General features: G+C 45.3%; 49 protein-coding genes. 38 read left to right on the top strand and 11 right to left on the bottom strand.

Annotated elements, in window-relative coordinates; all coding sequences use genetic code 11:
• Window positions 1-417 precede the first annotated feature (417 nt).
• From BUB73_RS14075 to BUB73_RS14165, 19 genes are all read left to right on the top strand, one after another.
• Window positions 418-1554: a Fic family protein gene (locus tag BUB73_RS14075; RefSeq protein WP_073286806.1), complete on the top strand. Its 1137-nt coding sequence runs from the start codon at window positions 418-420 to the stop codon at window positions 1552-1554.
• 25 nt (window positions 1555-1579) lie between these two features.
• Window positions 1580-1804 (top strand): DUF3791 domain-containing protein, encoded by a 225-nt coding sequence (locus BUB73_RS14080; RefSeq protein ID WP_073286809.1) that lies wholly within the window; start codon window positions 1580-1582, stop codon window positions 1802-1804.
• Complete coding sequence (locus tag BUB73_RS14085; RefSeq protein WP_073286811.1) at window positions 1801-2019, top strand: hypothetical protein; 219 nt, start codon at window positions 1801-1803, stop codon at window positions 2017-2019. The genes BUB73_RS14080 and BUB73_RS14085 overlap by 4 nt, the downstream gene beginning before the upstream one ends.
• A gap of 148 nt (window positions 2020-2167) precedes the next feature.
• Complete coding sequence (locus tag BUB73_RS14090; RefSeq protein ID WP_073286813.1) at window positions 2168-3346, top strand: GIY-YIG nuclease family protein; 1179 nt, start codon at window positions 2168-2170, stop codon at window positions 3344-3346.
• Between the two features lie 100 nt (window positions 3347-3446).
• Window positions 3447-5015, top strand: coding sequence for a type I restriction-modification system subunit M (locus BUB73_RS14095; protein WP_073286816.1), 1569 nt, complete (start codon window positions 3447-3449; stop codon window positions 5013-5015).
• A gap of 125 nt (window positions 5016-5140) precedes the next feature.
• Complete coding sequence (locus BUB73_RS14100; protein ID WP_073286819.1) at window positions 5141-6301, top strand: ATP-binding protein; 1161 nt, start codon at window positions 5141-5143, stop codon at window positions 6299-6301.
• Window positions 6302-6387: 86 nt separating this feature from the next.
• On the top strand, window positions 6388-7533 hold the full coding sequence (locus BUB73_RS17415) for a restriction endonuclease subunit S (protein ID WP_073286822.1): 1146 nt from the start codon (window positions 6388-6390) through the stop codon (window positions 7531-7533).
• A 5-nt stretch (window positions 7534-7538) separates the two neighbouring features.
• Complete coding sequence (locus tag BUB73_RS14110; protein ID WP_083539801.1) at window positions 7539-8330, top strand: DUF4393 domain-containing protein; 792 nt, start codon at window positions 7539-7541, stop codon at window positions 8328-8330.
• Between the two features lie 23 nt (window positions 8331-8353).
• The gene (locus tag BUB73_RS14115) at window positions 8354-9529 is read left to right on the top strand and encodes a hypothetical protein (RefSeq protein WP_073286825.1); all 1176 of its coding nucleotides are present in this window, start codon (window positions 8354-8356) and stop codon (window positions 9527-9529) included.
• 118 nt (window positions 9530-9647) lie between these two features.
• Complete coding sequence (locus tag BUB73_RS14120) at window positions 9648-10301, top strand: hypothetical protein (RefSeq protein ID WP_073286828.1); 654 nt, start codon at window positions 9648-9650, stop codon at window positions 10299-10301.
• Between the two features lie 105 nt (window positions 10302-10406).
• On the top strand, window positions 10407-10943 hold the full coding sequence (locus BUB73_RS14125) for a hypothetical protein (protein ID WP_073286831.1): 537 nt from the start codon (window positions 10407-10409) through the stop codon (window positions 10941-10943).
• A gap of 9 nt (window positions 10944-10952) precedes the next feature.
• Window positions 10953-11672, top strand: coding sequence for a hypothetical protein (locus tag BUB73_RS14130; protein ID WP_083539802.1), 720 nt, complete (start codon window positions 10953-10955; stop codon window positions 11670-11672).
• A 154-nt stretch (window positions 11673-11826) separates the two neighbouring features.
• Window positions 11827-12243, top strand: a complete 417-nt coding sequence (locus BUB73_RS14135) for a hypothetical protein (protein ID WP_073286834.1) — start codon at window positions 11827-11829, stop codon at window positions 12241-12243.
• Window positions 12240-12779 (top strand): helix-turn-helix domain-containing protein, encoded by a 540-nt coding sequence (locus BUB73_RS14140; RefSeq protein WP_073286837.1) that lies wholly within the window; start codon window positions 12240-12242, stop codon window positions 12777-12779. Before BUB73_RS14135 ends, BUB73_RS14140 begins: the two co-directional genes overlap by 4 nt.
• A 14-nt stretch (window positions 12780-12793) precedes the next feature.
• The gene (locus BUB73_RS14145; RefSeq protein ID WP_073286840.1) at window positions 12794-13225 is read left to right on the top strand and encodes a hypothetical protein; all 432 of its coding nucleotides are present in this window, start codon (window positions 12794-12796) and stop codon (window positions 13223-13225) included.
• A gap of 80 nt (window positions 13226-13305) precedes the next feature.
• Complete coding sequence (locus BUB73_RS14150) at window positions 13306-16575, top strand: type I restriction endonuclease subunit R (RefSeq protein WP_073286842.1); 3270 nt, start codon at window positions 13306-13308, stop codon at window positions 16573-16575.
• Window positions 16576-16668: 93 nt separating this feature from the next.
• Complete coding sequence (locus tag BUB73_RS17600) at window positions 16669-19035, top strand: McrB family protein (RefSeq protein WP_073286845.1); 2367 nt, start codon at window positions 16669-16671, stop codon at window positions 19033-19035.
• Window positions 19036-19037: 2 nt separating this feature from the next.
• Window positions 19038-20420 carry an McrC family protein gene (locus tag BUB73_RS14160; RefSeq protein WP_083539803.1) on the top strand — a complete coding sequence of 461 codons (1383 nt, stop codon included), beginning with the start codon at window positions 19038-19040 and terminating at the stop codon, window positions 20418-20420.
• A gap of 61 nt (window positions 20421-20481) precedes the next feature.
• On the top strand, window positions 20482-23502 hold the full coding sequence (locus BUB73_RS14165; protein ID WP_073286847.1) for an AAA domain-containing protein: 3021 nt from the start codon (window positions 20482-20484) through the stop codon (window positions 23500-23502).
• A 124-nt stretch (window positions 23503-23626) separates the two neighbouring features.
• Here BUB73_RS14165 and BUB73_RS14170 read toward each other — a convergent pair whose 3' ends face one another.
• Complete coding sequence (locus tag BUB73_RS14170; protein ID WP_083539804.1) at window positions 23627-23884, bottom strand: hypothetical protein; 258 nt, start codon at window positions 23882-23884, stop codon at window positions 23627-23629.
• Window positions 23885-24363: 479 nt separating this feature from the next.
• Between BUB73_RS14170 and BUB73_RS14175 the strand changes: the two genes are divergently transcribed.
• The 5 genes from BUB73_RS14175 (at window position 24364) to BUB73_RS14195 (ending at window position 29538) form a co-directional block, all read left to right on the top strand.
• Complete coding sequence (locus tag BUB73_RS14175; RefSeq protein ID WP_073286850.1) at window positions 24364-25500, top strand: PDDEXK nuclease domain-containing protein; 1137 nt, start codon at window positions 24364-24366, stop codon at window positions 25498-25500.
• A 418-nt stretch (window positions 25501-25918) separates the two neighbouring features.
• Entirely contained in the window at window positions 25919-26740 is an 822-nt protein-coding gene (gene dinD / locus BUB73_RS14180; protein ID WP_073286851.1) for a DNA damage-inducible protein D, read from the top strand.
• Between the two features lie 110 nt (window positions 26741-26850).
• The gene (locus BUB73_RS14185; RefSeq protein WP_073286854.1) at window positions 26851-27198 is read left to right on the top strand and encodes a hypothetical protein; all 348 of its coding nucleotides are present in this window, start codon (window positions 26851-26853) and stop codon (window positions 27196-27198) included.
• Window positions 27199-27383: 185 nt separating this feature from the next.
• Window positions 27384-27746, top strand: coding sequence for a helix-turn-helix domain-containing protein (locus tag BUB73_RS14190; RefSeq protein WP_073286857.1), 363 nt, complete (start codon window positions 27384-27386; stop codon window positions 27744-27746).
• 118 nt (window positions 27747-27864) lie between these two features.
• Window positions 27865-29538, top strand: coding sequence for a right-handed parallel beta-helix repeat-containing protein (locus BUB73_RS14195; RefSeq protein ID WP_073286859.1), 1674 nt, complete (start codon window positions 27865-27867; stop codon window positions 29536-29538).
• Here the strand turns inward: BUB73_RS14195 and BUB73_RS14200 are convergent.
• Window positions 29495-30454 (bottom strand): alpha/beta hydrolase, encoded by a 960-nt coding sequence (locus tag BUB73_RS14200; protein ID WP_073286862.1) that lies wholly within the window; start codon window positions 30452-30454, stop codon window positions 29495-29497. The genes BUB73_RS14195 and BUB73_RS14200 overlap by 44 nt on opposite strands.
• Window positions 30455-30702: 248 nt before the next feature.
• Between BUB73_RS14200 and BUB73_RS14205 the strand changes: the two genes are divergently transcribed.
• From BUB73_RS14205 to BUB73_RS14225, 5 genes are all read left to right on the top strand, one after another.
• Window positions 30703-32781, top strand: coding sequence for a family 43 glycosylhydrolase (locus tag BUB73_RS14205; RefSeq protein ID WP_073286865.1), 2079 nt, complete (start codon window positions 30703-30705; stop codon window positions 32779-32781).
• Window positions 32782-33108: 327 nt separating this feature from the next.
• Window positions 33109-33768, top strand: a complete 660-nt coding sequence (grpE, locus tag BUB73_RS14210; protein WP_073161490.1) for a nucleotide exchange factor GrpE — start codon at window positions 33109-33111, stop codon at window positions 33766-33768.
• A 117-nt stretch (window positions 33769-33885) separates the two neighbouring features.
• Window positions 33886-35787 (top strand): molecular chaperone DnaK, encoded by a 1902-nt coding sequence (dnaK, locus tag BUB73_RS14215; RefSeq protein ID WP_073161491.1) that lies wholly within the window; start codon window positions 33886-33888, stop codon window positions 35785-35787.
• Between the two features lie 272 nt (window positions 35788-36059).
• On the top strand, window positions 36060-37205 hold the full coding sequence (gene dnaJ, locus BUB73_RS14220) for a molecular chaperone DnaJ (protein ID WP_073161492.1): 1146 nt from the start codon (window positions 36060-36062) through the stop codon (window positions 37203-37205).
• Between the two features lie 158 nt (window positions 37206-37363).
• Window positions 37364-37939 carry a flavodoxin family protein gene (locus BUB73_RS14225; RefSeq protein ID WP_073286868.1) on the top strand — a complete coding sequence of 192 codons (576 nt, stop codon included), beginning with the start codon at window positions 37364-37366 and terminating at the stop codon, window positions 37937-37939.
• A 382-nt stretch (window positions 37940-38321) separates the two neighbouring features.
• Here BUB73_RS14225 and BUB73_RS14230 read toward each other — a convergent pair whose 3' ends face one another.
• Entirely contained in the window at window positions 38322-40361 is a 2040-nt protein-coding gene (locus BUB73_RS14230) for a glycoside hydrolase family 30 protein (RefSeq protein ID WP_254795034.1), read from the bottom strand.
• A 155-nt stretch (window positions 40362-40516) separates the two neighbouring features.
• On the opposite strand from BUB73_RS14230, the gene BUB73_RS17035 reads away from it, so the two are divergent.
• The 6 genes from BUB73_RS17035 to BUB73_RS14265 all read left to right on the top strand — a co-directional run bounded on the left by BUB73_RS17035 (window position 40517) and on the right by BUB73_RS14265 (window position 45153).
• Complete coding sequence (locus tag BUB73_RS17035; RefSeq protein ID WP_073286871.1) at window positions 40517-42373, top strand: glycoside hydrolase family 43 protein; 1857 nt, start codon at window positions 40517-40519, stop codon at window positions 42371-42373.
• A gap of 537 nt (window positions 42374-42910) precedes the next feature.
• Window positions 42911-43531, top strand: coding sequence for a TetR/AcrR family transcriptional regulator (locus tag BUB73_RS14245; RefSeq protein ID WP_073161496.1), 621 nt, complete (start codon window positions 42911-42913; stop codon window positions 43529-43531).
• A gap of 2 nt (window positions 43532-43533) precedes the next feature.
• Window positions 43534-43848: a TfoX/Sxy family protein gene (locus tag BUB73_RS14250; protein WP_073161497.1), complete on the top strand. Its 315-nt coding sequence runs from the start codon at window positions 43534-43536 to the stop codon at window positions 43846-43848.
• Between the two features lie 39 nt (window positions 43849-43887).
• Window positions 43888-44163 (top strand): zinc ribbon domain-containing protein, encoded by a 276-nt coding sequence (locus BUB73_RS14255; protein ID WP_073286873.1) that lies wholly within the window; start codon window positions 43888-43890, stop codon window positions 44161-44163.
• Window positions 44164-44172: 9 nt separating this feature from the next.
• On the top strand, window positions 44173-44529 hold the full coding sequence (locus BUB73_RS14260; protein ID WP_073286876.1) for a DUF3795 domain-containing protein: 357 nt from the start codon (window positions 44173-44175) through the stop codon (window positions 44527-44529).
• Between the two features lie 69 nt (window positions 44530-44598).
• Window positions 44599-45153 carry a LiaF domain-containing protein gene (locus tag BUB73_RS14265; protein WP_083539805.1) on the top strand — a complete coding sequence of 185 codons (555 nt, stop codon included), beginning with the start codon at window positions 44599-44601 and terminating at the stop codon, window positions 45151-45153.
• Window positions 45154-45176: 23 nt separating this feature from the next.
• Here BUB73_RS14265 and tgt read toward each other — a convergent pair whose 3' ends face one another.
• From tgt to BUB73_RS14295, 6 genes are read right to left on the bottom strand one after another with little or no spacing between them, the layout of a single operon-like run.
• Entirely contained in the window at window positions 45177-46316 is a 1140-nt protein-coding gene (gene tgt / locus BUB73_RS14270) for a tRNA guanosine(34) transglycosylase Tgt (RefSeq protein WP_073161501.1), read from the bottom strand.
• A gap of 26 nt (window positions 46317-46342) precedes the next feature.
• On the bottom strand, window positions 46343-47290 hold the full coding sequence (locus tag BUB73_RS17905; protein WP_083539806.1) for a DapH/DapD/GlmU-related protein: 948 nt from the start codon (window positions 47288-47290) through the stop codon (window positions 46343-46345).
• The gene (locus tag BUB73_RS14280; protein WP_073161503.1) at window positions 47290-48252 is read right to left on the bottom strand and encodes a diacylglycerol/lipid kinase family protein; all 963 of its coding nucleotides are present in this window, start codon (window positions 48250-48252) and stop codon (window positions 47290-47292) included. The genes BUB73_RS17905 and BUB73_RS14280 overlap by 1 nt, the downstream gene beginning before the upstream one ends.
• Window positions 48253-48267: 15 nt before the next feature.
• A complete protein-coding gene (locus BUB73_RS14285; RefSeq protein ID WP_073161504.1) occupies window positions 48268-48786 on the bottom strand; it encodes a gamma carbonic anhydrase family protein in 519 nt (172 codons plus the stop codon).
• A gap of 1 nt (window position 48787) precedes the next feature.
• Entirely contained in the window at window positions 48788-49219 is a 432-nt protein-coding gene (locus BUB73_RS14290; protein ID WP_249269444.1) for an acyl-CoA thioesterase, read from the bottom strand.
• A 14-nt stretch (window positions 49220-49233) separates the two neighbouring features.
• Window positions 49234-50064, bottom strand: a complete 831-nt coding sequence (locus BUB73_RS14295) for a pyridoxamine kinase (RefSeq protein WP_073286905.1) — start codon at window positions 50062-50064, stop codon at window positions 49234-49236.
• A gap of 157 nt (window positions 50065-50221) precedes the next feature.
• Between BUB73_RS14295 and glgB the strand changes: the two genes are divergently transcribed.
• The 3 genes from glgB to BUB73_RS18055 all read left to right on the top strand — a co-directional run bounded on the left by glgB (window position 50222) and on the right by BUB73_RS18055 (window position 53456).
• Window positions 50222-52438: a 1,4-alpha-glucan branching protein GlgB gene (gene glgB / locus BUB73_RS14300; RefSeq protein ID WP_073286888.1), complete on the top strand. Its 2217-nt coding sequence runs from the start codon at window positions 50222-50224 to the stop codon at window positions 52436-52438.
• 203 nt (window positions 52439-52641) lie between these two features.
• The gene (locus BUB73_RS17425; protein WP_158535535.1) at window positions 52642-52788 is read left to right on the top strand and encodes a hypothetical protein; all 147 of its coding nucleotides are present in this window, start codon (window positions 52642-52644) and stop codon (window positions 52786-52788) included.
• Between the two features lie 53 nt (window positions 52789-52841).
• On the top strand, window positions 52842-53456 hold the full coding sequence (locus BUB73_RS18055; RefSeq protein WP_073161507.1) for a prepilin-type N-terminal cleavage/methylation domain-containing protein: 615 nt from the start codon (window positions 52842-52844) through the stop codon (window positions 53454-53456).
• Between the two features lie 81 nt (window positions 53457-53537).
• Here BUB73_RS18055 and BUB73_RS14310 read toward each other — a convergent pair whose 3' ends face one another.
• Both BUB73_RS14310 and BUB73_RS17860 read right to left on the bottom strand, forming a co-directional pair.
• The gene (locus tag BUB73_RS14310; RefSeq protein ID WP_158535536.1) at window positions 53538-54629 is read right to left on the bottom strand and encodes an FISUMP domain-containing protein; all 1092 of its coding nucleotides are present in this window, start codon (window positions 54627-54629) and stop codon (window positions 53538-53540) included.
• Between the two features lie 167 nt (window positions 54630-54796).
• Window positions 54797-54922, bottom strand: a complete 126-nt coding sequence (locus BUB73_RS17860) for a hypothetical protein (protein WP_256374942.1) — start codon at window positions 54920-54922, stop codon at window positions 54797-54799.
• Window positions 54923-55162: the final 240 nt, after the last annotated feature.

Below are 55162 nucleotides of genomic sequence, written 5' to 3' on the forward strand. Positions count from 1 at the left end.
GATTGTCTCGGGTGTACACGTACTTGAAGGCGCAATCCGCCAATAGAGACGCGATTTCCGTTTTGGGGGATTCGTTGTTGCCGATGATGTTTGTTTTTTTTTGTGTGGGCATATTATCTCCTATAAGAAAAAACACTTGATTAACTCAAGTGTTCAGGAGACTGTTCGTAACGCTCGGGAGGAATAATAGTTTATGTGTATTTTTTGTAAAGGGTAAAAATGTAAAAGAACTGTAAATTCAGTTGCCAAGACTATCGTGGGTGGAAGTGGTTGTATCAAAATTTGCACATACCACTCCAGGCCCGAAGAAAAGGAAATTATGGTGGATGTTATCGTGAATTGTTTGTAAGGAGTTTTTTATTTACTTATATTTCCCTCATATAAACAATCAAGGTACGCATATCGTTCATACGAGCAATGGAAAAGAAAAAGTTTGAACTAGACTTTGACGAATACATTCGTCATACGGAACCAAGTCGGCATGAAATGTCTTCTGCCTGGTCCACGGCAATTGGCTTGCAGCAGGTCGATGGGCTAACTCCTTCCAAGTACCTTTTTGAGACTGCCCGCCGTAACATCGATGGCGACATTACCATTGACGAAGCTCAGAAACTGATCAACAGTTATTACGAGTCAAAGACAGAACGGAATGACGACGAAGATGACGCCGAAGAGGCGGACAAGGTTTCTGCGCGCATCGCAAAAATTCTCAGCGAAAAGTCATTCAATTTCTCGCCCTCGTACCTGATTGCGATTCACGGGAAACTGTTCCAGGGAATTTATAAGTTTGCCGGAAAAATCCGAGACTACGACATTTCTAAAAAGGAATGGGTTCTGAACGGGGCATCCGTAATGTACGGGGCCGCCTTTGAACTGAAGATGGCCCTGGATTACGACTTTGAGCAGGAACGCAATTTTATCTATGGAGGCTTATCCATGGACCAAATTGTGGAACACCTGGCCTACTTTGTTTCGAGACTGTGGCAAATCCATGCCTTTGGCGAAGGCAATACGAGAACGACCGCCGTGTTTACCATCAAGTACTTGCGTTCCATGGGCTTTAAGGTTTCTAACGACATTTTTGCGAAGAACTCCTGGTATTTCAGAAACGCTCTGGTCCGCGCCAACTACAAGAATCTGCAGAAGGGTATCGATAAAAATCCAGAATTCTTGGAAAAGTTCTTCCGTAACATGCTCATGGGCGAACATAATGAACTGAAAAATCGGTTTATGCATGTGGACTTTAAAGGTCAAAAACCAACGATTAACACTCAAAAACCAACGATTGGTAATGAAAAGCCAACGATTGAAACGAAAAAAGCAAAGATTGAACTAGCTGTGGAAGAATCCTCGTTTAATAAGACCGCTAAGGAAAATTTGCTGAAATTTGTTCGGGGCGTAGAGCTAGACGAAATTTTTGGTGTTTCTAGAGTAAGGGAAATCGTCGTCTGCGGAGCCTCATCGGCGTCGGCTGCCTTGAAAAAATTGCAAGCCCTCAATTTGATAGAACCTGTTGTGGGCCACGGCAAGGGAAAGTTCCGTTTTAAGGAATGAAAACGAAATAGTCGGATAGAATAGTATGAAAGAAAAGCCGTCAAACATTTCTTATTTTATTTCGTTTTGCATTGAGCAATATAAGAATGCGAAGCAAATTTCTGGAGCCGAAGCTATGCAGCATTTAGACAAGTATGGCGTTTTGGAATATTTGCAGGAACACTTTGAAGTTTTGCATACACAAAGTGCTACATGGCTTGTGGAAGAAATCGATGAGTTTATTGCAGTTCGCCAGGGAGGGGTAAAATGAATTTGGAAGTAAACCAGGAAAATCTTTATTTGCTCCTGCCTTCCAAACTCTCCTGGATGGCTGAAATGCTTGCGGAAGATTCAAACATTGAACCTGTAGAAGCTCTCAAAAAACTCTATCTTTCGAAAACCTACAGCGAGCTGGAACAAGAAAACACCAAGATGTGGCACCTCGGCCCGGTGGCACTTTATCAGGAATATATTGAAAATCAGTGACTCTAGGAACGTTTATTTTCCTTCCTTCAAGCCTCTGCGTTGAACGCCGTTTTTTTGACAATCTCCACCGCGAGGTTCTGGGGTTCTTTTTTCGTTTCTGACACTAATTTGTCAAAATTTTAGGATAAATTTATCCTGAGGTTTATGTATGGATCAAGTATGCGGGATTTACAAGATTACTAATCTGGTCAACAACAAGTGCTATATCGGCCAGTCTATTAATATTTCCAGCCGTTGGAAACAGCATACCCAGTCTCTGGACAAGATTGAAAATCCCGATGGAGAGAATCCCCTTCGAAGGGCTTTCTTGAAATATGGCCTCACGCAGCAGGTTTCTCAGCCAGGCGTTTACGGAAACTTCAAATTTGAAGTGCTTTTGGAGTGCGACAGGGATGACCTTACCAAAAATGAGTATGCCAAGATTGAAGAACTGCAACCGGAATACAATCGAATGATGTGTCCGCCCAGTGCAGACAGAATGTGGCCCCGCAAGCAGAATCTTGAAAAATGTTGCTACGTGCAGTATCACAACTTCAATGCGTTAGGATATTTGCCTTTTGAAGGTGCTTTTTACGAGAATAAAGTCTGTGGCGAAGGCTATACAACATCAAAGAAAAGAGATTGCCTTAAGTTAAAGGGCGAAAAAGTTTATCTGATTGTTGGCATCAAGCAAAAGGGGCGTAAACAAAAGGATTTCTTCCTATGGAGCTATACTCAGGTAGAAGAAATTGAAATGTTTGACGAAACTCAATACGGAGTTCGAGGAACGGATTTCATTTGCAAGAAGCCTGTTCGATTAAACGACTTGCCCGGCTTTGAGCATTTTGCCAAACATACTATGGGCTCGTTTGCGTATGGGATGCAAAATGCAATAAACGATCCATTTTCCAAAGTTTTGATGAATGAGAAACTTTATGCTCCTGCAGAAAAGTTTGATGGCAAAGCTCTGCGATGGCTTGCCGATTTTGAGGATAATTTAGATGATGAATTTTTGCAATTAACGGCCAGAGATGAAAAGAATAAGCCTCATTGGTGTATTTTCCTTAGAGAAAAGTCTAATTTGTCATCCTCTTTTTTAAGGTATAGAGCTGATTTTACTCTATGCTGGGGCAAAGATTTATTTATTGAGCAATATAAGCTCTTCTGTAAGAGATTTCCTGCAATTGATTCGCTACTTATCCCTATATCGGTAAACACATGCGAAGTTGCCAAGGTTTTCCCAAACAAAAAAATACGTGTTTTTTACCCACCTAATGAAAAAGAGTGGGCAAAGGTAATAAGATTGTTAAAGAAGCTTCCAAATGTTGCGCTTGAAAAGCCGGACTAGGCATAATTTATCTTATATTTCTATTGAAAAGTCATCCTTTCGTTCCCTTGTGTCATCCTGAGCGGAGCGAAGGATCTAGCATTTATAATTAGGTACATACATGGCAAAAGTGGCGAAAACAACCAAGAAAGCTGTTGTAGAAAAGTCTGTAGAGGCATCCCTCTGGGAATCGGCTAACAAGTTGCGCGGAAGCGTTGAACCAGCTGAATACAAGCATGTGGTTCTTTCTCTGATCTTCTTGAAGTTTGCAAGCGACAAGTTCGAGGAACAGCGCGAAAAACTTAAGGCCGCTGGCCGCGAAAAGTACCTTGAAATGCCCGAGTTCTACAACAAGGACAATGTGTTCTACCTGGAAGAAACTTCCCGCTGGAGTTTTATTGTAGAACATGCCCGCCAAGCCGACATCGCCCTGCTTATCGACACGGCTCTCTCCAATATCGAAAAGAAGAACAAGAGCCTCCGAGGCGCACTCCCTGACAACTATTTCTCCCGCCTCCAGCTGGATGTGGCAAAGCTTGCCGCCCTGATTAGCGACATCGATGGCATCGACACCATCAAGGACAAGGAACAGGATGTCGTTGGCCGTGTGTATGAATACTTCCTTGGAAAGTTCGCCATTGCCGAAGGCAAGGGAAAGGGCGAATTCTATACCCCGAAAACAATCGTTGGCCTTATCGCCGAGATGATCGAACCTTACCGTGGCAAGATTTATGACCCCTGCTGCGGTTCGGGCGGTATGTTCGTGCAGAGTATGAAGTTTATCGAGGCCCATAACGGCAACAAGCGCGAGGTTTCTGTGTACGGTCAGGAATACACCGGCACAACCTATAAACTTGCCAAGATGAACCTTGCCATCCGTGGCATTACCGGCAACCTGGGCGAAAAACCTGCCGACACCTTTGCCGAAGACCAGCACAAGGATTTGAAGGCCGACTTCATCATGGCAAATCCGCCATTCAATCAGAAGTCCTGGCGAGCCGAAAACGAACTCCTCGATGACCCACGCTGGAAGGGCTACACCGTGCCGCCCACCAGCAACGCAAACTACGGTTGGATCCTGAACATTCTCTCCAAGCTCTCCGACAATGGCGTGGCCGGGTTCCTGCTTTCTAACGGAGCCCTCAGTGGGGAAGGTGACGAACTCCAGATCCGTAAGGAACTTTTGCAGAACGACAAGGTGGAAGCAATCCTTATTTTGCCCCGCAACATGTTCTATTCTACGGACATCAGCGTAACACTCTGGATCTTGAACAACAACAAGACTGCCCACGAAGTAAAGGTGGGCGAGGAATTGCGCAAGTACCGCAGCCGAAAAGGCGAAGTGCTCTTTATGGACCTGCGCCAGATGGGCGAACCCTTCGAAAAGAAATACACCCAGTTCAGTGCTGCTGACATCGAAAAAATCAGCGGAACCTATCACAAGTGGCAAGTCCAGAAAATCAAGGACGAACCGGAATACTGCGCAACCGCAACCCTCAAGGAAATCGAATCCAAGAACTGGTCCCTTGTACCCAGCAAGTACATCGAATTCAAGAACCGCGATGAACAGGTGGATTTTGATGAGAAAATGCGCGGTCTCCAGGCCGAAATGCGCGAACTCTTGAAAAAGGAAAAAGAATCCGAAAAGGAACTGGCAAAGGTATTTAAGAACCTGGGATTTGAACTGTAAAAATGCTGAAAAAAGGGAGTGGTACTACCGATTTTAACAGAATTTCGGGAGTAGTACTTCCTTTTTTATGTGATTTATTGGCTATTTTTACTTAAATTTGCTATTTTTGATGAAAAAGGAGTTTTATGCTAGAACGAATTTTAAAAATATCGGAAATAGAAGAAGATAGCCTTTTTTTATGGGGAAGCCGTCAGACAGGAAAAAGCACCCTGTTGAAAACGTTGTTCCCCAAAGCTCGTTTTTACGACCTGCTCAAGACTGATTTGCAGATGGCATTCAGGCTTCGCCCCGCACGATTGAGGGAAGAGTGCGAAATGCTCGAAGATGGAGAACTTGTTATCATTGACGAGGTTCAGAAAGTCCCCGCCCTTTTGGATGAAGTTCACTGGCTTATCGAGAACAAGGGAATAAAGTTTATCTTGAGCGGTTCCAGCGCCCGTAAACTGCGCAGAAGCGGAGCAAACCTGTTGGGAGGTCGCGCTTTGCGCCGGACGCTTTTCCCGTTGGTCAGTGCCGAAATCCCAGATTTCGATATAGATCATGCCTTGAACAACGGAATGCTACCTCGTCATTATCTTGCTAAAAATGCTACGCGGCGAATACAATCCTATATTGGCGATTATCTACAACAAGAAATTGTGGAAGAATCTGTGGTGCGTAGGCTAGATTCCTTTACTCGCTTTTTGCAGGTAGCCGCTCTCAGCAACGCAGAAATTGTCAATTACGCAAACATTGCTCGGGATTGCGGAGTGTCGGCAAAGACTGTGAAGGAATATTTTTCAATTTTGGAAGAAACCCTGCTGGGGTTCAATCTGCCTGCCTATACAAAAGAAATCAAGCGCAAAGTACAGCAATCGCCCAAGTTCTATTATTTTGACGTGGCAATACCAAACCACTTGTTGCAAAGAATTCCGTTGGTGCAGGGGACCGAAACTTACGGACATGCCCTGGAACACTTGATAATTCAGGAACTGCGAGCATATCTTTCGTATTGCAAGGGTGGCGATAAGCCACTCAGTTACTGGCACACTTTGGATAACCACTACGAAGTTGATGCCGTTATTGGCGATGCCGAGGTGGCGATTGAGATAAAGTCTGCAAAAAACGTAGAGTCTCACGACACCAAGGGGCTGAAAGCCTTTGGCGAAGAACATCCCGAAGCAAAGCTCATTCTTGTTTCGATGGAAGAAACTCCTCGAAAGTTGAATGGAATTGAAGTATGGCCAGCAACCCAGTTCCTGAAAAGACTTTGGTCTGGAAAAATTTTGGGAGAAGTTTCTTGTTAGAAAAAATGTTGCTATTTCCCAATTTTTTTTTTCGTTTTTGGGAAATAGAGTCGAGCCGGAATGCAGAAATTTAAGGGATCTATTTGATGTCTGAAAATGATTTGAAACGCCTAGGTGATTACATTCGCCCTGTGGATGTAAGGAACAGGGATTTGAAAGTGACGAGATTGTTGGGTGTAAGCATAACAAAAGCGTTTATGCCTTCTATAGCCAACATCGTTGGAACAGATTTATCCACTTATAAGGTTGTAACCAAAGGTCAATTTGCCTATGGTCCTGTAACCTCTCGTAACGGCGATAAAATTTCAGTTGCTTTATTGGATGAATTTGATGACGCAATTATTTCTCAAGCGTATTCTGTATTTGAAGTCATCGACAAAAATGCTTTGGAGCCAGAATATCTAATGATGTGGTTCCGTCGTCCAGAATTTGACCGCTACGCTCGTTTCAAAAGTCATGGAAGCGCCCGCGAAGTATTTGATTGGGACGAAATGTGCGAAGTTCTCGTACCCATCCCCTCAATAGAAAAACAGCGCGAAATCGTAGCCGAGTACAATACCCTCCAAAACCGCATAGAAACCAACAAGAAACTCATCGCCACCCTCGAACAAACCGCTTGTACAATTTATCAAAAGATGTTCCAAGAAGATTCTTCTATTGTCAAAGGTAGAATCGGGGATCTGTGTAAAAGTTATTCGGGATACCCTTTTGACGGCGAACGGTATTCTGAAACGGAAGGAGTTGTTGCTTTGCGAGGTGAAAATGTGACTGAGCAAAGTCTCCGCTGGGATACTGTAAAGAGATTTAATGATGAAATAACAGAACGCATTGCAAAATGCTATTTGCAAGAATGGGATGTTGTCATCGGAATGGATGGATCAAAAGTTGGAAAGAACTGGTCTTTAGTTACAGAATATGATTTGCCTTTACTTTTAGCTCAACGAGTGACAAGATTGCGTGCGAATTCCATTGAAATTCAGTTGTATATCTACATGTCACTGAAAATGGAAAAGTTTTCTGAGTATGTATCGCGAGTAAATACTGGCTCTACCATTTTGCATATTAGCGGCCCCCAAATAGAAGATTTTCCAATAGTCATTCCATCAGATGTTCAATTGAAAATTTTAAAACAAGAATATGTGCCTCTATTTGAATCTATAAAAGAGCGTAGAAGAGAAAATCAATTATTAACTCAAATGCAAACCCTTCTCCTCTCCAAAATTGGTGGATAAAAGACATGAGTGAAATTCCTTCTGAACTGCAAAATGTTTTAGTTGATTGTGCCAAAACTATTCTACCACAAGTATATTCTGATTTAGCACAACCTGGTGTAAAAGCTGTTGGTCAAGCCCTTGGCACAGTATTGGAATTTTCATCAACAGTTCTACTTCCGTTAAAACTAGTTAACGAAAAGGCGAAGTTACTTTTTGTAAAGCGCTTAAATGAATATAAGGAGAAGCTAGAATCAATTCCCGAAGGAAAGCGAATAGAGGTTGCTCCTGAATTGGGGGCTCCTGTTTTAGATAAGTTAACGTATACAACAAATGATGAAATTGCAGAATTATTTACAAATTTATTGACTAATGCGTCAAATGAAAATCGAGTAAATGTAGCTCATCCATCTTTTGTGTCTATGATAGAACGTTTATCTCCGGACGAAGCTCGAATACTAAAATATCTTCAAAATGTAGATGAAATACTTTATTGTGATTTTAACGGTAATGTGGAAAAAGGCTATCAAGTGATATGCAAGCATGTTACGAATATACAAAAGAAGGTTTCTTTACTATATCCTAGTAATGAACTTGCTTATTTATCAAATTTAGAAAGTATGGGAATTCTAAAAGATAATTTTGGAGTTCATAAAGTTAATGAGAGCCTTTATGATGAAATTGCTTCTTTTCATGCGATAGAAACTTTAAGAAAAATGCTTGTGCCGAACCAATATAAAAGTATAACGTTGAATAAATGCTATTATAGCGTCACTGCATTTGGTAAAATGTTTATTGAAGCTTGTATTCGTACCTAATTTTTATCAAAAGGTTTATGTAATTGGAAGAAGAAAGAACTTTTAAACCATCTGAGATTTTAGAGTATTGTTCAAAGAAATGGTTTGATAATCCAGTTGGTATTTCAGCCTTGGATTTGGCAGAACATTTGCAAATAACAAATGAAGCTGCCATGAGAATATTTGAAAGTTTTCAGAACTTGGGCTATGGAAGTTTAAATAGAAATGTTAAACTATGTACGATGAGTTTTGATCCGAGGAATATTCAAGAATCTCCAGAATTTAAAGATCAAATAACACACATGTTCTTTCCTTCCCAAAGAATTCTAGCCTGTTATTATGAAAAGTTAGGATTACTTCGCCAAAATATTCCTGAATATAAGAAACGACTAAAGCTTGGTGCTGGCCAGATTGCTCAAGCCTATTTTGATGAAGAAGTCTTACGTCGTTATTTTGGCCATCCTGAAAAATATGAGACTGAAGATTCTGAATCAGGAGGTTCTGTACTCTCTTTAGGTGAAAATACTCCATACATCTGGGTTCGTTATTCAAAAAGAAAACTTGAAAATGGTCAAATAGTCGTGGGGGCTATTTACAAGGATCTTGCAGCAATGTCTGAACAAAATCAGAAACATTGGGAATCCTATGAACTAAAGGAAGCCAAGTTCCTTGATTACGAAAAAGACGAGGCGTATCAAAAATTTGTCCATAGTCAGTTTTATGGAGAATTTGCTGATTATATTGATCCTATTTCAGGCGTCTTTGAGTCTTTGAAAAAAATAAATGAATCATTTGGAGTAGATATCTTTAGGAATACAGAGAATCCTTTGCTAAAGGCTCCTGTTGAGAATACATTGAAATCCTTTTGTGATTCCTGCTCTGAATTGGATAAACTCTTTGCAAATGGAAACATTGATGAAAAGTTGATAAAGAAATGGATCCTTGAAAAGAATGTTGCCGAAGAATCTGATTTGTACAATCCAGGAAAGGAACATCGCCCGTTATCAAGTGCTCAAATGCTGAAATTGGTTGAACAGAAAATATGCGGTTCAACTCAATTATCGAAATTGTTAAAAGAAGTCAGAGACTATAGAACTATGGCGGATCATCACATTGAATTGGCCAAAGAAGAATGTGTTTCGTACAGTCAACGATTCTATGATATGTGCAAAATGTTGTTGGAATCTTTAAAAAATTTGAATAGAAACTTGATGATGTAAAATCTCGGAGAAGGTTGTTCTTGAAATTTAACAAGGAAGAATGTTTGAAACAAAAAATCGCAGATGCAGAGTCAAAATTAAGTAAAGAATAATTTGTCAGAAAAATATTGGAAGCAATATGGAATTTGTGGATGTAGTTTTTAAATTGTTGCCGGGCTTTATCTCTGCCGGTATATTTTATCTTTTGACATCGTATGAAAAATCAACTCCCTTTGAAAGGGTTGTTCAAGCCCTTGTTATGACGGCATTTGTAAAAACCGGGGTGATAGTTTTAAATTATATAATGTTATGCTATAATTGTATAGAGAACGCGTCTGATGATTTGAATTATGTTCTTTCTATAATTCTCGCAGTATTACTTGGTTTATTATTGTCTTGGTGCGTGAATAATGATATTCCAAATTTATGGTTTAGGGAGGATTCATCTCGTTCTAAACTATTTCGTTATACCATTGGATTGCTGTCAAAGTTGCATCTTACAAATAAAACTTTGCATCCATCAGAGTGGTTTTCTTTTTTTAGAGATTCTTCAGGATTAGCAATATTGCACTTGGATGGAGAGAGACGTTTAATTGGCTTTATATTGCAATATCCAGATAGCCCTGAAAAAGGTCATTTTATTCTTATTAATGCTGGTTGGATTGATGATGATAATAAGATTATACCGTTAGATAATGTTGAAAAAATGCTAATTTCTTCAAAAGAAGTGATAAGGGTTGAATTTATAAAAAAAGAGGTGAAAAATGACAACCAACGCTCCGATAAAGATTAATGTTGTTCATCAAGATGGTGCTAATACTCGTGCATCAGTAAATACGTCTCCGGTTCAGACACTTCCGACCACATCTCCGTCGCCCAAGCCTCCTGCAAAAAGCAAATGATTCAACAACAATTCTCTAAAATTTTCTGGAAGCAGTATCTTCTCCTTGAAAAGGATTTCTTGGAGACCGATGAATATGTTACTATTGACAAGAGTAACTACAGTACGTTTTCTAGCCGCTACACTTATTTATTCCTGAATATCTGTAGTGAGATTGATTCCCTTGCGGAGGAATACTGCAAGGTGGTTGATCCGGCTTCAAAGCCGAAGAACATTCTTCAGAAGATGTCTGTCATTGTTACAAATGATTCTAGGATTAAGGATCAGACGATTTCTACGAAATATCCCTACGAGAAAATTAACGTTGTTCCTTTTGCCAACTTCGGCGCCGAAGCTGCCGGCTGGTGGAAGGACTATAACCAGGTTAAACATTTCCGTGCCGATAAACCAGAGAATGGCATCCCCAATTACCAGCTTGCCAATTTGAAAAACGTCATTCACGCATTAGCTGCTCTCAACATTCTTTGCACAAATCTATACAAGAAACTTGAAGATTCTCAAGTGGAACTAGAACCGTCAAAGTTATTTGAGTGAGTTGTCCGTATGATGGAAAGAATAGATGAATTAAAGCCGCTATATGATAGTCTTCTCTCTAAGTTCACAAATGAAGAGTGGAACTGTTATTGTACTTTTTTTATTCAGAAAGGAAAGGAGTTTGATTCCTCAAAAAACAGAATTCTTTTCATAGGAAAATCTGTAAATGGCTGGATTAGTTCTAGCAAGAATGTTGACGAATTGTTCTCTCAATCTAATCTGAGTAGGATTGTAAACCGAGATGACGAAATTGAGTGGGTTCAGAATTGCGCCGGCAGTGCCAAAGGTTATAATTCAAGGAAATCTGCTTTTTGGCGCATTATTATCGGTGTCATAAATAGAATTGAAAAGAAAAAAGAATGGTTTAAGTATGTGTCGTGGTCAAACCTTTATAAGGTCAGTCCTGATAGCGGAAACCCGAATTCTAATATGAAAAGGAAACAACAGGAAATATGTTGCTCAATCCTGGATAAGGAAATTGAAATCTTAAATCCTCGAACAATTGTTTTCCTAACATCTGGTTGGGAGAATTTTTATGTGCGACATATTGGCTTGGATCCACAAAAGAATAAAAAGGTAAAATGGGGACGTCATACAGCATCTTTCCAAGAGTTCAATGGTGTAAAGTATATTTTCTCTCAGCATCCTCAGGGAAAAAGAGAAGATTGCCATATTGATGCTATTTGTTCAATTATTGAAGGAATTTCAGAATCTTTACTAGAAACTTGAAGATTCCCAAATAGAATTGGAACCGTCAAAGTTGTTTGAATAGGCAAATAGGATTAATGATTGAAAATGGCTCAAAAACGGAAGTTTTTGAGTCTTTTTTTATAAAAATTATTCCATCTATTGCTTTTTATAGCATATATGCTATATTTTAAACATGAATTTTAAGTTTTTCCCTGACGATGAGCTGCATAGTCCCGATAAAGACTATAAGGACGAGGTTGGTGATGTCGGGCGAGAAATAAAAGATTTGTCCAGATATAGACCCGATTTGTACTTGCGCGTTAAGACTTTTTTGACAAATCTTGCTAAGGTTGACGATATATCACCATACCTGCAGAACCAGCAGATTTACAAGTTCCCAGATAAAGGAGGACTTTATGAAATGCGAATTCCCAAACAGGCTGGTGGAGGTGTTTTTCGAATCTATTTTTGCTTTGCGGAATTATTGAAAAACACGCTGATTCTTTTGTGCGCTGAGTTGAAGCACAAAACAAAACCGATGAAGCTAAACAACGCAGAAGATAAGTTAAAACAGTATAAGGAAATGGTCAAGCAAGGAGACATGCAATGAAGAACGATGAAGTTTTGAATTTCATGGAATCGTTGGAAAGCGAAGATGAAAAACTCGCTTCCTTTGTAAAGATGTACGAGGCTTTGTCTGCCTTTCTTGCTGATTACGAGTTCCTGAAGGATTCGAAGGATCTTACTCAGAAAGATATTGCAGAGAAAATGGGCACAACCCAGAGCGCAATTTCCCGCATTGAGTCCTTGAAGACAAATCCTTCTTACAAGCAGTTGTTGAAAATGGCTGAAGCTGTTGGTGGTGAATTGCTCGTCACCCCTATGAAGGATATGACTGTTCAGGTTCCTTATGACCTGCAAAATACGGTTCGCAAACTCGCATCCGGTGAAAACAAGACCACGAACGAGTATTTGGATGAAGTCCTTCGTGATGCTATTGAATCTGAATTTCAATGCTTTGCAAAAAAGACTTTCAAGGTTGGTATGGCTTGTGAATCGATGGCTACGTACAATACGACTGCCGGATTGTCCTGGAGTGCCACTACACTGAAATTGATTAATGGTAAGAATGTGTATGCCGCATAACAGCGAGGTTTCTTATGAAAGAAAAGTTTAAAGAGTTGTTAGGTTTGCTTCAGCTTGCTGATATTCGATTCATGGAATCTCATGAGGCTGTAGTCTTTTATCCGGAGGAATTGGAAAAAGGCGAGCAAGCTGAAGTAAAGACCGGTCAGGCATTTGCCAATGAGGATCCTGCAGTAAATAATGGAAACTTGTTGTTTAGAATCAAGTACGAAATAAATTTCGCCGTTAGAGGCAAGGATTATTTCAAAACGCAATATGTTATTGCTGTTATATTCACAACGTCTGATTTAGAAAAGTCTCTTGAGTTGTTGAAAGATGAAAAACTGAAGGAAGTTTTCATCCGTCAGCAGCTTAATCGAACGTTGTGGACCGTCCTTCGTGGGACTGTGCTGGATGCTTTTAATCGCCATTCCCTAAAGCCACTCCCTTTGCCGTGGTTGATGTAAATAGGGTGTATGTGAACTTTTAAGGTCAAAATTTGTGACCTTATATTTTTGTATTGCAAAAACTAAGTTATCTTTAAATCATGGCCTTCAAAGAAGCTGATTTAGAGATTGCGATCAAGGATCTCCTTGTTCAGGAGGGGTATTCTTATGTTCCTGGGGAGCAGATTGCCCGTTCCGAAGAAGATGTCCTGATTGAATCGGACTTGCGGGAATATCTGCATCGCAGGTATGATGCCGAGGGCATTACCGACAATGAAATCCAGCTTCTTGTGATGGAGTTGCGTTCTTTGGCCGCAAGCGACCTTTACGAGAGTAACAAGAAGTTCTGTACATGGCTTTCTGACGGTTACATGCTCAAGCGCGAAGACCCGAAGCAGAAGGATATTCTTATTGAACTGGTGGATTATTCTGCATTAGGGGATCATCGAAAGGTGGGCTTTGGCTTGGATTCCGAAGATTCCGGTGTCGCCTTGGCTGCCGATGTTCAGGCAAAGTACAGCGCAGACCATAACATTATCAAGTTTGTAAACCAGCTGGAAATTGTTGGCCTAGGGAACGAAAAGCGTATTCCCGATGGAATTCTTTACGTAAACGGCTTGCCTCTGGTTGTTTTTGAGTTCAAGAGCGCTGTTCGTGAAGATGCCACAGTGTTCAATGCCTTTGAACAGTTGACCGTTCGTTACCGCCGTGATATTCCCCAGCTGTTTGTCTATAACGCCTTCTGTGTCATTAGCGATGGCGTTAATAACAAGGCCGGTAGTTTCTTTGCCAAGTACGATTACTATTACGCCTGGCGTCGTATTGGTTTTAAGGATAAGCGTGTTGATGCCGAGGGTATTGAAAGCCTGTATTCCATGATCCAGGGAATGTTTGGCCGTAAGCGCCTGCTGGATATTTTCAAGAATTTCCAGTATTTCCCGGATAGCAGCAAAAAGGAATTGAAGGTTCTTTGCCGTTACCCGCAATATTACGCTGCACGATCTTTGTACGAGAATATTTGCAAGGCTCGCAAGCCTGCTGGCAATGGCAAGGGTGGCACCTATTTTGGAGCGACTGGCTGCGGAAAGAGCTATACCATGCTCTTCTTGACACGCTTGCTGATGCGTTCCCAGGAATTCAAGAGCCCGACCATAATCTTGATAACAGACCGCACCGATTTGGATGACCAGCTTTCTGGTTTGTTTGTTGGATCCAAGAAGTACATCGGCGATGAACGTGTCGAAAGTGTTGAAAGCCGAGCAGACCTTCGCGAAAAGTTGAAAGGCCGTAAGAGTGGGGGAGTGTTCCTTACCACAATCCAGAAATTCAGCGAAGATATTGAACTCTTGACGGACCGCAACAATGTGGTTTGCATTTCTGACGAAGCGCATCGAACTCAGACCAACCTGGATCAAAAAGTTACCGTGACCGATAAAGGCGTAAAGACCAGCTATGGCTTTGCTCGCTATCTGCACGATTCCTTGCCTAATGCAACTTACGTGGGCTTTACAGGAACGCCTGTAGATGCCACGCTGGAAGTATTCGGTGATGAAGTGGATATCTACACTATGGTGGAATCCGTGAAGGATGGCATTACGGTGCCTATCGTTTACGAAGGTCGTGCCGCTAAGGTGGTGCTGAACAATTCCGTTCTAGAAGATATTGAAAAGTATTATGATGAAGCTGCGGAACAAGGTGCCAACGAATACCAGGTGGGCCAAAGTAAACGTGAAATGGCCCAGATGGGTGTTATCCTTGGCGATCCGGACCGTTTGAAAGCCGTTGCCGCAGACTTCGTTGCCCATTACGAGGCCCGCATCGAGGAAAAGTCTTCGGTCCGTGGCAAGGCCATGTTCGTTTGCTACAATCGCAAGATCGCTTATCAGCTTTATAAGAACATCTTGGAACTTCGCCCTGATTGGGGTACGGCAAAGGCCTTTGATGAATCTCTGGTTGTCCCGGGAGAGGAACTGAGCGACAAGGAAAAGCGAGAGCTGAAGCCAGTTGAACGCATCAAGATGGTCATGACCCGCAACAAGGACGATGAAAAGGACTTGTGGGATTTGCTTGGTGACAAGGATGACCGCAAGGAACTGGACCGCTTGTTCAAACAGGAACGCTCCAATTTCAAGATTGCCATTGTGGTGGATATGTGGCTGACCGGCTTTGATGTGCCTTGCCTTGACGCCATTTACATCGATAAGCCCATTCAGCAACATTCCTTGATCCAGACTATTTCTCGAGTGAACCGCACCTTTGCCGGCAAGGACAAGGGCATTGTTGTGGATTACATCGGTATCAAGCGCAGAATGAACCTTGCCTTAAAGCAATATGGTGCCGGTTCTGAACAGAACGTAGAAGATATTTCTGCTGCCATTACGGAATTCCGCAATCACCTAGATTTACTTGACCGCCTGATGCATGGCTTTGATGCTTCCGCCTACTTTAAATCTGTGGGCGAGGGGGCTGAACTCAAGAAACTAGAATGCCTGCGCCAGGCTCAGGAATATGTTCAGAAGACGAAAGAGAATGAAGCTCGCTTTATGGGGTTGTCTCAGCGCCTGAAGGCATCCTACGACATTTGCGTGGGTAACGAAAAAATCGAGCAGGCAGAACGCAATAAGGCTCATTTCTATTTCGCAATCCGTTCTATCATTCATAAGCTGACAAAGGGCGATGCTCCCGATACAGCCCAGATGAATGCCCACGTTCGTGAGATGATTGCCGCCGCCCTCCAGAGTGATGGCGTTGAAGAAGTCTTGAAGTTGAATGATGAAAATGCCGAAAATTCTGTTCAGAACATCTTTGACAAGGAATACCTGGAGCACATTAACCGCATCAAACTTCCGAATACAAAAATCAAGCTTCTTCAGATGCTTTTGAAAAAAGCTATTGGCCAAATTCGCAAAGTCAATAAGATCAAGGGTGTCGATTTCACCAAGAAAATGCAGGCGCTGGTCGAAACATACAACGACCGCACCGAACAAGACATCTTGAAGAGCGAAGTCTACGAAGAAATGGCCGAGACCCTGACCAACATGATCATGGAAGTCCGAGCCGCCTTCGATGCCGGTGACGACAAGGGCTTAAGCTTCGAAGAAAACGCCTTCTATGACATTTTGAAGATGCTTTGCGATAAGTACCACTTTACTTATCCCGAAGACAAGCTGATTGCTTTGTCCAAGGAAGTAAAGAATATCGTAGATGATGTTGCCGCATACCCAGACTGGAATAAGAAAGACGACATCAAGTCTATGCTCAAGGTGGATCTAATCATCAAGCTAGACGAATTCGGCTACCCACCCGTAGAACGCGACGAAGTCTACGGCGAAATCTTCGAACAGGCCGAAAACTTTAAGAAGAATAGATAGAAATGATTTGAACCCAATTATGTGGAATAAGTCGCCCCTTTGGCGACTTTTTCTCATTTTATAAGGTTATATTTAACATAAAATAGAGGTTTTATGTCAGAATCAGCTAAACTCACCTGGATTCCATTCTATCAGGAATTTGCGCAGAAACTGTTGCCGTATAAAAATAATCGAAAAGACCTTTTGGCGATAGTCTATTCCCTTGACAGCAAATTTACTGACTACATTCATAATGATGATGGATCCAAGGTTGGCGACATAGACCCTTTTTCTGTGTTTGCAATTTTCAACCGTGGGATTTCGGTGGCAAACCGAATAAAAGTGATATCTTACTTTAAGGATTGTTTTAATATCGAAGCTCCGGTTCCTGAAGATTTTAGTGGCATTCCCATCTTAAATAATCAGCAGTCAACACTCTATTGGCGAGAAACTGCATCTGAACAAATTCCAATATTGTGGGATTTATTTGAAGCTGCGTTGACTGATGACGAATCTACATTAGCTGAAAAATTTGACAAAATAATGGAATATAAGGGCATAAAATGGAATATGTCCATAGTCCTTTTTTGGGCGCATCCTCAAAAATTTATTCCATTGGATAGTGTAACTCGAAACTTGTTGAAGGCTAAACATAATCTAACCATAAATGATGAAATGCTTTCTTCTGCCAAATATCTCGGGATTATTGGCCAAGTAAAAACATTGTTTGAACAGCCCAATTCGCCGTACAAATCTTTTGCAGAAATGTCGGACAACGCTTTTACTTATGCGTCCGAGCAACAAAGATTTTGGATTGCAGGAACAAGTTTCGGGGAACCTCGCAAAAACCAAATAGACAAGTTCGTAAAAGAAGGATATTGGGAAGGTGGCGAGTGTGACACTGAAAAGTATATAAAGCTGGTTAAAAGCGGAGACATCTTAATTGCCTCAACATGTGCAACAAAGGGCCCAGGAAATAAGCTTCCTTTTTTGAGAGTATATGGCGTTGGAATTGTAACATCCGATATGCAGGTTCCTGATCCGGCTAGACCTCGCTGGTTTAAATGCGATGTTGACTGGATTCGAATTTCTCCCGAAGTTGATTTTGATGGAAATAAATACGGGAAATATCGTAAGACCCTGCAAGAGTGTGCAGAAAATCTATTGGATTTAAAAAACTTTGCGCTTGAAAAATTAGAAATGGGACAAATTGAACCAAGGATGGATGAAATGGATAAGTGTCAAGAATATGTTAAACTCCTTGAAGCAAATCACAACATCATTCTTCATGGTGCTCCGGGTACTGGAAAGACATACTTGGCGAAAAAGATTGCTGAGGAAATGAACGCTGAATATGAAATGGTTCAGTTCCATCAGTCCTATGATTATACCGATTTCGTTGAAGGATTGAGACCTGTAGATAAAAACGGGTCCGTAGTTTTTGAACGTAAAAATGGCGTGTTTAAGGATTTTTGTAAGAAAGCTTTGTTGGCATCTCAAAATAAAGATTCAAATGAAATTTCTTTTGCACAAGCTTACGAAGATATTTTGAAAAAAATTGAACAAGAAGAAATTCAATCTTTTTCTCAAAAATCAGGTGTTGAAGTCTATGTTAAGGAAATTTCTTCTCAACGAAATATTGTTTTACAGAGTTTTGATACTATTTCTAAAGATGTTAACGATCAAGCAAGAAAACACACAGTTTCCTTTAATCGCTTGAGTAAATTATTTGAAAAATTCTCTACATGTGAATCATTAAAGAATATTGTAAATATTGATAAAGAAATCTCTAATGTTATTGGTGGTTGTAATGCATCGGCCTATTGGGCTGTACTTTATTCCATTTTGAATTATAAGGAATCTTACAAGAATTCCATTGAATCCGTTAATAAAAAATTCATTTTTATCATTGATGAGATAAACCGTGGTGAAATGTCCAAAATTTTTGGAGAACTGTTCTTTTCTGTTGATCCGGGATATAGAGGCTTAAATGGTAAGGTGAAAACTCAATATCACGCCTTAGTGCCTAGCAGCGATGTATTCGTAGACGGCTTCTTCGTTCCCGAAAATGTCTATATCATAGGTACTATGAATGATATCGACCGCAGTGTAGAATGTATGGACTTCGCCATGCGTCGTCGTTTTGCATTCAAGGAAATCAAGGCAAGCGATCGAATTGAAATGCTGGATGATTTAAAGTGCTGTAAGAAGGATGAAGCTGTTGCACGAATGACTTCTATCAACACTGCAATAGAAAAGGTTCCGGGGCTGTCTTCGGCCTATCACATTGGCCCAGCATATTTCCTGAAATTGGATAATTACGAAGGTGATTTTGATCTTCTTTGGGAATACCATATCGAAGGTATTATCAAGGAATATCTCCGCGGCATCGATCCTGATGGAACTCACTTTGGTGCTCTGAAAAAAGCATACGAAGGAAAGGTTCAAACCGAAAATTTAACAGAAAACGCTGAAGTCTAGTTTTGAAGCCGATAATTCTTAAAGACAATACTCTCAATCAGCCTCTTGATGGCTTTAAGGGCTCTTGCGATTCTCTTCGTAAGTCTCTTGACAGTATTGCCGGAAAGACGTTTTCTCAATTGAGTGAATCAAACTTCATTGTATTCCCTCCAATTGCCAAAGAAGCCGATTTAAAGAATGATGACGTAGTCTTGAATTATCGCGTCGATGGCGAAAATCTTCGTTTTACAACAGGCAATGTGATGGGATTCTTTGCTGCGGGCAAAGACAATCATTTCCAAATACAGTCTCGATTTGATTCTGGAAACAAGAATTATTTTTTGCATTACATGCTTCAAAAAGTGTGCAATGTGGCGTTTACTCCTCGTACCAGCGTGGGGGAGGATTCGTTCTACGATTTCATTTATTTCTTATTCCCGGCCTATTTGCGAAAGGCGATCAATCAAGGCGTTTACCGAGCCTATGTGACCAGGGAATATAACGACGCCAATGTTCGCGGTCCCATAGATGTAGCCCGTCATATTCGTAAGAATGTTCCTTTCAATGGTAAAATTGCCTATCACACGCGAGAATACACAACGGACAATTGCGTAACACAGCTGATTCGCCATACCATAGAGCATATTCGCTCTTTGAGCATGGGGGATGCAGTTCTGAATGGTTCGGACGGCAAGAATCGTGATGATGTATCAGAAATCGTTGCAGCGACACCGACATATTCAAGACACGATCGTATGTCCGTTATTGCCAAGAATCTTCGTCCTGTTACGCATCCCTATTACACTGCATACGAACCCTTGCGTAAACTCTGCCTGGCCATTTTACGCCATCAAAAGTTGAGCTATGGCGAAAGCAACTCGGATTCCATCAATGGAATTCTTTTTGACGGAGCCGCCCTTTGGGAAGAATATCTAAACGTAATCATGCGAGATTCGGAAATTGGCGAAAAACTTGTCCATCCGAATAACAGAACGGGTTTTAGACGACAGCATCTGTTTGAACTAGACGATGGCACCAAGAATCGCTGCATTTATCCGGATTTCTTGATGGATGTAGATTCCAAGCAAGGAAAAATATTTACAGCAGAAAAAGTACTTGATGCAAAATACCGCCGTTTAGATGGCGGCTTGGACAGAGATGCTTCTTTCCAGATATTGTCTTATCTGCTACGATTCTCTTCAAAGAAAGGATATTTACTGTATCCTTCTGGAGAAACAAGTGTAAAGGAAAAATCATACACGCTAATTCAACCCAAAGATTCATCTGCTATTGTAATCAAGGCAATTCCGTTCCATGTGCCGGAATATAATGAGACTATTTCTTTTCAAAAATTTTCAGAGGAAATGCAGACGGAAGAAGGGGATTTTGTAAAGAAATTATGTTGATTTCGCTTTAAAAGAGTCCTTCTACCGCTTTTTTCCCGTATTTTCAGTATATATTCCTGGTATGAGCGTCGCAAGAAACATATTCAGAGCAATTCATGAGGGCCGTTGGCTCTCTATTGAGTATGTCAATGCCGAAAAAAAGACAACGCATTATTGGATTAGCATAAACAATATCGAAATCAAGAATAAAGATGGGGTGGAGAGGGCACGGTTAGATACAATGGGTCTTCATTTAATGACCCACGAATGTAGCCAGCGTTATCTTTATTTTGATGGAATCCAATATGCTGAAATTATCGAGGGAACATTTGCGCTTCGCAATACGACTTTGTTGCATGATTTAAATGCGAATCCATCTCGATATGCCTGCATTTTTAGCAATGTTCACAATGTCAAGATACTGAATTATCTCCAGGAATGCCAAAAACTTTCATGTGATAACCGAGAAAAGAAATTTCGGTTGCTAGAACATCTTGATGAATCTCAATTTGTTAAGGGATGCTATAAGCTTACTCAGGAAGAATGTGATTCTCTCATTGAATATTTCCAAAAGAAACAATCAAAAAAATCAAATTCTGAATTTATTGCATTAGAACAACTTGGGTTGAATAAGCTGAGCATTAAGACCGATAAAGGTCTTTATGTGTTGGCCTATAATGAATTGTTGTTTGATATCGAAAATAAAGCACTGAGAAAGTCTCCAGAACCAAAGATTTTGACAAGATTTGTTCTGAGAAATGATGTTGCAACCGAAGTCATTAGAATCTCCCGCTATTTGCATGAAGATGAATTCCTTTTGCTTGAAAACTTTGATGCAAATGAAAAACAAATCAAGGATTTGATTATAAAGAATGGACGGCTTTCCCGTGGTGAATTGTTAGATGACATGCCTCATATCGTCGCCTTGGAAACAACTTCTAATGATTTGACGAACGAATATGATTCAATTGCATTATCATTGCAGTCAGGAAGTGTGACTACGCCCCTCCGTGCGTTCTTTGGCGAATTTTTAAGCAGATCTCGCAAACGTAAGAACTATCCCATTGCGCTGCTAGATAATAATGTTAATCTAGATCAGTTGTTGGCAATTCATAAAACGCTTAAATATCCGATGGCTTATATTCAGGGACCACCGGGAACTGGAAAAACAAGAACCATTGTCAATACCATCATAAGCGCATTTTTCAATGATTGTACCGTTTTATTTTCGTCACAAAATAATCAACCGGTAGATGGGGCTTTTAAACAACTGATATCAATTACAGTAGATGGAAAAGATGTTCCTTTCCCAATTTTACGTCTTGGCAATAATGAAGAAGTCAAGAAGTCCATAGGATATATTAAGGGACTCTTTGAACGTACAAAAAATTGGACAGTAAAAGACGAAGCATTGACTATATTCTCAAACGAGAAAACAGAAAATACGTCAAAACTAGCTGAATATCTTGAAACTTACGAAGATAAGCTTGATTTACTTGAACGAGAAGATGCTGTAAATGATTTTCTGGAAAAGAATACCGCTTTTGATATCGGCATAAATTTACAGAGCAAGCAGTTAACTCGCATTAGATCAAAATTGGCAGATATCGGTGAAGTTAATACGGAAAAAGCATTGAGCTATTTGCCCAATGACTATGAAAAATTCCTGTTTTTCATTCGTTTTAAGTCAGCAAAATGTATTCAGCGACTGAAGGAACCCAAATATAGGGAACTTTGGAAAATTATTGATTGTGAAAATGCAGATGATGCAGTTGCTAAATTCAATCGCTATCTGAAAGAAGATGCGAATCTGGAAAATTTATTGAAGGTTTTTCCTGTTGTAGCAACGACTAATCAATCCGCAAAAAAGTTGGGTTCAGCCAAAGTTCATTTTGACATTACAATATTAGATGAAGCTAGCCAATGTGATATGGCAATGGCGTTGTTACCAATTTTACGCAGCGAAAGTTTAATGCTTGTAGGCGATCCTCAGCAATTAAATCCGGTCATTACATTAGACGATTTGGACAACAAGCGACTAATAAAAAAGTACGGAATAGCCGATGAGTATGACTATAAAAAGAATTCCATATACAAGTCATATTTGGCTGCCGATTCCATTAGTGATGAAGTTTTGTTGAGTCATCACTATCGTTCTGCAAAGGAAATTATCAGTTTCAATAACAAGAAGTATTACAACAATAAACTTCAAGTAATGACAGCTAAAAAAGAGTTGCCACCTCTGATATTCCAGGAAACGGCGAATGAAAAGCCATTTACTCGTAATACTTCTGCAAATGAGGCGGATGCCATAGCTGAATTTGTAGCCAATCATCCGGAAAAGTCAATTGGAATTATTACACCTTTTGTAGCTCAAAAGGAAATGATTGATGAAGCCTTAAAAAATCGTGGTGTGTCGGCAACCTGTGGTACGGTTCACACGTTCCAAGGCGATGAAAAGGATATTATCCTGTTTTCTTTGGCATTGACGCAGAGAACTGCACAAGGAACTTATAATTGGTTTGCTGATAATAAGGAACTGATTAATGTTGCGGTGTCTAGAGCTAAGGAAGAACTGGTTCTTTTCTCTAACACACCGACGATAGAGCGCTTGCACAAGGATAATGATGATCTTTATGAACTTGTGCAATATGTCAAGACAAAAGGCGAGTACAAAGTTACGCCAAAACATTCTCATTCAAGAGCTTTGGGATTAAAAACATATAGCACAAAGATGGAAGACGACTTCTTTGAAAATATAAATCATGCTTTGAGCATTGTTGATCCCCATAAACGTTATTCTGTAAAAACACAAGTTCCTGTCTCACAAGTTTTTCAACAGAATACCTGTGGAGAAAGCATTTTCTTTACAGGCAGTTTTGACTTTGTTCTTTATGAAAAAGATGGTCGTTCAGAAGTTCCTTTACTCGCTATTGAGTTAGATGGGGAAGAGCATCGCACCAATGAAAACCGAAAAAGATGTGATGCTGCAAAAGAACGTATATGCAAATCACACTATTTTAAGCTTCTTCGCATCCCTAATTCTTATGCAAGACGTTACAATCACATCAAGGAAATCTTGATTGATTATTTTAAACGATAATTTTTAGAGTGCAAATTTTTCCCAATTTTAGTGCAATTCAAAATTGCACAATTAATTGCGGTTGAAATTTTCGTCCACAAAAACTTTTCATACAACCATTTTTCCGGCGTGGGGAAAATAGTCTCTAGAAATATGTTCTATTCATCGATTCAAGTAATTCCTCGTTAAGAGTATTATCTAAATCGGGAATCACGCTGTCAATGGAACAATAGGGGCAAAGCGCAGTGTCTTCGCCATCATCTGTCCACTTTGTGATTTCAGACGGAGCGAACAATCGTTTGCAATAGAAACATCCACATTGAGTTGCTGTGGACAAAACGTCCCTGTTCCTAAAGCTGAGCTTATGAAGTTCATCGAAATTCATGTAAAGTAATATAGTCATTTTGACATCTTTTAAGTGGATTATTTTTTGACAATCAAAGTACTTGAAATTTCTCTTGCATTTGCATATATTTCATTCTGTAATTCATCAATCCTTGTGACAGTCGACATAGACTTACAAAAGTCCGTACGTGCATTCGCGGCAAGGTTCATTAACCATCTGGTTGATGTTGTTGGATAGCTGGCAGGAGACGCAGCCTGCTCAAGAGCGTAAGTTCGCCGCAAGGTGAAATTGCGCCAGGTAACGCCGGAGAATACCTCCGCCAACAACAAAACTAGAACATCTTCATAATCAAAAGCATGTTATTGATCATCTTCCCGGCATGGGGGAAATGATGTTCTTTGCCGTTGTGGTTCTGCGGAATCACGACATAGGAGATTTTTATGGTAAAAAAGGTTGTTGGCGTGAGCCGCGCTGTTTTCCAAAATGTGAAACGCTGTCTCACAAATTGACTTGGAGTCATTAGCGAGGAGGGCAAGATGGATAAGGTCAGTCCGATTTACAATAATATTGTTCAGCAGATCAAGTCTGCTATTCTTGAGAGTCAGCTGGAGTCCGCCCGAGCAGTCAATCAGCAAATGCTTTCTCTGTATTACGCCATTGGTCAGTTTGTTTCGGCGAATTCACGGGAAGGTACCTGGGGAACCGGCGCAATCGAGACAATCAGTGCGCAGCTTAGACGCGAAATGCCCGGACTGAGGGGATTTTCAGCGACAAGCATTAAGAAAATGCGTCAATTTTACGAGAAATGGGAAGAGTTTTTAAATCGCCCGCCAATGGCGGGCGAATTGGAAAAGGCTGAATTTGACATAAAAACGCCAATTATACCCATTCACGCTCTAATAAACTTAAATCGTTCGCCAATGGCGGAAGTTTTGAACTTCTCCGATTTCCTTGCACTCAGTTTTTCACATCATATGGAGATTTTAGAGAAAACGGATTCTGTAGAGGAACGAGCGTTTTACATCCACCAGGCCGTTTTGAATCATTGGGACAAGTACACCCTGCGGGAATACCTTAAGGCAGACCTGTTTCATCACCAGGGGCAGATATCCAACAATTTCGCGTTGACACTCCCGAAAACGCTCCATACGCAAAAGGCCATTTCGATGTTCAAGGACGAGTACCTCCTGGATTTTATCAATGTGGAGGAATTGGGGGAGCGCAACCCGCAGGATATTGACGAACGCGTGGTTGAAAAAGCCATTGTCCAGAATGTCAAGAATTTCATTTTGACCTTCGGCAAGGATTTTACGTATGTGGGCCATCAGGTTCATATCGAAAAATTTGAACACGACATGTGGGTGGACCTGCTCTTTTTCAATCGAGAATTGCGCAGCCTTGTCGTTGTCGAACTTAAGACGGGCGAGTTTAAGCCATCTTATTTAGGCCAGCTGGCTGCTTACATGCGGGTGTTGAATGATGACGAACGCAAGTCTACTGAGAATCCTGTAATTGGCATAATACTTTGTCAAAATGCCGACAAAACCTTTGTGGAATACTTGCTTCAGGATTATAACCAGCCCATGGGTGTAGCCACCTACAAGGCGATGCCTGAAAAACTTAAATCAGTCCTACCCGACGAAAAACTGCTCCTGGAGGCAATGCGCAAGTAAATCATTTTGCCGATGTTGGCAAAATGGTTACTATATTGACATTCTTTACTCTTTTGCATATATCTATCCATGTAATTCATCACTCCTTGTGACAGTCGACATAGACTTACAAAAGTCCGTACGTGCATTCGCGACAGCGGACAGCACTAAGGAACTTGTTCCTTAGTGCGCATGGCCACCAAGGTGGAGGTTCATTAACCATCTGGTTGATGTTGTTGGATAGCAGGCAGGAACACGACCTGCTCGAACGCGCGGCATTTCGCCTTGATCGTTTGCCGCGCCAAGTAACGCCGGGGAATGCCCCCGCCAACAGCAAAAGCTAGAACCTCCAATCTCTACGCAACGTAGGGAACATCTCTCAAAACAAGTAAAACTAGAAGTCGCTTTCCCTGCGAAAGGGAAGGCTTATGGAGGCTCTATGGCTAAAAAAGAAATCTCAACTTATTCTCAGCAAACTTTTGAAAGCATCAAGCATGTAGACGAAAACGGTGTCGAATTCTGGTACGCGAGGGAACTGCAGACAGCGTTGGAATACACACAATGGCGTCGTTTCGAAGATGCTGTTGATAGAGCAAAAGTGGCGTGTGAAGCTAGTGGAATTGAAGTTACAGACCATTTTGCCGACGTTGGCAAAATGGTATCCCTTGGCTCCGGATCTGAACGTGAAATCAGCGATGTCAAGCTTTCTCGCTATGCATGTTACCTTATCGTAATGAACGGAGACCCTCGTAAAGAGGTAATTGCACTTGGACAGACGTACTTTGCGGTAAAGACTCGTCAGCAGGAGATTGTAGAAAACATTGAACAGTTGTCTGAAGATGAAAAACGCTTGGCGATTCGTGATGAAGTTACTATCCGCAATAAGTTCCTGGCTAGCGCAGCAAAGGCTGCCGGAGTCGAAACTCCTGTGGACTATGCTGTGTTTCAGAATCGCGGATATCAGGGCTTGTATAACGGCTTGAGCATGCAGGATATTCATAAGCGCAAAGGGCTGAAGAAAAGTCAACAGATTCTGGATCACATGGGCGCAACAGAACTTGCCGCAAATCTTTTCCGCATCACACAAACAGATGATAAGCTGCGCCGCGAGAATATCAAGGGCAAGGAGAACGCGAACGAAACGCACTTTGCCGTTGGGCAAAAAGTCCGTCAAACAATCAAGGAACTTGGCGGAGTTATGCCCGAAAACCTGCCCACACCAGAGAAAAGTGCAAAACAATTGAAAAGATTAAAGAAATAAGGTCGTATTTTTATGCGTTTTACCCAATTGTGAACACAGTGTGTTCACAATTGAATCGGACTAAGTATTTGTGCAAAACAAAACCTATAGTAGTCAGTTATGGAGGAAAAATGAAAATTGCACCAGCTACAGATCAGTATGACTTGCCAGAATATCTTTCGCTGCAGTTCGTGTATCTTCACGGAATGTTGGAGGAAAAATTTGGAACAGACCTTTGCCTTGTTCAGGCGGGGATTGTTCCGCCTATGGGAATAAGTATTGTTGAGGTTGAAGGCGTTGAAGAGCCGTGTATCGCATTCCTTTGGCGCTATGAAACGGCAAAAGTCGAATGTATTAAAGATGGGCAAGGTCGTGATGCATTGTGGAATGGATATCGAGGATTGATTGTTGCCCAAAGCGACCGAAAGTATATGCATGAGGCTTTGGACAAGTTTATTGATAAGGCGTTGGTTATATGATTTACGTTGCCCTAAATGCGGCAGTAAACTAAGAATTCCGGGATGATGATATGAAAATAAGGAAATATCTTGAAATGTACCCCAAAAAAGGGTATATTTATGTATGAAGTTCGAATAACAAAAAATGCGCAAAAAGGAGTAGCAAAGGTCTTGTCAGGAAAATGTTTTAACGATAGAGGTCTATTATGTTGGCAGTCGTGAAAAAGCCCCATATTGAAGTTCGAGCTCGTCGAATTCCTAAGGCTATCATTGTTTTCTTGCAAGATATGTATAAGCCAGAAAATGTTGTAATTAAGGACGATGAGTCTGATTCCTGGGAAGATACGGACTTGTTTAAAAAACGTTTCACGGAATCAACTCCCGGTGAAATGATTTTCGCCAGTCGTGATATGCGCGGCTGGTCTCAAGCTGCACTGGCAGAGAAACTTGGCAAGTCTCCACACTATGTTTCGGATCTTGAAAACGGGCGTCGAGCGGTGTCCAAGAAAATGGCTGTTGCGCTTGGCAAGGTTTTTGAATGCGACCCGTCAATATTCTTTGAATTTTGATCATTTTGTTGGCGTCGACAAAATGAATCGCTTTACCTAATTGTGAACGCAGTGCATTCATAATTGCCTCGTTGATGATTTTTCATTTATTTACTATAAATGAAAGCAAGAGGTGTTTATGGACAAGAAGTTCTTTTTTTCGTTAGGGTTTGCCCTGTTGGCGGCCCAGGCCTTTGGCGCAACCTATTATGTGGCTGTTGGCGGAAACGATAATGCCGTCGGTTCCAAGGAAAAGCCTTTCGCTTCCCTCAACAAGGCGAACGACGTTGTGAAGGCGGGCGATACGGTCTGGGTTCGTGGGGGAGTCTACGACCTGAACGACACGGTTTACTACAAGCGCTACGAGATGACGGCGGGCATTCTTTTGACCGCCAGCGGCGAAAGCGACGACAAGCGCATTTATTATTTCGCGTACCCTGGGGAGCGCCCGATTTTTGACGGCACAAATCTCCCTATCGGTCAAGCCTGCAGGAACAAGGGAAACATCGACAGCGTCATGACAACGTCTCCCATTGTGGTGGCGGCAAAATACTTGCATCTAAAGGGTTTTGAAGTCCGCAACACTCCCATGAAATGCAATTCCAATTCCGGAATTTTCCTTTACGCCAGTAAGCATATCATTCTTGAACAAATCGACAGCCATCATAATGCGGGCCCGGGAATTTTCATTCATGACGGAGCCTCTGGAGGCGGTGGCCATCTTGTGTTGAACTGCGACGCCCACGACAATTACGACCCCACGGGCTGGCAGGGCGATGGCGAAAATGCCGATGGCTTTGGCGTACATTATCAGTACGATGGCGATACTACAAGATTTGTGGGATGCCGTTCCTGGTGGAACAGCGACGACGGCTATGACGTTCTTGCGCAGGAATTCCCTGTCATTGTAGAAAACAGTTATGCCATGGGCAATGGTTATATCAAGTATGGAACCGCAACGCCTCCGGGAGTAAATGGTCACGGATTCAAGATGGGTTACAGTCGTACAGGTGCCGGCCATCATATCATCAGGAATTGTGTGGCCTGGAATAACGTAGCTAACGGTTTTTATTCCAATTATACCAATGCTGGCAGCACTTGGATCAACAACACCGCTTATAAAAATGGAGACCGCTCATTCGGCATGGCCTCCACTACTTATGATGCGGATTTGAATCGCACGGCAGATGTGATGCCCTTGTTTGGCGACAACGCCCACGTGCTGAAGAACAACATTGCCATCCCGAATAAGAATTCCCAGATTGGATCTTGCTGGATGAAGGATGCAACTCACGATGTGTATGTGGATTGTCCTACTGGCGAAAACAACACCTGGAACTTGAAACTGGATTTGACAGAAGATGACTTCATGAGTCTCGACGATCCCAGCTTGACGGTAACGGGCGAGGACCTTTCCAAGATTCCTGGAATTTTGGGCCCGCGAAATCCTGATGGTAGTGTTCCCGATTTGGACTTCTTGAAATTGAAGGAGGGGAGCCGCGCCATCGACAAGGGCGAAAACATTGGCCAGTCTTTTGTAGGGGAGGCTCCGGACCTGGGCGCTTATGAATTCGGAATAATCAAGTCCAGCAGTTCTGTTGCATCTAGTAATTCCGTCGCGGAATCCAGCAGCTCCGACGGCACGACTTCCATCAACACGAACGTCGCAACATTCAAGGTGATCTCTGGCGAAGCAACCGTATTCGACTTGCAAGGCCGCTACCTGGGAAAAATGCAATTGGAAAAAATCAAAACTCCCGGCATCTACCTCATCCGCCAGGGAAACCTCCTGCAGAAAGTCCACGTGAAGTAGATGCGAAGATAGTATTTTCTTTAAAGAATTCGCACTCCTCGTCATTGCATAAATGGGCGAGGGGGAGTTTCATGTTCACGTGAAAAACGTGGGAGATTTCCTTAGTTTCGGCGTTACCGTAGGACTTAAAGACGTGGGGGAGGTTCAGCCTTGAAAGAGCCTTGTCCATTTGGTGGTTCTGCAATTTCAGGAAGTCGTACTCGCCCGTCATTACGAAGGCTGGCGGAAAATTGACTGTCAGATAGTCCATCACGTTCATGTATTCGCAACATTCTTCCAGATGTTCACCGAATAGGTCCAGCATGATGTCGGCGTGATTGTCGCGGTCTTCCGTCAAGTCGTATACGCCGCAGTTCAAGGCAACAGCCCGCGGAACAAAACCTGCTGGTGGGTTGATTGCCGCTGGCTTCCCGAACCATTCCTTGGAAGCGTCCTGGACTTTCTTGGCGTATTCCGGATTCACGCAATAAATTGAATAAAGTGCCGCGTAGTTTGCTCCGGCGGAATCTCCCACCATAAAGATGTTCTCGGTATCCAGATTGTACTTGTCGGCATTTTCCAGGACCCAGTGCAACACGGCGTCTGTATCTTCCAGGGCTGCCGGGAACTTGTATTCGGGAGCAAGCCTGTAGTTGAAATTCACGCAGGCAAATCCGCGCTGGGCAAGGCTCATCAGGTAGTACTTATAGGATTCCTTCTGGCCGTACACGAAGGCTCCGCCATGAACGCTGATGATTACCGGTAGCTTCTGCGCGGCATCCTTGGGAATGTATAGATCCAGCAGATTCCAGTCCCCGAATTTCCCGTACGGAATATCCTTGAACGCAATCACGTCTGCAGGCTCCACGAGCCCGGCATCACGGGACTGGTCGGCTGCAAGCCATTCAACACGATATTTTTCACTGGTCTGGGACATAAGAACCACCTATATTTTAAAATGAATTTAGAATGATTTCTTTAATAAAATAGGCTGTTTTAACCAAATAACCGCCTCCCCCGTACCTAGAAATATTTGTTCTATAATGCGGATTATGTAAACTAAATAATCTAAAACAAAACAAGGCTTTTGAATTTTTTGCAAAAGGGATTGCATTCTGGAGAGTTTTATACACCTGTAAAGGAAATATCTTTGTCTCGTGGTGATAACGATGTTTGGAGATAAAGATGTTTGGAAAACTCTTGTCGGTTTCTTCCCTGTTGGTTTTGGCTGGGACGGCGTTGGCTCAGCAACCAATAATCACGACTAACTACACGGCGGACCCGGCTCCCTATGTCCATGGCGATACAGTCTATTTGTATACGACCCACGACGAAGACGATGCCGACGGGTTCTTGATGTACGATTGGCTTCTGCATACTTCCACGGACATGGTCAACTGGACAAGCCACGGGGCTGTGGCATCCTTGAACGACATCAAGTGGAGTACCAGGACCAATGGAGCTTGGGCAGAGCAGGTTGTGTTCCGCAATAACAAATGGTTCATGTATGTTCCTATTCACGGCAACGGAATTTCTGTCCTGGTGGCAGATAATCCCTACGGCCCCTTTAAGGAACCTCTGAACAAGGCCTTGGTTTGGCAGCGCGAGCATTGGAACGACATCGATCCCACCGTATGGGTTGACGATGACGGCCAGGCCTACATGTACTGGGGCAATCCGGATCTCTACATGATCAAGCTTAACAAGGATATGATCAGCACCTCCGGCAATATTGTTACCCACCCCAAGGTCAAAGATTACCAGGAAGGCCCTTGGTTCTACAAGCACGACAGCCATTATTACATGGCCTTTGCTTCCACTTGTTGTGCCGAAGGTATCGGTTATGCCATGAGCGACTCCCCCACGGGTCCCTGGACTTACAAGGGCGACATTATGCCCCACTCCTCCCGCAGCAACGGAAACCATCCGGGTATTATTGATTATAAGGGAAAATCCTACGTCTTTGGCCATCATTATCAACTTTGGCATCAAAAATCCGACAAAATGGGCCTAAAATTCCAGCATAAGGAACGCCGTTCTGTTGGCGTTGCCGAAATGAAGTATAATGCCGACGGTACTATCCAGAAGATCGACTGGTGGCCGGATAATGGCGTGGCCCAGCTGGAAGATTTCAATCCCTATAAGCGTGTAGAGGCCGAAACCATGTCCTGGGGCGAAGAAGTGAAGGTCCGCAAGAGCGGTGCCGCCGGCAATACGGTTCTCACCAATCTTACCGACGGCAAGTACACCAAGATCAGCGGCGTGGAATTCGGTGACGCCGGTGCAGAATCTTTCTCAGCCTCTGTCTTGACGGTAAAGAAGGCGTCCTCCGTTACGGTTCGCCTGGACAAGGTGGATGGCCCCGTGGTTGCCAAGGCTGAATTTTCCAAGGACGGCCTTGTGACTGTGCCTGCCGAAGGAGCTGTTGGCAAGCATGACGTATTCTTCATGTTCGCTGGAGATTTCGAGGCTGATTACTGGGAATTTGAAGACAGCAAGGCTGCGGTTCCCCAGGGCCCATTCTGCGAAGCTTTGCTGAAGGATCCCGAAGCCGAGTGCGAATTGCCGGTTATCGGGGCTACGGTCGAAGGCAAGAAGAACATCATCGAATTCGAAAACTACGATGTGGGCGGCGCCGGCAAGGCCTACTACGACATGGATACAGAAAACAAGGGTGGAAAGTACCGCGAAGACCGGGTTGACGTGGTTGCCATCAAGAGCGAAAATGGCGATGGTTATGCCATCGGTTACACCCAGAAGGGCGAATGGCTGGAATACACCGTGAATGTGGAAGTTGACGAAGCCCTCCCCTACGAGATTTCCTACGCGACCGGCATGGAGCGCGCCGGTATCCAGCTCTTCATGGATGACGAACCTATCACCGATGAACTGGAACTGGTGGGAACCGGAGATTTCGACGTGTACACCACATTCAAGGGCAAGACTACCAAGGAACTGGCCAAGGGCGAGCATGTGCTCAAGGTTCTAATGACGACCGACTATGTCAATCTTGACAAGATTGCTTTTGGCACTGCGGAACTCCATACAGACTTTTTGATGGAATCCCCTAGACTGGCAAAGAGGGGATTGCATGAATTCAAGGTCTTTGACCTGATGGGACATCAGCTTGGAAAGTTCAAGCTGAACGATGCATCCCTGGTTGTTGATTTTAAGACGGAACTGAGAAACGCCGGATTCAATAATGGAGTTTACATAGTCCGATACGCCTCGGGACGGGCTTTAAGAATCAACTTGGAACGATAATTTAACCTTTCCGTTATTTATCCCACTGGGGCTGCGCACTTCCCCGGTGGGACTTTTTTTACTGAAAACACTACTATCATGTTTGATTGTAATGTGCCGGATTTTCCGGCGGCATGAATTTAGCAAGGTTGACGTCTTTTGAGGGCGTTTTTGGGGGTTGGACGTTCACTTTGCAAACAGTTGTTTGCAAAATTCTTCATTTTTTTATAAAAAATCCCATTCCTAGCTTGATTTCGTCATTGTTTCAAATAGAAACACTTGGTGTTGCGTTGGGGTTGGCACGGTTTTTGCAAAATAAAGGGCGAAATTTAAACACAAGGAATTAATATGGCCGACGAAAATTTGCAGGAACCCTCCGCTGAAGAACGCGCAAAGTTTGAAGAAGATGTACTTAAGGCAGCCCAGGACGCCATGAAAATGGAAGCCGAGGCCAATGCCGAAGCCAGTTCCGAAGAAGCATCCGCAACCCAGGATTCCCCTGCCGACGCCCAGGCTTCTGAAACGGCGGAACCTGCCGCAGAACAGGCTCCCTCCGCCGAGGATTCCCTGAAGGCTGAACTTGCTGCCGCCAACGACCGCAACCTGCGTCTGATGGCCGAATTTGACAACTTCCGCCGCCGCAGCGCACGCGAACAGCTTGAAATCATTGAAACCGCCAACGGAAAGCTCCTGGAAAAGCTTTCTGAAGTGCTGGATAACTTCGAACGCGCCTTCGCCGCCGAAAACAAGGCCAAGGACCTGGATACCTTCGAAAAGGGCATGCAGATGATCCACGACCAGTTTGCCAAGGTTCTCACCGACGCAGGTCTCGAACAGCTGGACCCCACCGGCCAGGAATTCGACCCCAACTGCCACGAAGCCCTGATGCAGCAGCCTTCCGAAGAAATCCCCGAAAATCACGTGGTGACGGTCTTTATGAAGGGTTACAAACTGAAAAATAAGATCCTGAAGCCCGCCAAGGTGATTGTTTCATCTGGCAAGGCATAATAAGGAATTGTTTCAAATTAAAACGTTTTGCTGTTTGGCACGGAATTTGCATTTAGTTCGGCGAAACAGATTGGTTCGCAAAATGAACCACAAGAGATTTAAATAGGAGACTCAAAAATGAGCAAGATTATTGGTATCGACCTTGGTACAACCAACAGCTGCGTTTCCGTTATGGAAGGTGGCAAGCCCGTAGTGATCGCAAACGCAGAAGGTTTCCGCACTACCCCGTCTATCGTCGCATTCGGCAAGACTGGCGAACGTCTCGTTGGCCACGTTGCTAAGCGTCAGGCAATCACCAACCCCGAAAAGACCATTTACTCCATCAAGCGCTTCATGGGCCGCTCTGCTGGCGAATGCTCCGCTGTGGAAAAGAACATGCCCTACAAGCTCGTCGGTTCCGGTTCCGATCCCATTCGCGTGCAGATCGACGACAAGCAGTTCGCTCCTCCCGAAATTTCTGCTGCAGTTCTTCAGACCATGAAGAAGATTGCTGAAGACTACCTGGGCGAAACCGTTTCCCAGGCTGTGATCACCGTTCCGGCATACTTCAACGACGCTCAGCGCCAGGCTACCAAGGACGCTGGTAAGATTGCTGGCCTCGAAGTTCTCCGTATCGTGAACGAACCGACCGCTGCTGCTCTCGCCTACGGCCTCGACTCCAAGAAGAGCGAAAAGGTTGCCGTGTATGACCTCGGTGGTGGTACCTTCGATATCTCCATTTTGGAAATCGACGACGGTATGTTCTCTGTGAAGTCCACCAATGGTGACACCATGCTGGGCGGTGACAACTTCGACGAAGTCATTATCGACTGGATCAACGACGAATTCAAGAAGGAAAATCCCTCTATCGACCTGAAGAAGGACAAGATGGCTCTCCAGCGTTTGAAGGACGCTGCTGAAAAGGCCAAGATCGACCTTTCTGCAACCACTTCTACCAACATCAATCTCCCCTTCATCACTGCTGACGCTACTGGCCCGAAGCACTTGGACCTTACCCTCAGCCGTGCAAAGTTTGATCAGCTGACCGCTCACCTTGTTGAACGTTCCATGGAACCCTGCCGCAAGGCTATCGCCGACTCTGGCCTGTCTCTGTCTGAAATCGACGAAGTGATCCTGGTTGGTGGTTCTACCCGTATTCCGGCCGTCCAGGAAGCTGTGAAGAAGTACTTCGGCAAGGAACCCAACAAGACTGTGAACCCCGACGAAGTTGTGGCCATCGGTGCTGCAGTTCAGGGCGCAGTTCTTAGCGGCGACTCCGCTGTGAAGGACGTTTTGCTCCTCGACGTGACCCCGCTTTCTCTGGGTATCGAAACTCTCGGTGGCGTCATGACCAAGCTCATCGACCGTAACACCACCATTCCTACCAAGAAGAGCCAGGTGTTCTCTACCGCAGAAGACAACCAGCCGGCAGTGACCATCCATGTTCTCCAGGGTGAACGTGAATTTGCTCGCGACAACCGTACCCTCGGTAAGTTCGACCTCACCGACCTCCCGAAGAAGCCCCGCGGCGTTCCTCAGATCGAAGTGACCTTCGACATCGACGCCAACGGTATCGTACACGTTTCCGCTAAGGACAAGGAAACCGGTAAGGAACAGTCCATCAAGATTACTTCCTCCAGTGGCCTCTCCGAAGACGAAATCAACAAGATGGTGAAGGACGCCGAAGCCAACGCTGCCAAGGATAAGGAACAGCGCGAACTGGTAGACGTCAAGAACCAGGCTGAACAGATGGCTTACCAGGTCGAAGCACAGCTCAAGGAAGTTGGCGACAAGCTGCCGGCCGATACCAAGGCTCAGATTGAAGCTGCTATCCAGGAAATCAAGGACAAGAAGGACAACGGCACCAAGGAAGAAATCAAGGCCGCTATGGACAAGCTCCAGAACATGATGAGCTCCATGGCTCAGGCTGCTGGCGCTGCCGGTGCACAGCCGGGTCCTCAGCCGGGTGCTTCTGAACAGCCGAAGTCCGACAAGAAGAACGACGGTCCGGAAGTTGTCGACGCTGAAGTTGTTGACTAATTAACAGGTACGAGGTCGCTCGCAAGCTCGCTTTCAGGGCGCTACGCTTTGAGGTATGAGGCTTGAGAGCGGATCTCTCAAAAGGTGTTTTCCTGTCTTTTGAACGGGAACACCTTTTTGCATATAAAAAGGCTGCAGGTTCGAGGAAAGAGGTTCACTCTGATCTGTGATTTGCGCGTAGCGCCTTGATTCAACTCAAAGGGCGAAGCCCGGCCTCAAAGCACCGTAAGGTGCGACCTCAAACCTCAAAGCTCCGAAGGAGCGAGCTCAATATGGCAGATAAAAGAGATTATTACGAAGTTCTAGGCGTCGGTAAGGACGCAAGTGCTGACGAAATCAAGCACGCTTATAAGAAGCTTGCCATTAAGTACCATCCGGATAAGAACCCGGGTGACAAGGAAGCTGAAGAAAAGTTCAAGGAAGCTGCAGAAGCTTACGACGTGCTCTCTAATCCGGAAAAGCGCAAGAACTACGACCAGTTTGGCTTTAACGCTCCTGGTGGCGGTTTCGGCGGTGGCGGATTTGGCGGCGGTGGCTTCGGAAGTTTCGAAGACATCTTCAGCCAGTTTGGCGATATCTTTGGCGGTGGCTTTGGTTTTGGCGGCGGTGGCCGTGGTCGTAGCCGTAAGGCAGGCCCTCCCCGCGGAAACGATTTGCAGATCAAGGTGGCCCTGAGCTACAAGGAAATCTTCGAAGGTTGCACCAAGAAGGTTCGCCTGAAGCGTTATACTCCCTGTACCGAATGTAACGGCAAGGGTGGCGAAAATGTTACTGAATGTAGCACTTGCCACGGCACCGGCCGAGTACGTCGTGCAACGGGCGGTTTCTTCCAGATGATTTCTGAAAGTGCCTGCCCCACTTGTAATGGTATGGGCGAAGTCATTGCAAAGCCTTGTTCCAACTGCCGTGGCGAAGGCCGTGTGCAGGAAACCGAAGAAATCTCCATCAAGATTCCGGCAGGTGTTTCTGAAGGCCAGTACCTGAATCTCCGTGGCGAAGGTAACTGCGGTCCTCGTGGCGGTGCTTGCGGCGACTTGCTTGCCGTAGTGACGGAAAAGCCCGATGACTTCTACACCCGCGAAGGCGATGACCTGCACTGTGAAGTGAAGGTTCCCGTACATCGCCTGGTTCTTGGCGGTACCCAGCGCATTCCTACTCTGGAAGGCGACGAAGTGCAGATCAAGATTGCAGCCGGCACTCAGGCTGGCAGCATCCTACGTCTCCGTGAACAGGGACTGTACCCGCTGAACAAGCGTGGAGACCGCGGAAGCCTCTACGTCGAAATCGGCGTTGAAATTCCCAAGGATCTTTCCAAAGAAGAAAAGGAACTCTACCAGAAGCTGGCCGAACTCCGCAAGGACAAGGAAACCGCCCAGGAAGAGAGCTTCCTTGAGAAGATGAAGAATCTGTTCAAGTAACACTTTTAGGTGTCTTCCTGAGCGAAGTCGAAGGATCTAGTTATAGAGTCCCCGAGGCAATAAAAGCCCCGGGGATTTTTTATGGTTAGATTTTATTTTTATGAGTAACACATCTCTTACCTATTGGTGTTTAATAGAGGTAAGTGAGCAGGATTGTTATGAAAATTTTGATTTTAAATGCCAGCCCACGCCCTAAGGGTAACATCAGCTCCATGCTTCGCGTCATGGAAGACATGCTTGTCGCCAGCGGTGCAGAAGTGGAATTTATTGATGTCTGCAAGTTGCAGGTTCGCCCCTGCATCGGTTGCATGAAATGCCGCAGTGAACGCAAATGCGTTCTGGCAGAAGATGATTCCCAAAAAGTTCTATGCAAGATTCAGGAATGCGATGGACTGATTGTGGGCTCTCCTTGCTATTGGGGGAATATGACGGGGCAGCTGAAGGTGTTGTTTGACCGAATGGCCTACGGCATGTTGGATGACAGCGGGCATGGATTCCCCAAACCTTTATTGAAAGGTAAGAAGGCTGTTATTGTAAGCACCAGTACTACCCCGTGGCCCTTTAACGTTTTGTTTAAGCAGACCTCTGGCGCGGTGCGGGCCATCAAGGAAGTGATCGGCTGGTGCGGTTTCAAGATTGTGGGCTCCGTGCAGAAAGGCGGCACCCATATGCGCCAGGGCTTGACTGATAGCGAGATTATGAAATGCCGGAAGGCGGCAAGAAAACTACTTTGATTGAAGATGCCATCCTACCCCCTGTATTGGGGGGATGGTGCTAGAATGTTGATGGCGGTCTAAATGTGCGAAAGTTCTATTTGGACCGCCGTTTTTTTTCACTTTTTAAACTTGTTGGCTGTCTAAAAACGAAATTTAAGGGGTTAGACCGCCATTTTCCCTTCTGAAGTATTTCTGTAAAGTGTAAAATGATGTTTTTTCTGGTTTGTAAGTGAGTAAATGGCGGTCCATATTTCATTTTTTTTGATTTGGACCGCCACCCTTCAAAATTTTAGCTGAAAAATTGGCGGTCTAAATGGGCAAAACGTATTGTTTGGACCGCCAGAATCAGCGTTTGAACGAATTAGAAGTAACGATTTAAAATAGAAATGTGTGAATTAAATTAGCGAACAACCTTCAAGTACATGCTGCGGCCGGATTGGTTCCGGAGTTGTATGATATAGCCTTTGCGAGGGGCGTTGCCCAAGGGTATAGTGGCAGGGCCGTTAATCTGGCGACGGGTCAGCAGAACACCTTGCAGGTCATGGATTGTCAATTGCATGGGCTGAACTGGAGCAGTGATATGCAGGTCTCCCCCGCTTCTCGATACATGAATGAATTGCGGTGTAGCTTGCAGAACGATGATTGAATTCGTGGTGTCGCGACCAGTCGTATCGACAACGGAGGTGTCGGCGGTACTTGTATCCACCACATTTGTATCCGGTTCCACAAACGGGTGTTCCGGATCGTTCACCACCAGCTTGAAGGTCATCTTGCTTTCGCAACCGGAGCCATTGACGAATGTGGTCTTGTAGTAACCGCTGTTCTGCCACTGTAAATTCTTGAAGCGGACTTCGCGACCCAAGTAATAGAAGTTATCAGGGCCACTCCAAGTCCAGCGGCCACCATCCCAAGGATGAGGGCCAATAACCAGAGAATCACCGGGATTGACTGTAATTTCTGTAGTTTCGTTCCAGCTGCCATCGTGAATCTTGACGTAAGGAATAATGGTATCTGCAGCACATTTTCCTTCGCCCTTGACATCGTCGATGATCAGGGTGACCAGAGACTGGGCGGCGACAGTAACATTCAGCGAACCACCCGAGATAGCGATGTCAGCATCTGCCTTCAATGCGGCAGGCAAGGTAAAGCGATTGACTTTTGCCTTGGTTCCTACGGCGTCAAACTTGCTCAAATCAAAGGTGTATTTCGCATCGGTGCTGCCAGTATTCAATACCACCAGCACCAAGGAACCGTCTTCGCGGATAGCTGCCAGGGTGTTGCTGTTGTCGCTATCGATAAAGCGGGAGCCTGGGCGAATGGCGCGGCTAAAGGCGGCGTGCATGTAATAACGGGGTGCATAGCTAAAAGTCTGGCTCTTGTGATTTGCTGTAATGGTGCGCCAGTTCTCCGCCGGGTCAGAAAGCTGCCAATCCACCCAAGCGCTGGCGTGCATGTCTCGCAAGTCGTGGAGAATCACGTCCGCCATCCAGAGGGTAATATCCAAGTCGCCGCTACGATGGAGTGGGCCGGATTCAGACTGCCAAATACGCTTGTCGTTGGCAAAGGCGGCGTTATACAGCTTGCCGCGGGAATCGTAGCCGGAATAGCTGTGAGTGTTCACCTGGAACATATAGGATTTTGCTTCGTCGCTATAGCTGTTGAAGCGGGCCAAGGCGTCACCGATGTTGGATTCGTCGGCGGCACTGACGGAAGTTTCCGGGAAGAGTCCCTTTTTCTTGAGGGCCTTCCCCAGTTCCACAATCATTTCGGACTGTTTGTTCTTGAAGCCACAGCCTTCCTGGTCGCCGTTGGCCTTCCACCAGCCAGCACTAGGTTCGTTGAAAGGTTCCACAGTGCGGAAGGTGATGCCCCATTCTTCCTTGAAATGCTTTGCCACTTCGGAAAGGTAGTCGGCGAAATCGTCAAAGTAGTCGGACTTCAGGTTGTCTGCGCCGTTGACGCCACCAGAAACGCAGCCGCTGTTGGTCATCCACCAGGGAGGGGAATTGGAGAAAGCTTCGAAAATGGGATTCTTTACCTTCTTGGCTAGGCCGAAAAGGATGTTTCGTTGGGTGGGGTCTGCGGTCCAGTCGAAATCGCCTTTTTCAGTGGGCTTGTACCCGGGAATTGCGGCTCCCCCGTCGCCCTTGGTCAGGTGATTATGTCCCGGCTGGTCTCCCCCGCCGATATTGTAACGGAAAATGTTATAGCCCAGGCCCGAATCCGGGTCTGCAATGGCTCCCAAAAGTTTGGTGTAATTGGCTTCGCTCCAGCCGCCGGCCAGTTCCGCCCACCAGCAAAGACTGGTGCCCCAGCCTTCGAAATGCTGGTACTTTTTGCCAGGATCCACCACAACCTTGGTCTGTGCGTTTGCCCCGCCAAAAGCGAGAGCCGTAAACACAGCCGCCCCAATAAACTTTTTACCCAATCTCATGAACATAAAAATCTATTATTTTCTTCTAAAACGGATAAAAAATATGCCTCCCCCATGGACAAATTATCCTATCAAAATGTTCTTTTGGTTTACTAGAGCGCCTTATAAAACATATATTCCCACTAAGCAAGGCATTTGCCGCGCAGATAGGTTGGGTTTTTATGAATTTTAAGAGGTTTTTGATTGGTTTTGGCGTGTGTGCCTCGGTTTTTGGAGTTGCTAGCGCTGCCAGCGTCTCGGATTGTGCGTCCAATTTGAAAATTGACGGTGTTCTGACCAATCTTTATAAGGATTTGAAGTTGCCGGCCAACGGTTCGGGGATTTCTGGCTGCGAGAACATGCGTTTTTACTGGACCTCCAGCGATACCACCTTTTTGAAGAACGACGGAACCATTGCAGCCCGCCTCGTCAACCAGAATAAGACGGTGCAGCTGTCCGTGAACATCACCGACGGAACCCAGTTCGAAACCAAGAAGTTCGACGTTTCCATTCACGGTTACGAACCCTATTCCAACTATCTTTTCATTTATTTCCCGGCCAACGACAACGAGAATATCTATTACGCCATCAGTAACGACGGTTACAATTTTGCTGCCATGAATGGTGGCAAGCGAGTGGTGGCCGCCGATACGGTCGCCCTGAAGAAGGGACTTCGTGATCCCCATATTTTGCGCGCACCCGACGGCTATTTCTACATGGTAAATACCGACATGAAGAGTGCCGAAGGTTGGGCAAGTAATCGCGGCATGGTGCTGATGCGCTCCAAGGATCTGGTCAGCTGGACTCACAGTACGGTTCATTTCCCGGACAAGTACAAGGGTACTAATTTTGCCAACGTGACTCGCGTGTGGGCTCCCGAAACTATCTGGGACAAGGATTATCAAAATGCCGACGGCAGCAAGGGTCGCCTGATGATTTACTTCTCCTTGCTGACCAACGACGGGACCATTCCCTACGACAAGGTTTATTACCTGTACGCCAACGACGACTTTACCGATGTGCTGGGCAAGCCCACCTATTTCTTTGACCGCGGTTCCGCCACCATCGATATGGACATCGTCTACAACGATAACGACGGACTTTACCATGCCTTCTTCAAGAACGAGGGCGACGGCGGCATTTGCAAGACTACAGCCAAGACTTTGACAGCGCCTGCCGGCAAGGAAGGCTCCCAGTGGAGCAAGCCCAGCGGCACTCTGCAGCAGACCAAGGAAGCGGTGGAAGGCGCAGGCGTCTTTAAGCTGATCAATCAGGATTCCTGGATTCTCATGTACGACTGCTACATGAACGGTCATTACCAGTTTACCAGCAGCCCGGACCTGACCAACTTTACCTTTGTGCAAGACACCAAGATGGCGGGGGCATTCACTCCACGCCACGGCACCGTGCTGCCCATTACCGCCAAAGAAACGGCTGCCCTGATGAAGGCCTTCCCCACTGCGGATTTCGAGCCCAAGGTGTTTGATATTCCTGAAACTGTTGCCAAGTTGGATGACGGCCAGGTGGCTGTGAAGCCTTGTTCTGGAACAAAGATTGTGCCTTATGTAAAGGTTGGGGATAGTTGGACAGAGACTACAGACCTTTTGGTAGAACCGGGTAGCAGCATTACCTTTGGCCCCCATCCTTGGGACGGGAAGATTTGGAGTTGGAGCGGTCCTGCGGAATTTGGTGCAACCACCCGCGAAGTCGCCCTGAATGATTTGCAGTGGCAGAACAGCGGCATTTACACCGTGGAATATACCAATGAAACGGGCTGCAAGAGCTACGAGAAAATCAAGGTGGTGGTAAACGATCCGGAACACCCCTATGTGGAACCGGAGGAACCTGACACAACGCTCGCCGATACAACGGAAAGTATTGGCCGCTGGAACGTAGAGTTCTCCGCAGTTCCTGTTCGTGTCCAATATTTCAACATGAACGGAAAACTGCTGCCCGGAAAGCCCAGGCAGCCTGGTATGTACCTCCGCAGGGAATTCTTGAATAACGGACAAGTTCATACTCAAAGAATCCGTCAATAAGGTACATTTAGAAAACGCAATAAAACCGCTCGCGAGTTCAGCTGAATTCGCGGGCTTTTTGTTGCCTCGTGGGAGGCGTCAAAAACGAATCGTTTTACGATCTACTTTTCTTCTGCGGCGTCCTTAGACTTTGCTACAGACGCTGATGCTACATGCTTTCGCCTGGGAACGAGGTGCCGCTTGACGGGACCATTCCCTGCATGGGTTGGCATCGCTTTCGCCTTTGCCGAGAGAGTGTTCGTGACGTGGGTTTCACCCACGGATTCGCATTGACCGGTAAATAGGTGATGGTTCATTGCCATATGTATTTAAAAGATACTACACATTTTCCAGATGTCAACTTTTGAAGGACATTTTTTTGCCGCAATAGCACGAAGAATTCAAAAAACACCTTTTTTCGGACATATCCCTTGTGTGGCTAACGAACGTTAGTTAGATTTTAGCTAACGTTCGTTAGTCAAAAGGAGGATAGAATGTTTATTTACTGTTTTTTTTATATATCTTTCGGTAAAAATCTTCAATGGAGTTTGAACATTCATGAGTGAAACGCTTTCTACGAAGGAAAAGATTCTTGCCACGTCTCTGGATTTATTTGCAGAGAAGGGTTTTGAAGGTACGTCGGTGGATATGATTGCTGCCGCCATAGGGATTAAAGGTCCTTCGTTGTATAAGCATTTCAAGGGCAAGGCCGAAATTTTAGACGCCCTCATTACAAAGGTGAGTGGCTATTACACGACAAAGTTTGAAGACTCCGGTCATTTGGCACACCATGATCATAGAACAGATGATCTCCCCCGCTCCATAGAAGAATTGATCCATTCCACATTCGCAAGGATCAACTTTACTATGCACGATGAGACCGTCCAGAAAATGAGAAGGTTTCTGACTATTGAGCAATTTCGAAATTCAAGAATTGCAGAACTTGCAAACTTCCACAGCTATGAAGGATTGCACCAGAGATTCTCAAAGCTGTTTACGGCACTGATGAAGACAGGGCTGCTTGTGGAAGGTGACGCTAACATTATGGCTTTGGAATTTATCGCTCCAGTTTCCTTGATGATCCAGTCATACGACCGCGACCCGTCCAAGGAAAAAGAAATCGTAAAGAAAATCAAGGCTCATTTAAAGCACTTTGGCGATACTTACGGGAAGCAGTAATTATGTCCTGCAGCAATGAATTTATCGATTTCATTCAAGATGTCTTAAGTGATGTTGGCGATGTTCGTGCAAAGAAAATGTTCGGCGACTGGATGATTTATGTAGACGAAAAGCCTGTGGTTCTTGCATGCGATGACATGGCCTACGTGAAAAAATTGCCGGAAATTACAGACCTTATGGAAGAAGCGGAATGCGGAGTCCCTTATGAGGGAGCCAGGGAACATTACATCCTGGAAATGGAACAGCAGTCCCATGTTCGAGATGTAGTTCAAAAACTGGTGGAAGTCATACCAACACCGAAGAAAAAGAGGAAGTAACGAATTTCCGTTTAATAAGTGTTTAAAAGGAGAATTACAATGGATCAGAATCAGAAATTTTGTCAGAGCTGCGGCATGCCTCTCACTGCAGAAGTGATGGGTTCCAACGCTGATGGCAGCATGAACGAAGACTACTGCGTTTACTGCTACAAGGATGGCGCATTCCTTCAGAATTGCACCATGGAAGAAATGGTAGAACATTGCGCCCAGTTTGTGGACGAAGTGAACAAGCACATGCCCAAGCCCATGACCAAGGAAGAATACAAGCAGATGATGATGAATTACTTCCCCATGCTGAAGCGCTGGAAGAAATAAGGATTCTTTATGTGCAACTGTTCCAAAATGATTGCAATTTGCGGTTTAAACTGCGAAACTTGTGACGCCTATATCGCCACCAAAAACAACGACAATGAACTTCGCGCCCAGACCGCAAAGAAGTGGGCCGAGATGAACAACGCTCCGGAAATCACGCCGGAAACAATCAACTGCGCTGGATGCCGCGGCAATGGTGTCAAGTTCTATTTCTGTAGTCACCTCTGCCCCATCCGAAAATGCTGTACCGAAAAGGGCTTGGAACATTGTGGCCAATGTGCTGAAATGGACCGCTGTGAAACGGTCCAGATGATTCACGGCAACAATGCCGATGCAAAAAGCAATCTTTGCGGATTGAAAAAAATCTAAAATGAGGTGGCATTTTTTCTTTGGTCAGGTGTTTCAACAGTAAAAAGAAACATCCTCTCAGGAGAAAAAATGAAACGAGTATTTTTTGGATTGTTGGTTCTAGCTATTGGCGTAATGATGTTATTGCGAGCCATGGGAATTGAATCTTTTGACTGGTTCTTTAACATGGAATGGAAACCCTATATTTGGCCCATTGCTGTAATCCTTATCGGCATTGGCATCATTTTCCATAAGGCCCGCCATAAGCATTGCGACCACATGCGCGTTAAGGATTCTTCAGACGCCATGGACGAAAAAGGCTTCATGAAGATTGAAGCAACTCTTTCTGGTCATAAGTACAACTTGAAGGGTGAAGATTTTTCTGGAGCAAAGATTAATGCATTCCTGGGAGGAGTGTCCCTTGACCTTCGCAATGCAAACTTTGCAGACGAATCTGAAATTAAGATTGACGCCTTTATGGGTGGTGCAGAAATTTTCGTTCCCCAAGACATTCAAGTAAAGATTTACTCTTCCTGCATTTGCGGCGGCGTAAAGAATGATAAACCTGCTACCGTCACAGATTCAAGCAAGACCTTGCATGTTCATGCCGAATGCCTCTTCGGCGGCGTAGACATCAAGCGTTAACGCTCTGCGGTAAAGCTGTCAAACTAAAGATTGGTTTGCAGGATTTTCACCTGTTCGTCGGCCCATTCCTCGAAGGTGTCGTCGGCGATGTGGGCCTTGGCCTGCTGCATCAGGTGAATGTAGAAATGCAGATTATGAATCACCGAAAGAGTCCACCCCAGGGGCTCTTTTGCTTTATGCAGATGACGCATGTAGCCGCGGCTGTAGTTGCGGCAGCAATAGCAATCGCAGTTGGGGTCCAGGGGTGTTTTAAAGTCGTGGGCGAACTTCTGGTTCTTGTAGCGGAGAACGCCCTGGCTGGTGTAAACCAGACCATCCTGGGCGTTTTTGGCGGGCAGAATGCAGTCGCACATATCTACCCCGCGCTTGATCAATTCCAGAAGATTCCAGGGAGTGCCTACACCCATGACATAACGGGCGCGGTCTTCGGGCAAATGGTCGGTGCAGAAGTCCGCAATCTCGTACATGGTTTCCACTGGTTCGCCTACAGAGAGGCCGCCCATGGCATAACCGTCGGGACCCACTTCCTTAAGCGCCTCGATAGACTTCAGTCGCAGATCCTTGTGCATGCCGCCTTGGACAATGCCGAAAAAGTACTGCGGATAACCGTGGATAGGCGGATTCGCCTCCAGCCATTCCTTGGCCTCGCGAGTCCACTTGAGGGTCAGTCGCAAGGATTCGTCGGCTTCATCCACCGTGCTGGGGTACGGCGTGCATTCGTCAAAGGCCATGATGATATCCGCACCGATTTCCCGCTGGGCCTGCATGACGCTTGCGGGCGTGAACATATGCATGGAACCGTCTTGCAAACTCTTGAAGCGGACGCCTTCTTCGGTAATCTTGCGGAACTGCTTGAGACTCCAAACCTGGAATCCACCGCTGTCCGTAAGCATGGGACCGTCAAAACCCATGAACTTCTGGACGCCACCAGCCTCTGCCACGGTCTTTGTGCCCGGACGCAGGTAAAGGTGGTATGTGTTGGCCAGAATGATTTCCGCTTCCATCTCCTTGATGTCGCGGGAGGTAATCCCCTTGACGGTGGCGTTGGTGCCTACCGGCATAAAGATGGGCGTTGTCACGTCGCCGTGGGCGGTGTGAATCACCCCAAGGCGGGCCTTGGATTTCTTGGACGTCTTCTTCAATTCAAAGGGATTAGCGTTCATCAAGTAGAAAGGTAGAAAAAGAACATCTACTTCTTCAAGTTTTTCTTGGCCATGAGGCGAAGCTCCACCATTTGCCTGCGCCAGATGTCTGCATCGATGGCGGGGAATCCTGCCACGGTGCGACCTGCGGGAACGCTCTTGGTAACGCCGGCTTTCGCGGTGATAATAGCTCCGCGGCCAATGGTAAGATGACCTGCCGCTTTTGCACCACCGGCAATGTTCACGTCATCTTCTACGATGGTGGTGCCGCCTAATGCTGTTTGGGCGGCCATAAAGATATTGTTACCTAGAACGCAGTTGTGCCCGATTTGAACCATGGCATCAAAGTGACAATCGTTGCCGATGGTGGTGGGCGAAATAAAGCCTGCGGCCACTACGGTGTTTGCGCCGAAGCTGCAATTGTTTCCGATGTGGACTCCTGCCAGGTGCGGTACCATACGGCGCTTGCCCTGATATTCGTAGAAACCGAAACCGCGGCTACCGATTACTACTCCGGCCTGAAAGATGCAACCCTCCCCTATGACCACATTGGGGTAAACGACAACGTTGGCTTCTAGCTTACAGCCAGGACCTATGACGGCCCCCGGCATAATTACACAGCCTGGACCGATTTCTGCGGAAGGGGCAATATGAGCGGCTGCATCACCTGATGTTCCAGCCACTAAAGCGGAACCGTATTTTTCTAAAAAGCAGACCATGGAGTGGTAAGGATTTTCCACCGGAACCAGGCTGCGAACCTTTGGAAAAATTTTGCGGAGGTCGGCCGCGGTGCTGTCCTGGGAGGCGGCTTGCTGCATATTGGCGGGTACATAAAGCACACCGGCTTCGCACTTGCTTAAATCGTCTGCAGAAAAACCGTTTGCCCCTGTAATGCTCTTGACGTTCCCGGTCCAGAAACTGATATCTGTTGCAGTCGCTTTTTCCAGAGACGCGAATCCGTTGATTTCAACGCCTTCTACAATCACGGGTTTCATTAGGACCCCAGTGAGAGAATTTTGACTTTGCAGGCGTAATCGATCTTTACCTGATTTCCCAATTTACCGGTTAGATCTTCTCCGTCCAGCTGTAAAAATTCATCTTCCGCAAAATCAAGTGTCAGAGACTTCGCTTTCTTTGAAACGAGGAAAAACTTCTTGACGAAATTTCCTAAAAGCGGGACGGACCCAATGGCGATTGCTGCGAGGAACATGAACATGTTCGGCACGCAGACGACTTCTAATAGGCCGTCAGCCATGTCCGACTTGTAGAACGGTTGGGACCCGCCTGCAAAACTGGGAATGTTTCCTACGATGACTGTCCGATGCCCTGAAACATCCTGAGAATGTTCGACGTTTTCGGCGTCTATAAAACTGATTTTTCCCTGTTTTAGAGTGTAGTTCCTGTCGGCAAAGAAACGGTCTACGTAATGAATTCTGTTGGCGATAACGGAATTGGAATTGAATGCGCCCTGGGAGCGGTCTCTGTTAAAGTCGTGGGCGATTCGTGCGTCGATGCCGCCCGAAAAATAGTTGGCGAAGGCAATCTTCCCGTTCACCTTCCAGATGTCGAAAGGGCGAGCCTTGGATTGGAGAAGACGGCGGACCAGGAACAGCAAACCTTTATCGACGTACGGCTTGTAAAGGTTCAGAACTCGGGCAAGGTCGTTTCCGGTTCCCAGGGGAATCAAACCGATTTTTACGGTTTTTGCATATTCCGAAGACACCAGCACAGACAGCACCGAAGAAACGGTTCCGTCACCGCCTACGGCAATCAAGGTCTCTGTATTTTCAAGAGCATCTGTAATCTGCTTTTCCATACCCTCGTGAACGGTGAATTCAGCCTTCCACTGGTCATCCTTGTAATTCATGGATGCCATGATTTCGGGCAGGAACTTATAGATTTCCTTGCCCTGGCCACCGCCGCTAATTGGGTTTATAAGAAAAACAAACTTGTACACTAAAAATCCTCAGAATTAATACTGGTCTTGACGGAGTGCTTCCTTGATTTCGATGTAATGTTCTACGCCTTCGTTAAATTTACGAATTTCGTCATCGGTTAGTTGGCGGGCCACTCGCGCGGGGGATCCGACAATAAGACTTCCCTCGGGATATTCCTTGTTTTGAGGGACCAGGGACCCGGCGGCCACCACGGAATTCTTGCGGATGCGAGAACCATCCATCACGATGGCTCCCATTCCCACCAGCACATTGTCTTCGATGGTGCAGGCGTGGAGAACCGCATTGTGGCCCACGGTTACATTGTTGCCGACATGAACGCCCACATCTGTAGAAAGGTGGATGGTCACGTTATCCTGGATGTTGGTTCGCTTGCCAATTCGGATCTCGGCCAGGTCGGCTCGTATGACGGAGTTGTAAAATACAGAGGAATCATCCCCGATTTCCACATCACCAATTAGACGCGCTCCTTCTGCCAGGAATACGCGCTCTCCAATGACGGGCTTCTTGCCCTTGTACTCGATAATATTTGCCATACTATTTCAAGGTCCCGTAATGTGCCACCATTTCTGGTGAGATTGCCTTGGGGCGTCCGCGGTTCAAGTCCACCAACACCCATTGGGTCTCAGATTCAAAAATAATCTTACCGTCGCTGATTCGTTCAAAGCGACACTTTCGTTTGCTAACTACCGTTGTAAAAGAATCAACCCAGGTGGTTCCCTTGATTTCGTCGCCAAGGAAGGCCTGGTTCCTGTATTCGATATGCTGTACGCGAATCATCCAGCCGCAGTTCATTTCGCGCATGAGGGCTGTGCCGCCGCATTGCTCGGAGTGATTCTTCGAAATGTCCTGGATCCACTGGACAGACCATACATTGTTAAAATGATGGTTGTCGTCGATCATCTCGGGAGTGACCTTGAAAGTTTCAGTATGAACCAGAGGTTCCCAGTTGCTATTTTCTTCGGCCATCTTTTCCTCGACTGCTATTCGAATGATTTTACCAGGGTGGGTATCGCTAATTCAAATTTAACACCATACCAGTGATTTTCTGCGTCGTCAACCGTATTTTCTATGGCTTTTAGGGTAAAGTCTGCCGCAATTTTTACGGCTTCCATGGTGCTCTTGCCTCGCATCTTGGCTCCGGTAAAGGCCGAGGCATAGATGTCGCCGGTTCCATGGCACCACATTGAGACTTTTTTGTGCTCGTAATGGTTCAGCTCACCGTTTTCGTAAACGGCAATACCGGTGTAGCCTTCCCTGAAGCCGATGCCGGTCATGATGACGCTCTTTGTACCCAGGTCGCAGAGGCGCTTGCATAGTTCCGTAATGTAGGGGCGGTCATACTCTTCGGTATATTCCATGCCGGTCAGGTAGCTTGCCTCTGAAATGTTAGGGAGCAGTACGTCCGCTTCGGCGCAAAGGCGCTTCATGGCTTCAACGAAGTTCATGTCGAAACCGGCATAAAGCTTGCCTGCGTCGGCGAGAACCGGGTCTACAATGCGGAGAGCGCCCTGGCTGCCGGTGGTCTCCATGATTTCACGGACGATATCTACCTGGCGTACGCTTCCCAGGTAGCCTGTATAAAAAGCGTCAAACTTAATGCCTTCCTTCACCCAGTGATCTCGAATGGGCAGTAAATCGTCGGTCAGGTCCCTGAAGGTGTACCCCTTGAAACGTCCTGTATGGGTGCTAAGTACGGCCGACGGAAGCACGGCACACTCGATACCGCAGGCGGAAACGATAGGCAGGGCCACCGTAGAGGAACACTGGCCAAAGCAGGAAATATCCTGGATCGTAAGGACTCGCTTATACATGCGTCCAAATGTAGTAATTAAAGAGGCGAAGACGGATTTTCCAAGCGAATCCATAGGTTTAACGTGATAGGGCAAATATTTTTCAAAATATTTAAACCGTAATCTCATTGTAAAGAAAGTTTAAGTTATATTTCTCCTAAAAATATGGAGTATTTGTATGGATTGGAATCAGTTTACTAGCCTCACTTCCGATGATATGCAGGCTATTTGGAATTTCGGTACCAAGGATCCGTTCTCGATCCTCGGTATCCATCCGCTGAATACCGATAAGGGTGTTAAGACTGTTATCCGCACTTACCAGCCCCAGGCCAGCTACATCCGTGGCGAATCCTGCGACGGCGAGTTCGAGTTTGATTTTGTAAAGCTGGGCGATACCGGTTTCTTCGAAGCAGTCCTCGACAAGGATTACGAACCGTTCTTCTACAACCTGATTATCCGTCAGGGCGACGGTATTGAATATACCCTTACCGACCCTTACGCATTCCTCCCTGTGCTGTCTGACTTTGACCGCCACCTGATTGCCAGCGGAACCCATTACGAACTGTATCGTAAGCTGGGTGCCAATATTGTTGAACATCAGGGCTTCAAGGGCATCCATTTTGCAGTGTGGGCTCCCAATGCCCGCGCCGTTTCCGTCATCGGCAACTTCAACAGTTGGGATGGCCGCCGCCACCAGATGCGCATGCTTGGCGGATCCGGCATTTGGGAAATCTTCATCCCGAACCTGGGCGAAGGCGAACTGTACCGTTTCGAAATCCATGGTGCCGACGGCAACATCCACGTGAAGGTAGACCCTCTGGCAAAGCTTTCCGAAGTGCGTCCGGCAACCGCTTCCATTACCACCCATCTGGATGGTTACGAATGGGGCGACGACCTGTACATGTACACCCATTACGCTACCAAGGTCTTTGGTAGCCCCATGAACATCTACGAAGTCCACGCCGGTTCCTGGCGTCGCGACCCCGCAGATCCGGATCGTTTCCTGAACTGGGAAGAGTTGGCTGAAACCCTTATTCCTTACCTGAAGGAAATGGGTTATACTCATGTGGAATTCCTGCCCCTGGCAGAACACCCGCTGGATGAATCCTGGGGTTACCAGGTCACCGGTTACTACTCCCCCACCAGCCGCTACGGTACTCCCGACCAGTTCCGTAAGTTCGTGGACCTTTGCCACCAGAACGAAATCGGCGTGATTATCGACTGGGTCCCCGCCCACTTCCCCAAGGACGCTCATGCACTGGGCCGCTTCGACGGTACCGCCTGCTATGAACACGCTGACCCCCGCCAGGGCGAACACCCCCACTGGGGCACCTATATCTTTAACCTGGGCCGCAACGAAGTCAAGAACTTCCTCATTGCAAACGCAATGTACTGGCTCAAGGAATTCCACTGCGACGGCCTGCGCGTAGACGCCGTTGCAAGTATGCTGTACCTTGACTACGGTAAGGGCCCGGGCGAATGGGTTCCCAACAAGGACGGCGGAAACATCAACTACGATACTCTTGAATTCCTGAAGCACCTGAATAGCATCATGGGCCGCTTGACTCCCCATGCCATTCTCATTGCCGAAGAATCCACCAGCTTCCCCAGCATCACCCGTCCGCCAGAACAGGGCGGCCTGGGCTTCCACTACAAGTGGAACATGGGTTGGATGAACGACTTCCTCAGCTACATCCAGCACGAGCCCATCCATCGTAAGTATCACCACAACAGCCTCACCTTCAGCATGGTGTACGCCTACTCCGAAAACTTCATCCAGGTATTCAGCCACGACGAAGTTGTACACGGCAAGGGTTCCATGCTGGGCAAGATGCCTGGCGACAACTGGCAGAAGTTCGCAAACCTCCGTTTGACCTACGCCTTCCAGTACGCACATCCGGGCAAGAAGCTGAACTTCATGGGCAACGAATTCGGTCAGTTCCGTGAATGGTGCGAAAAGCGCTCCCTGGACTGGCACCTTGTCAGCTGGGATAGCCACGGCAAGATTCTCGCCATGATGAAGGACTTGAACCACGTCTATAAGGAAAACGCACCGTTCTGGGAAATCGACCATTACCATACCGGTTTCGAATGGATCTGGTGCGACGACGCCGACAACTCCATCGTCAGCTTCGTCCGTAAGGATGACCACGGCAACGAAATCCTCTGCGTATTCAACTTCACTCCGGTGGTCCGCAACGACTACCGCCTGGGTGCACCTACCGCCGGCAAGTGGAAGGAAATCTTCAACACCGACGCTAGTATCTATGGCGGCTCCAACGTGGGCAACATGGGCGAAGTCTGGACCGAACAGATTCCTTGGCAGAATCGCGCACAGAGCATGAACGTACAGGTCCCGCCCCTGGGCGCCGTATTCTTCAAGCTGGAAAAGTAATTGCAATCGTCATCCTGAGCGCCGTAGGCGCGAAGGATCCAAGCATTTAAAAAGACCTCTCGCATGTGAGGTCTTTTCTTTATGAAATAAAAATTCACCTGATCTCAAAAGTTCCACCACCACATTCCAGATTTCCTGACCAACACTAACAGTGGACCACGCTGGCCAAACTTTTCCTTGCCGCAAGCAAGGATCACGGCAACATGAAAGGCCGCCACGAACGCTACGCCTACACATTCCTGGGCATCATCAACGCCAGCATCCAGGCCTATTTCATGGGCCTCATAAAGCTAAATGACAGGGACGTCTACGACACCTGCCATCAGTTCATGCACGGAATTTTCTCATAGCCTTGCAGTTTTCCCTGAAAATTCATATTTTTCCATTGAATCAAGGAGTCAATATGAAGAAAGGTTTTACTCTAATTGAAATTATGGTGGTTGTAGTTGTTATGGGAATCCTTGCCGCCGTGGGAGTGCCAAAGATTTTCGGTCAGATCGAAAATGCCAAAATCGCTGTTGATATTCAATCATTGAGCGCCGTCAATACCGCAGTCGTTCACGCAACCCTTGACGATGGTTTTCAACAAGCATTTGACAAAACCATAAGCAACGACGAACGTGTCATGCGCATGAGAATTTCCTGGGCTATAGCAAACCAAAACAGCGACAAAGCTCAACTTCATAAACTTGTCGTTGAAGCAATTAAAGCAAATGCAGGCAGCAACTACATCGAATTAGGGAGCAAGACATCCTATTCCGACGGCAACGTTGCAGCCGTTTATCAAAGTAACTCGCTGAGAAAGAAGCAATTAGACATGATGGTCCTCATTGTAGAAAATAGCGGACACTTCAATATTGTCACGTTCCCCACAACTAGCGCAGGTAAAGATCCCATCGTCTATATGTATACTTATAGAGGTAGGCCTGTTGCCGCCGGGGACGTTCCCAAAGATGGCGAAGCCTGGGGAAACCAGAAAAAGAAGGTTACCTTCAAATACATCCCTCTAGAAGACTAAGTCACGCCCAAAACACTTTACAAAAAAGAGACGTCTTGAAAATCAAGACGCCTCTTTTTTTTACTAATTTATTTAATTACTTTATTCATCCTTCACGCAGCGAACGTAGCGACGACGCTTCTTGGGGAAATCATTACGGTCAATTTCCTTCGGCTGAATGTAACGTGTATAGACATTGGTCGATGCGGTATCGGCGCTTTCTGTCGCACTCCAAACATGCATACTAGCACCCAAATCCTTCCAACCAACATTGTTGTTGCCCTCAATGGCATAATGATACTTTCCGCCAGGAATTGCCGAGAACCCATAGTCATCTGTCATAGGATAATCGTCATACCCCTTCCAAGCACCATTAGGATCGCAAAGGCTTTGGCCTGCTGTAGCAACACCGTTGCTGGCATCTACAAAGTCGAACAAAGTTTGCCATTCTGCATCGGAAGGAATATGCCAACCCTTGGGGCAAATTCCACGATTGTAGCTCGTATCACTAATAACACCATCCTTCAGCGCAGATTGCGTCTGATACTTCTCATCAATCCCCATTGCCGTTGCCCATGTATACAAACGGCCATAGGTTTCACAGTTTTCAGGTTCATCGTTAAAGCACCAGCTAGAATCAATTCCAGTTGTTGCACGAAGATTTTCAGCCATCCACATCTGAGTGCCGATACCTACAGTCTTGTATGTATATCCATCATACTTTACAGTACCTTCGACACGATGCACTTCCGCAGACGAACTTGATTTCGGCTTGCTGCTTGAAGTCGATGATTTGGCAGTCGTGTTCTTGTCACTTGAACTACTCGACGATTTAAGACGAGACGCCTCTACTTCGCTATCTACCACCCACTTCCAAGTATGGGAGGTATCCTGAATGCAAACCATAGTGCTGTAACCGTATTCAAGAGTTGCATTTTCGTTACCCTTGTCGCAGCCCCGTTCAAAATAGACCTCGTTTTTACTGGCCTCAGTCCAGGAACTATCTCCTCGGCAGGCATAGGCCACATCCTTGGAATGGATAATGGAATAAAGATTCTTGTCATTACAGGCATCAACAAGGGAGCCGGCGACACAGTCCTGTTCATCGACATCATATTCTTCGCCCCTACACATTCCCGTGTTGATGTACTCCGAATTCGTGGAATGGCATCCCCAAAGAGAAAATAATGCCATTGAAGAAATTGAAAACTTTAAAAGATGATTTATCATAAAAAATCTCCTTTCTGCAAGAAACCTATAAAAAGCCACACCCCTTAAAAGTACAAAAATTTTTTATAAAAAAGAAGCATCCCATATTACAACATGGAATGCTCTTGTTTTATATGAGGTTACTACGGGTTTTAAAATTCGTTCTGTTTCTGCTGCTTGGCGTCTGCCTTGCCCGCCGTCTTCAGATGGCGGTAAACAGCGGGGTGTCCAGCAATGCTATGGACGGAGAGAAGGTTGGATGTTTCGGATACGGACACGCCGCTAGTTTCCGATTGGACTTGTTGATTTTTTAATAGAGGGTTTCTCATAAACCATATTCATTAGCTGATGGAATAAATATACGCTTTTTTTTGGCTCTTCATCAACATGTGTGGGTGGCTTCGCCACCCTTTTTTGTTGACATTCGCCTAAATTAAACAAAAAATGGGCTATTTTCTAAAATTTAATCGCCAAAAAAAACAGAAGAAAAAGCCCATGTCAAAATTATACAAATCCAT

This window comes from Fibrobacter sp. UWH6 (genome assembly GCF_900142465.1).
GTDB lineage: Bacteria > Fibrobacterota > Fibrobacteria > Fibrobacterales > Fibrobacteraceae > Fibrobacter.

What these genes read in the sequence shown, in the direction of transcription:
- BUB73_RS14075 (WP_073286806.1), top strand. Translation starts at nt 418, where the DNA reads ATGGAAAAGAAAAAGTTTGAACTAGACTTTGACGAATACATTCGTCAT.
- BUB73_RS14080 (WP_073286809.1), top strand. Translation starts at nt 1,580, where the DNA reads ATGAAAGAAAAGCCGTCAAACATTTCTTATTTTATTTCGTTTTGCATT.
- BUB73_RS14085 (WP_073286811.1), top strand. Translation starts at nt 1,801, where the DNA reads ATGAATTTGGAAGTAAACCAGGAAAATCTTTATTTGCTCCTGCCTTCC.
- BUB73_RS14090 (WP_073286813.1), top strand. Translation starts at nt 2,168, where the DNA reads ATGGATCAAGTATGCGGGATTTACAAGATTACTAATCTGGTCAACAAC.
- BUB73_RS14095 (WP_073286816.1), top strand. Translation starts at nt 3,447, where the DNA reads ATGGCAAAAGTGGCGAAAACAACCAAGAAAGCTGTTGTAGAAAAGTCT.
- BUB73_RS14100 (WP_073286819.1), top strand. Translation starts at nt 5,141, where the DNA reads ATGCTAGAACGAATTTTAAAAATATCGGAAATAGAAGAAGATAGCCTT.
- BUB73_RS17415 (WP_073286822.1), top strand. Translation starts at nt 6,388, where the DNA reads ATGTCTGAAAATGATTTGAAACGCCTAGGTGATTACATTCGCCCTGTG.
- BUB73_RS14110 (WP_083539801.1), top strand. Translation starts at nt 7,539, where the DNA reads ATGAGTGAAATTCCTTCTGAACTGCAAAATGTTTTAGTTGATTGTGCC.
- BUB73_RS14120 (WP_073286828.1), top strand. Translation starts at nt 9,648, where the DNA reads ATGGAATTTGTGGATGTAGTTTTTAAATTGTTGCCGGGCTTTATCTCT.
- BUB73_RS14125 (WP_073286831.1), top strand. Translation starts at nt 10,407, where the DNA reads ATGATTCAACAACAATTCTCTAAAATTTTCTGGAAGCAGTATCTTCTC.
- BUB73_RS14130 (WP_083539802.1), top strand. Translation starts at nt 10,953, where the DNA reads ATGATGGAAAGAATAGATGAATTAAAGCCGCTATATGATAGTCTTCTC.
- BUB73_RS14135 (WP_073286834.1), top strand. Translation starts at nt 11,827, where the DNA reads ATGAATTTTAAGTTTTTCCCTGACGATGAGCTGCATAGTCCCGATAAA.
- BUB73_RS14140 (WP_073286837.1), top strand. Translation starts at nt 12,240, where the DNA reads ATGAAGAACGATGAAGTTTTGAATTTCATGGAATCGTTGGAAAGCGAA.
- BUB73_RS14145 (WP_073286840.1), top strand. Translation starts at nt 12,794, where the DNA reads ATGAAAGAAAAGTTTAAAGAGTTGTTAGGTTTGCTTCAGCTTGCTGAT.
- BUB73_RS14150 (WP_073286842.1), top strand. Translation starts at nt 13,306, where the DNA reads ATGGCCTTCAAAGAAGCTGATTTAGAGATTGCGATCAAGGATCTCCTT.
- BUB73_RS17600 (WP_073286845.1), top strand. Translation starts at nt 16,669, where the DNA reads ATGTCAGAATCAGCTAAACTCACCTGGATTCCATTCTATCAGGAATTT.
- BUB73_RS14165 (WP_073286847.1), top strand. Translation starts at nt 20,482, where the DNA reads ATGAGCGTCGCAAGAAACATATTCAGAGCAATTCATGAGGGCCGTTGG.
- BUB73_RS14170 (WP_083539804.1), bottom strand. Translation starts at nt 23,884, where the DNA reads ATGACTATATTACTTTACATGAATTTCGATGAACTTCATAAGCTCAGC.
- BUB73_RS14175 (WP_073286850.1), top strand. Translation starts at nt 24,364, where the DNA reads ATGGATAAGGTCAGTCCGATTTACAATAATATTGTTCAGCAGATCAAG.
- dinD (WP_073286851.1), top strand. Translation starts at nt 25,919, where the DNA reads ATGGCTAAAAAAGAAATCTCAACTTATTCTCAGCAAACTTTTGAAAGC.
- BUB73_RS14185 (WP_073286854.1), top strand. Translation starts at nt 26,851, where the DNA reads ATGAAAATTGCACCAGCTACAGATCAGTATGACTTGCCAGAATATCTT.
- BUB73_RS14190 (WP_073286857.1), top strand. Translation starts at nt 27,384, where the DNA reads ATGTTGGCAGTCGTGAAAAAGCCCCATATTGAAGTTCGAGCTCGTCGA.
- BUB73_RS14195 (WP_073286859.1), top strand. Translation starts at nt 27,865, where the DNA reads ATGGACAAGAAGTTCTTTTTTTCGTTAGGGTTTGCCCTGTTGGCGGCC.
- BUB73_RS14200 (WP_073286862.1), bottom strand. Translation starts at nt 30,454, where the DNA reads ATGTCCCAGACCAGTGAAAAATATCGTGTTGAATGGCTTGCAGCCGAC.
- BUB73_RS14205 (WP_073286865.1), top strand. Translation starts at nt 30,703, where the DNA reads ATGTTTGGAAAACTCTTGTCGGTTTCTTCCCTGTTGGTTTTGGCTGGG.
- grpE (WP_073161490.1), top strand. Translation starts at nt 33,109, where the DNA reads ATGGCCGACGAAAATTTGCAGGAACCCTCCGCTGAAGAACGCGCAAAG.
- dnaK (WP_073161491.1), top strand. Translation starts at nt 33,886, where the DNA reads ATGAGCAAGATTATTGGTATCGACCTTGGTACAACCAACAGCTGCGTT.
- dnaJ (WP_073161492.1), top strand. Translation starts at nt 36,060, where the DNA reads ATGGCAGATAAAAGAGATTATTACGAAGTTCTAGGCGTCGGTAAGGAC.
- BUB73_RS14225 (WP_073286868.1), top strand. Translation starts at nt 37,364, where the DNA reads ATGAAAATTTTGATTTTAAATGCCAGCCCACGCCCTAAGGGTAACATC.
- BUB73_RS14230 (WP_254795034.1), bottom strand. Translation starts at nt 40,361, where the DNA reads ATGTTCATGAGATTGGGTAAAAAGTTTATTGGGGCGGCTGTGTTTACG.
- BUB73_RS17035 (WP_073286871.1), top strand. Translation starts at nt 40,517, where the DNA reads ATGAATTTTAAGAGGTTTTTGATTGGTTTTGGCGTGTGTGCCTCGGTT.
- BUB73_RS14245 (WP_073161496.1), top strand. Translation starts at nt 42,911, where the DNA reads ATGAGTGAAACGCTTTCTACGAAGGAAAAGATTCTTGCCACGTCTCTG.
- BUB73_RS14250 (WP_073161497.1), top strand. Translation starts at nt 43,534, where the DNA reads ATGTCCTGCAGCAATGAATTTATCGATTTCATTCAAGATGTCTTAAGT.
- BUB73_RS14255 (WP_073286873.1), top strand. Translation starts at nt 43,888, where the DNA reads ATGGATCAGAATCAGAAATTTTGTCAGAGCTGCGGCATGCCTCTCACT.
- BUB73_RS14260 (WP_073286876.1), top strand. Translation starts at nt 44,173, where the DNA reads ATGTGCAACTGTTCCAAAATGATTGCAATTTGCGGTTTAAACTGCGAA.
- BUB73_RS14265 (WP_083539805.1), top strand. Translation starts at nt 44,599, where the DNA reads ATGAAACGAGTATTTTTTGGATTGTTGGTTCTAGCTATTGGCGTAATG.
- tgt (WP_073161501.1), bottom strand. Translation starts at nt 46,316, where the DNA reads ATGAACGCTAATCCCTTTGAATTGAAGAAGACGTCCAAGAAATCCAAG.
- BUB73_RS17905 (WP_083539806.1), bottom strand. Translation starts at nt 47,290, where the DNA reads ATGAAACCCGTGATTGTAGAAGGCGTTGAAATCAACGGATTCGCGTCT.
- BUB73_RS14285 (WP_073161504.1), bottom strand. Translation starts at nt 48,786, where the DNA reads ATGGCAAATATTATCGAGTACAAGGGCAAGAAGCCCGTCATTGGAGAG.
- BUB73_RS14290 (WP_249269444.1), bottom strand. Translation starts at nt 49,219, where the DNA reads ATGGCCGAAGAAAATAGCAACTGGGAACCTCTGGTTCATACTGAAACT.
- BUB73_RS14295 (WP_073286905.1), bottom strand. Translation starts at nt 50,064, where the DNA reads ATGTATAAGCGAGTCCTTACGATCCAGGATATTTCCTGCTTTGGCCAG.
- glgB (WP_073286888.1), top strand. Translation starts at nt 50,222, where the DNA reads ATGGATTGGAATCAGTTTACTAGCCTCACTTCCGATGATATGCAGGCT.
- BUB73_RS17425 (WP_158535535.1), top strand. Translation starts at nt 52,642, where the DNA reads ATGAAAGGCCGCCACGAACGCTACGCCTACACATTCCTGGGCATCATC.
- BUB73_RS18055 (WP_073161507.1), top strand. Translation starts at nt 52,842, where the DNA reads ATGAAGAAAGGTTTTACTCTAATTGAAATTATGGTGGTTGTAGTTGTT.
- BUB73_RS14310 (WP_158535536.1), bottom strand. Translation starts at nt 54,629, where the DNA reads ATGGCATTATTTTCTCTTTGGGGATGCCATTCCACGAATTCGGAGTAC.